Annotated in this window: 53 protein-coding genes, 2 tRNA genes and 1 other annotated feature (1 of these 56 running past the window's edge); of the genes, 39 read left to right on the top strand and 16 right to left on the bottom strand. The window is 57.9% G+C overall.

All coding sequences use genetic code 11. The features are described from left to right. Positions 1 to 8 carry the 3' end of a tRNA dihydrouridine synthase DusB gene (gene dusB, locus DWY76_RS09745; protein ID WP_120081227.1) on the top strand. Its footprint begins 1,012 nt before the window's first position, so the window shows 8 of its 1,020 coding nt (coding positions 1,013–1,020); its start codon lies beyond the left edge, outside the window; its stop codon occupies positions 6 to 8. A gap of 8 nt (positions 9 to 16) precedes the next feature. On the opposite strand, the gene yfbR is transcribed toward dusB, so the two are convergent. Then, positions 17 to 607, bottom strand: a complete 591-nt coding sequence (gene yfbR, locus DWY76_RS09740) for a 5'-deoxynucleotidase (RefSeq protein ID WP_005944511.1) — start codon at positions 605 to 607, stop codon at positions 17 to 19. 131 nt (positions 608 to 738) lie between these two features. Between yfbR and DWY76_RS09735 the strand changes: the two genes are divergently transcribed. From DWY76_RS09735 to DWY76_RS09720, 4 genes are all read left to right on the top strand, one after another. Beyond that, positions 739 to 3,126, top strand: a complete 2,388-nt coding sequence (locus DWY76_RS09735; RefSeq protein WP_120081225.1) for a YfhO family protein — start codon at positions 739 to 741, stop codon at positions 3,124 to 3,126. Positions 3,127 to 3,572: 446 nt separating this feature from the next. Next, on the top strand, positions 3,573 to 4,670 hold the full coding sequence (locus tag DWY76_RS09730; protein ID WP_120081223.1) for an ABC transporter substrate-binding protein: 1,098 nt from the start codon (positions 3,573 to 3,575) through the stop codon (positions 4,668 to 4,670). Positions 4,671 to 5,123: 453 nt separating this feature from the next. Beyond that, positions 5,124 to 6,068, top strand: coding sequence for an ABC transporter permease (locus tag DWY76_RS09725; RefSeq protein ID WP_120081221.1), 945 nt, complete (start codon positions 5,124 to 5,126; stop codon positions 6,066 to 6,068). Between the two features lie 7 nt (positions 6,069 to 6,075). After that, on the top strand, positions 6,076 to 6,888 hold the full coding sequence (locus DWY76_RS09720; RefSeq protein WP_165852618.1) for an ATP-binding cassette domain-containing protein: 813 nt from the start codon (positions 6,076 to 6,078) through the stop codon (positions 6,886 to 6,888). 149 nt (positions 6,889 to 7,037) lie between these two features. On the opposite strand, the gene DWY76_RS09715 is transcribed toward DWY76_RS09720, so the two are convergent. The 8 genes from DWY76_RS09715 to DWY76_RS09675 all read right to left on the bottom strand — a co-directional run bounded on the left by DWY76_RS09715 (position 7,038) and on the right by DWY76_RS09675 (position 12,751). Beyond that, positions 7,038 to 7,271, bottom strand: a complete 234-nt coding sequence (locus DWY76_RS09715; RefSeq protein WP_005944505.1) for a hypothetical protein — start codon at positions 7,269 to 7,271, stop codon at positions 7,038 to 7,040. 88 nt (positions 7,272 to 7,359) lie between these two features. Beyond that, positions 7,360 to 8,175, bottom strand: coding sequence for a TatD family hydrolase (locus DWY76_RS09710; RefSeq protein ID WP_120020929.1), 816 nt, complete (start codon positions 8,173 to 8,175; stop codon positions 7,360 to 7,362). Continuing rightward, entirely contained in the window at positions 8,172 to 9,134 is a 963-nt protein-coding gene (locus DWY76_RS09705; RefSeq protein ID WP_120081219.1) for a DMT family transporter, read from the bottom strand. The genes DWY76_RS09710 and DWY76_RS09705 overlap by 4 nt, the downstream gene beginning before the upstream one ends. Positions 9,135 to 9,140: 6 nt before the next feature. Continuing rightward, positions 9,141 to 11,138, bottom strand: coding sequence for a methionine--tRNA ligase (gene metG, locus DWY76_RS09700; protein ID WP_005944502.1), 1,998 nt, complete (start codon positions 11,136 to 11,138; stop codon positions 9,141 to 9,143). A gap of 69 nt (positions 11,139 to 11,207) precedes the next feature. After that, positions 11,208 to 11,449: a binding site (T-box leader), on the bottom strand. Between the two features lie 45 nt (positions 11,450 to 11,494). Then, positions 11,495 to 11,797: a Dabb family protein gene (locus tag DWY76_RS09690; RefSeq protein ID WP_097775196.1), complete on the bottom strand. Its 303-nt coding sequence runs from the start codon at positions 11,795 to 11,797 to the stop codon at positions 11,495 to 11,497. Positions 11,798 to 11,871: 74 nt separating this feature from the next. Beyond that, positions 11,872 to 12,093 (bottom strand): hypothetical protein, encoded by a 222-nt coding sequence (locus tag DWY76_RS09685; protein WP_120081217.1) that lies wholly within the window; start codon positions 12,091 to 12,093, stop codon positions 11,872 to 11,874. A gap of 9 nt (positions 12,094 to 12,102) precedes the next feature. Beyond that, a complete protein-coding gene (locus DWY76_RS09680; RefSeq protein WP_120081215.1) occupies positions 12,103 to 12,414 on the bottom strand; it encodes a hypothetical protein in 312 nt (103 codons plus the stop codon). Positions 12,415 to 12,433: 19 nt separating this feature from the next. Next, positions 12,434 to 12,751: a hypothetical protein gene (locus DWY76_RS09675; RefSeq protein ID WP_120081213.1), complete on the bottom strand. Its 318-nt coding sequence runs from the start codon at positions 12,749 to 12,751 to the stop codon at positions 12,434 to 12,436. Between the two features lie 1,162 nt (positions 12,752 to 13,913). On the opposite strand from DWY76_RS09675, the gene DWY76_RS09670 reads away from it, so the two are divergent. From DWY76_RS09670 to DWY76_RS09630, 9 genes are all read left to right on the top strand, one after another. Continuing rightward, complete coding sequence (locus DWY76_RS09670; protein WP_120081211.1) at positions 13,914 to 14,378, top strand: DUF2798 domain-containing protein; 465 nt, start codon at positions 13,914 to 13,916, stop codon at positions 14,376 to 14,378. A 504-nt stretch (positions 14,379 to 14,882) separates the two neighbouring features. Beyond that, complete coding sequence (locus tag DWY76_RS09665) at positions 14,883 to 15,566, top strand: F0F1 ATP synthase subunit A (protein ID WP_165852615.1); 684 nt, start codon at positions 14,883 to 14,885, stop codon at positions 15,564 to 15,566. Between the two features lie 39 nt (positions 15,567 to 15,605). Next, positions 15,606 to 15,833, top strand: coding sequence for an ATP synthase F0 subunit C (gene atpE / locus DWY76_RS09660; protein ID WP_005944490.1), 228 nt, complete (start codon positions 15,606 to 15,608; stop codon positions 15,831 to 15,833). A 15-nt stretch (positions 15,834 to 15,848) separates the two neighbouring features. Continuing rightward, the gene (locus tag DWY76_RS09655; protein WP_005944489.1) at positions 15,849 to 16,340 is read left to right on the top strand and encodes an ATP synthase F0 subunit B; all 492 of its coding nucleotides are present in this window, start codon (positions 15,849 to 15,851) and stop codon (positions 16,338 to 16,340) included. Further along, the gene (gene atpA / locus DWY76_RS09650; protein WP_005944488.1) at positions 16,330 to 18,084 is read left to right on the top strand and encodes a F0F1 ATP synthase subunit alpha; all 1,755 of its coding nucleotides are present in this window, start codon (positions 16,330 to 16,332) and stop codon (positions 18,082 to 18,084) included. The genes DWY76_RS09655 and atpA overlap by 11 nt, the downstream gene beginning before the upstream one ends. After that, positions 18,071 to 18,952, top strand: a complete 882-nt coding sequence (gene atpG, locus DWY76_RS09645) for an ATP synthase F1 subunit gamma (RefSeq protein WP_097781573.1) — start codon at positions 18,071 to 18,073, stop codon at positions 18,950 to 18,952. Before atpA ends, atpG begins: the two co-directional genes overlap by 14 nt. Before the next feature lie 33 nt (positions 18,953 to 18,985). Beyond that, positions 18,986 to 20,398, top strand: coding sequence for a F0F1 ATP synthase subunit beta (gene atpD, locus DWY76_RS09640; RefSeq protein ID WP_120081209.1), 1,413 nt, complete (start codon positions 18,986 to 18,988; stop codon positions 20,396 to 20,398). Further along, positions 20,398 to 20,805 (top strand): ATP synthase F1 subunit epsilon, encoded by a 408-nt coding sequence (gene atpC, locus DWY76_RS09635; RefSeq protein ID WP_005944484.1) that lies wholly within the window; start codon positions 20,398 to 20,400, stop codon positions 20,803 to 20,805. Before atpD ends, atpC begins: the two co-directional genes overlap by 1 nt. A 171-nt stretch (positions 20,806 to 20,976) precedes the next feature. Further along, positions 20,977 to 21,825 carry a sugar phosphate isomerase/epimerase family protein gene (locus DWY76_RS09630; RefSeq protein ID WP_120081207.1) on the top strand — a complete coding sequence of 283 codons (849 nt, stop codon included), beginning with the start codon at positions 20,977 to 20,979 and terminating at the stop codon, positions 21,823 to 21,825. A 161-nt stretch (positions 21,826 to 21,986) separates the two neighbouring features. On the opposite strand, the gene DWY76_RS09625 is transcribed toward DWY76_RS09630, so the two are convergent. Genes DWY76_RS09625 through DWY76_RS09615 form a run of 3 tightly spaced genes read right to left on the bottom strand, consistent with a single transcriptional unit; the run spans position 21,987 to position 23,852 of the window. Beyond that, the gene (locus tag DWY76_RS09625; RefSeq protein ID WP_120081205.1) at positions 21,987 to 22,787 is read right to left on the bottom strand and encodes an ABC-2 transporter permease; all 801 of its coding nucleotides are present in this window, start codon (positions 22,785 to 22,787) and stop codon (positions 21,987 to 21,989) included. Continuing rightward, the gene (locus tag DWY76_RS09620) at positions 22,781 to 23,482 is read right to left on the bottom strand and encodes an ABC transporter ATP-binding protein (protein ID WP_118526408.1); all 702 of its coding nucleotides are present in this window, start codon (positions 23,480 to 23,482) and stop codon (positions 22,781 to 22,783) included. The genes DWY76_RS09625 and DWY76_RS09620 overlap by 7 nt, the downstream gene beginning before the upstream one ends. Further along, entirely contained in the window at positions 23,475 to 23,852 is a 378-nt protein-coding gene (locus tag DWY76_RS09615; protein WP_120081203.1) for a GntR family transcriptional regulator, read from the bottom strand. Before DWY76_RS09615 ends, DWY76_RS09620 begins: the two co-directional genes overlap by 8 nt. 259 nt (positions 23,853 to 24,111) lie before the next feature. On the opposite strand from DWY76_RS09615, the gene fucO reads away from it, so the two are divergent. The 3 genes from fucO (at position 24,112) to DWY76_RS09600 (ending at position 28,006) form a co-directional block, all read left to right on the top strand. Then, on the top strand, positions 24,112 to 25,260 hold the full coding sequence (gene fucO, locus DWY76_RS09610) for a lactaldehyde reductase (RefSeq protein WP_120081201.1): 1,149 nt from the start codon (positions 24,112 to 24,114) through the stop codon (positions 25,258 to 25,260). A 236-nt stretch (positions 25,261 to 25,496) separates the two neighbouring features. Continuing rightward, the gene (locus DWY76_RS09605; protein ID WP_120081199.1) at positions 25,497 to 26,804 is read left to right on the top strand and encodes a putative ABC transporter permease; all 1,308 of its coding nucleotides are present in this window, start codon (positions 25,497 to 25,499) and stop codon (positions 26,802 to 26,804) included. Between the two features lie 239 nt (positions 26,805 to 27,043). Further along, positions 27,044 to 28,006 carry a calcium/sodium antiporter gene (locus tag DWY76_RS09600; protein WP_120081197.1) on the top strand — a complete coding sequence of 321 codons (963 nt, stop codon included), beginning with the start codon at positions 27,044 to 27,046 and terminating at the stop codon, positions 28,004 to 28,006. A gap of 54 nt (positions 28,007 to 28,060) precedes the next feature. Here DWY76_RS09600 and DWY76_RS09595 read toward each other — a convergent pair whose 3' ends face one another. Both DWY76_RS09595 and DWY76_RS09590 read right to left on the bottom strand, forming a co-directional pair. Beyond that, positions 28,061 to 29,143, bottom strand: coding sequence for an FAD:protein FMN transferase (locus DWY76_RS09595; protein ID WP_120081195.1), 1,083 nt, complete (start codon positions 29,141 to 29,143; stop codon positions 28,061 to 28,063). Beyond that, positions 29,140 to 29,562, bottom strand: coding sequence for a DUF3783 domain-containing protein (locus DWY76_RS09590; protein ID WP_120081193.1), 423 nt, complete (start codon positions 29,560 to 29,562; stop codon positions 29,140 to 29,142). The genes DWY76_RS09595 and DWY76_RS09590 overlap by 4 nt, the downstream gene beginning before the upstream one ends. 415 nt (positions 29,563 to 29,977) lie before the next feature. Here DWY76_RS09590 and DWY76_RS13865 point away from each other — a divergent pair, with 415 nt between their 5' ends. Then, positions 29,978 to 30,925 carry a hypothetical protein gene (locus tag DWY76_RS13865; protein ID WP_133300811.1) on the top strand — a complete coding sequence of 316 codons (948 nt, stop codon included), beginning with the start codon at positions 29,978 to 29,980 and terminating at the stop codon, positions 30,923 to 30,925. Between the two features lie 132 nt (positions 30,926 to 31,057). Next, positions 31,058 to 31,795: a hypothetical protein gene (locus DWY76_RS09580; RefSeq protein WP_120081189.1), complete on the top strand. Its 738-nt coding sequence runs from the start codon at positions 31,058 to 31,060 to the stop codon at positions 31,793 to 31,795. A 219-nt stretch (positions 31,796 to 32,014) separates the two neighbouring features. Here DWY76_RS09580 and aroF read toward each other — a convergent pair whose 3' ends face one another. Then, complete coding sequence (gene aroF / locus DWY76_RS09575) at positions 32,015 to 33,028, bottom strand: 3-deoxy-7-phosphoheptulonate synthase (RefSeq protein ID WP_097775212.1); 1,014 nt, start codon at positions 33,026 to 33,028, stop codon at positions 32,015 to 32,017. 397 nt (positions 33,029 to 33,425) lie between these two features. Between aroF and ybaK the strand changes: the two genes are divergently transcribed. The 7 genes from ybaK (at position 33,426) to DWY76_RS09535 (ending at position 40,122) form a co-directional block, all read left to right on the top strand. After that, complete coding sequence (gene ybaK, locus DWY76_RS09565) at positions 33,426 to 33,908, top strand: Cys-tRNA(Pro) deacylase (RefSeq protein WP_120081185.1); 483 nt, start codon at positions 33,426 to 33,428, stop codon at positions 33,906 to 33,908. A 446-nt stretch (positions 33,909 to 34,354) separates the two neighbouring features. Next, positions 34,355 to 34,855, top strand: a complete 501-nt coding sequence (gene purE, locus DWY76_RS09560) for a 5-(carboxyamino)imidazole ribonucleotide mutase (protein WP_120081183.1) — start codon at positions 34,355 to 34,357, stop codon at positions 34,853 to 34,855. Positions 34,856 to 34,865: 10 nt separating this feature from the next. After that, complete coding sequence (gene purF, locus DWY76_RS09555; protein ID WP_118526396.1) at positions 34,866 to 36,344, top strand: amidophosphoribosyltransferase; 1,479 nt, start codon at positions 34,866 to 34,868, stop codon at positions 36,342 to 36,344. Positions 36,345 to 36,348: 4 nt separating this feature from the next. Continuing rightward, entirely contained in the window at positions 36,349 to 37,395 is a 1,047-nt protein-coding gene (gene purM / locus DWY76_RS09550) for a phosphoribosylformylglycinamidine cyclo-ligase (RefSeq protein ID WP_120081181.1), read from the top strand. Then, positions 37,389 to 37,985 (top strand): phosphoribosylglycinamide formyltransferase, encoded by a 597-nt coding sequence (gene purN / locus DWY76_RS09545; protein WP_005944461.1) that lies wholly within the window; start codon positions 37,389 to 37,391, stop codon positions 37,983 to 37,985. Before purM ends, purN begins: the two co-directional genes overlap by 7 nt. A 119-nt stretch (positions 37,986 to 38,104) precedes the next feature. Continuing rightward, on the top strand, positions 38,105 to 38,911 hold the full coding sequence (locus DWY76_RS09540; protein ID WP_120081179.1) for an IMP cyclohydrolase: 807 nt from the start codon (positions 38,105 to 38,107) through the stop codon (positions 38,909 to 38,911). A 29-nt stretch (positions 38,912 to 38,940) separates the two neighbouring features. Next, entirely contained in the window at positions 38,941 to 40,122 is a 1,182-nt protein-coding gene (locus tag DWY76_RS09535) for a phosphoribosylaminoimidazolecarboxamide formyltransferase (protein WP_097775217.1), read from the top strand. On the opposite strand, the gene DWY76_RS14070 is transcribed toward DWY76_RS09535, so the two are convergent. After that, the gene (locus tag DWY76_RS14070) at positions 40,116 to 40,253 is read right to left on the bottom strand and encodes a hypothetical protein (protein WP_165852614.1); all 138 of its coding nucleotides are present in this window, start codon (positions 40,251 to 40,253) and stop codon (positions 40,116 to 40,118) included. The genes DWY76_RS09535 and DWY76_RS14070 overlap by 7 nt on opposite strands. 15 nt (positions 40,254 to 40,268) lie before the next feature. Between DWY76_RS14070 and purD the strand changes: the two genes are divergently transcribed. From purD to DWY76_RS09460, 13 genes are all read left to right on the top strand, one after another. Further along, entirely contained in the window at positions 40,269 to 41,573 is a 1,305-nt protein-coding gene (gene purD, locus DWY76_RS09530) for a phosphoribosylamine--glycine ligase (RefSeq protein WP_120081177.1), read from the top strand. A 183-nt stretch (positions 41,574 to 41,756) separates the two neighbouring features. Next, entirely contained in the window at positions 41,757 to 45,449 is a 3,693-nt protein-coding gene (locus DWY76_RS09520) for a phosphoribosylformylglycinamidine synthase (protein WP_120081175.1), read from the top strand. 167 nt (positions 45,450 to 45,616) lie between these two features. Next, positions 45,617 to 47,062 (top strand): adenylosuccinate lyase, encoded by a 1,446-nt coding sequence (purB, locus tag DWY76_RS09515; protein ID WP_097775220.1) that lies wholly within the window; start codon positions 45,617 to 45,619, stop codon positions 47,060 to 47,062. A 373-nt stretch (positions 47,063 to 47,435) separates the two neighbouring features. Further along, positions 47,436 to 48,137, top strand: coding sequence for a pseudouridine synthase (locus DWY76_RS09505; RefSeq protein ID WP_120081171.1), 702 nt, complete (start codon positions 47,436 to 47,438; stop codon positions 48,135 to 48,137). Positions 48,138 to 48,401: 264 nt separating this feature from the next. Next, complete coding sequence (locus DWY76_RS09500; RefSeq protein ID WP_005944450.1) at positions 48,402 to 49,487, top strand: helix-turn-helix domain-containing protein; 1,086 nt, start codon at positions 48,402 to 48,404, stop codon at positions 49,485 to 49,487. A gap of 108 nt (positions 49,488 to 49,595) precedes the next feature. Beyond that, positions 49,596 to 50,363, top strand: coding sequence for a cell division ATP-binding protein FtsE (ftsE, locus tag DWY76_RS09495; protein WP_120081169.1), 768 nt, complete (start codon positions 49,596 to 49,598; stop codon positions 50,361 to 50,363). After that, positions 50,360 to 51,268, top strand: coding sequence for a permease-like cell division protein FtsX (locus DWY76_RS09490; RefSeq protein WP_120020906.1), 909 nt, complete (start codon positions 50,360 to 50,362; stop codon positions 51,266 to 51,268). The genes ftsE and DWY76_RS09490 overlap by 4 nt, the downstream gene beginning before the upstream one ends. Positions 51,269 to 51,284: 16 nt before the next feature. Further along, entirely contained in the window at positions 51,285 to 52,601 is a 1,317-nt protein-coding gene (locus tag DWY76_RS09485; protein WP_120081167.1) for a M23 family metallopeptidase, read from the top strand. A 150-nt stretch (positions 52,602 to 52,751) separates the two neighbouring features. Continuing rightward, on the top strand, positions 52,752 to 54,113 hold the full coding sequence (locus DWY76_RS09480; protein ID WP_120081165.1) for a S41 family peptidase: 1,362 nt from the start codon (positions 52,752 to 52,754) through the stop codon (positions 54,111 to 54,113). 343 nt (positions 54,114 to 54,456) lie between these two features. After that, complete coding sequence (gene rsmA, locus DWY76_RS09475) at positions 54,457 to 55,311, top strand: 16S rRNA (adenine(1518)-N(6)/adenine(1519)-N(6))-dimethyltransferase RsmA (RefSeq protein ID WP_044954033.1); 855 nt, start codon at positions 54,457 to 54,459, stop codon at positions 55,309 to 55,311. Between the two features lie 326 nt (positions 55,312 to 55,637). Beyond that, positions 55,638 to 55,712 (top strand) — tRNA-Thr (locus DWY76_RS09470). Between the two features lie 154 nt (positions 55,713 to 55,866). Continuing rightward, positions 55,867 to 55,951 (top strand) — tRNA-Tyr (locus DWY76_RS09465). A gap of 152 nt (positions 55,952 to 56,103) precedes the next feature. Further along, a complete protein-coding gene (locus DWY76_RS09460) occupies positions 56,104 to 56,355 on the top strand; it encodes a DUF6061 family protein (protein WP_097776512.1) in 252 nt (83 codons plus the stop codon). Positions 56,356 to 56,609 lie beyond the last annotated feature (254 nt).

Raw genomic sequence — 56,609 nt, 5'->3', positions numbered from 1 at the left:
TTCCGTAAGGGGAATATTACTGCTGCCGGGTCAGCTCATCCAGATTCTGGGTGTAACAGGGCAGACAGTGCTCTATGAACCAGTCGGCTTCCGGGCAGTGCATGGCCTGCAGGGCCGCTTTCTGCTGGGCCAGCGCCGCGTCAAACTCGTGGTTGCCGCTGCGCTGCTCCTCCGTGCATTTGATGAGGGCGCTCAGCCGGTCGGCGGCCTTCAGCAGGCGCTTTTCCTCGGCGGTGAGCAGTTCCCCGGAGATGAACGGGGACAGCTCTTCGCTCAACTCGTCCGGCAGAAGGCCGGTCATGCAGCGCACGCTCTCGGTTTCCAACGCCTTGTAGGCATCCCGCAGGGTGGGGCTGCTGTACTTGACCGGTGTGGGCATGTCGCCGGTAATGATCTCCGGCGCGTCGTGGTACAGCGCCGCCACTGCTACCGTTTTGGGGCGGCAGGGCGTGCCGGTGTACCGCCGTGCGATCAGGCAAAGCATGTGGGCCAGCAGGGCGGTATCGCAGGTGTGCTCGCTGAGAGATTCGGCCCGGGTGGAGTGCATCAGGCTCCAGCGGGTAATGTATTTCATGCGCGCCAGCAGGGCACTGAACGGGTACAGCATGGCAGCTTCCTCCTTTTTTCTCCAACATACCTGTCTGGCAGAGCGTTGTCAAGCCCTTTTTTCTGTGCAGTGTTCGTGCTATACTAAAATAAACCAACTTTCTGCCGCTTTGGCAGAGAAAAGAGGAAACCATGGAGCGGTCTGGTACTGCCCGGCAGCCGCAGCTGCTGGGACAAAAAAAGGATAAATTCTGGCTGACGGTGGGCCTGTGTGCCCTCACGGCGGCCCTGTTCTTTCTGCCATTTTATATCATCGACGGCGGCTTTTTCCACTATGCAGGCGATTTCAACAGCCAGCAGATCAGCTTTTACCGCTATATGAACGGCTTTATCAAGGGCGCAGGCTACCCGGACAGTGCGTTCACCTCGGTGCACAATACCTTCTCATGGGCTACCGACCTTGGCAGCGGCGTGATGAACGCCTATTCGTTCTACCTGTACGGCTCGCCGTTCTTCTGGTTCTCGCTGCTCTTCCCGCAGGGGTGGCTGCCCTACCTCATGGTGCCGCTGCTGGTGCTCAAGTTTGCCGTGGCGGGCGGCGGTGCGTACCTGTATCTGCGCCGCTACGTCAAAAATATCGACTACGCCGTGCTGGGAGCCTGTCTGTATACCTTCTCCGGCTTTACGGTATACAATGTGTTCTTCAACCACTTTGTAGATGTGGTGGCGCTGTTCCCGTATCTGCTGTGGTCGCTGGACGAGGCCCTTTACAACGACCGCCGCAGCTGGTTTGCGTTCTGGGTGGCGGTGAACCTTGTCAACAACTACTTCTTCTTCATCGGTCAGGTGGTGTTTCTGGCCATCTACTTCATCTGCAAGCTCAGCACAAGAGACTTCCGTCTCACTGCAAAAAAGTTCGGGCTGCTGGCCTTTGAAAGCCTGCTGGGCGCTGCCATGGGCAGCATCCTGCTGGTGCCTGCGGTGCTCTCCATTTTGCAGAACCCGCGCACCATCGACCTTTCCTCCGGCTGGGGCTTTCTGACCTACAGCAAGGTGCAGCAGTACCTTGCAATTCTCGTCAGCTGGATCATGCCGCCGGATTCTCCCTACCTCACATCCATCTGGTCGGAGGGCGTGATCAAGTGGACCAGCATGTCGGCCTATCTGCCGCTGTGCAGTCTGGCCGGTGCCGTGGCCTACTGGAAAGCAAAGCGCGGCGACAGTAAAAAGCGCATCGTGGGCACCTGCGCCGTGTTCGCACTGGTGCCCATCCTGAACAGTGCGTTCTACGCCCTCAATTCCAGCTACTATGCGCGCTGGTACTATATGCCGGTGCTGGTGCTGGCCGCAATGACCGTGAATGCGCTGGAAGACCACAACACCGATCTGGATAGCCCGGCCCGCGGCATCAGCTGGCTGATGATCGCCACGGTGGCCTTTGCGGTGGTGCCGGTGCAGGACAGCGACACCGGCAGCTGGTCGTTCGGCGTGCTCAAGAACCCCGGTCAGTACTGTGCGGTGCTGGGCTTTGGCCTGCTGGGCCTGCTGCTGTACCGCTATCTCTGCCAGAAGTGGCGGGGCGACAGCCGCTTTGCCCAGCGCCTGACGGCGGCAGTGCTGGCGTTTGCCTTCCTGTTCAGCGTGGTGCACATCGGCATTGGCAAGTTCGGCCAGTGGTATACCGACAGCGACCTTGTGAAGCAGGACACCAACGCCCTGCTGTTGAAAAACGACCTGTCCGAAGGCGATTACCGCGTGGATACGTACAAGATCCACGACAACATCGGTATGTGGCTGGATAAGAGCTGCCTGCAGTATTTTGGCAGCACGGCGGCCCCCAGCATCCTCAGCTTCTACCCGGCGCTGGGGGTCAAGCGGGATGTGCGCAGTGAGCCGGAGCTTTCCAATTATGCACTGCGAGGCCTTTTGAGTGTGGAGTACCTTATCACCACGCCGGAAAAGCAGACCGACTTTGAAAACGAAGCCGACGACGGCTGGGAATATGCCTTTGCAAAGGACGGCTATACGGTCTACCGCAACACGAACTACGTGCCCATGGGCTTTGCCTATGATTATTACCTCACCCAGACCGAGTACGAAGAAACAGCCAAGGCCACCCGCGCAAACCTCCTGATGCGTGCACTGGTGCTTACCGACGAGGATGCTGCAGTCTACGGCAAGTACCTCACCCATCTGCCGGAAGGCAGACGGGAGGAGCTGTACTATGAGTCCTACGTGCAGGACTGCCGCGAGCGCCGTGCCACGGCTGCCAGTGTGTTCCAGATGAACAATTCGGGCTTCCACGCCGAGATCACGCTGGAAAAAGAGAACCTCGTGTTCTTCTCCGTGCCTTACGATGACGGCTTTACGGCCTATGTCAACGGGCAGGAAGCCGACATTGTGGAGGTGGACGAGGGATTGATGGCTGTGCTGTGCCCGGCAGGTGAAAACAGCATCGATTTTGTCTACCAGCCCGACGGCATCCGGCTGAGCCGTGCGCTGACTTTGGGCGGCATTGTGGTATGGCTGGCGTACACGGCGTACTTCGTCTGGCGCAAGCGCCGCACAAAGCGGGCCTGATGCACGGAAGAATGACTTTGTGCTGTAGAAAAAAGAAATTTTTGAAATTTCCCCTTGACTTTATGCCAATAAAGTGTATAATGCAATCAAACCGATGAGGCGGAAGAGAACCTGCACAGCGCATCTTCAGTGAGCCCGGACAGTGAAAACGGGCGAGAGCGGGGCAGAGCTTCGTGGGCCGCCGAGGGCCGGGCAAATGGGCAGCAAACCTTAGTAGCTTTGGACGGAAGTCTCCGTTACAGGACAGGGGAGTGTTGGCTCTCCGTGAGAGGCTCTGCAGTTTGCAAAGCAGGGCAAGCAAGGTGGCACCGCAGAATCGAACTTTACCGATCCTGTCCTTGTGGATAACACACAGGGACAGGGTCGTTTTTATTTGTAAGACCCGTCCCGCAAGGGGAGCGGGTCTTTTACTTTTGCCGCCCGCTCCGGGAAAGGAGTTTGCTATTATGAAAAACGTTACCATGATCTCCCGCCGCAGCTTCCTCAAGGCCGCTATGGCTGCTTCCGCCGTTTCTGCACTGGCATTCACCGGCTGCGGCGGCTCCGCTTCCAGCACCGTGGCTGCATCTTCCACTGCTTCTTCCGCTGCCGCTTCCGCAGCAGCCGAGGGTGGCCAGACCTTCAAGGTTGGCATCGTCAACTATGTGGATCATGCTTCCCTCAACCAGATCGTGGAATCTGTGGAGAGCCGTCTGGATGAGCTGGGGGCAGAGAAGGGCGTTACCTTCGACTACGCCGACTACTACGCAAATGCACAGGCTGACCAGTCCAACCTGAACCAGATCGGTGCCGACCTCGTAGGGGACGGCGTGGATGTGATCGTGGCTGTGGCTACCCCCACCGCCGCAACCATGCTGGCCGCTGTGGAGGATACCGATATCCCCGTTGTCTACTCTGCTGTCACCGACCCCGCTGCTGCAGGCTTTGACGGCGAGGAGAACATCACCGGCACCTCCGACGCACTGAACACCGAGGCCATCATGAAGCTGATCACCGCTGTCAACCCGGATATTGACACCATCGGCCTGCTGTACGACCTGAGTCAGGATGCCTCCACCCAGGCCATTGCAGACGCAAAGGCCTTCTGCGACACCAACGGCATCAAGTACATTGAGAAGAACGGCACCACCACCGCTGAGGTGCAGATGGCTGCCGAAGCCCTGATCGCCGCCGGTGTCAAGGCCGTGTTCACCCCCACCGACAACACCGTGATGACCGCAGAGCTGTCCATCTACGAGACCTTTACCGAGGCAGGCGTGCAGCACTACACCGGTGCTGACAGCTTTGCACTGAACGGGGCCTTTGTGGGCTACGGCGTGGATTACGTCCAGCTGGGCGAAGCCACTGCCGACATGGTGGCAGAGATCCTCTGCGACGGAAAGACTACCGCAGACCTGCCCTACCAGACCTTTGATAACGGCATCGTCACCATTAACACCGAGACCTGCGAAGCGCTGGGCCTTGACCTTGACACCGTGAAGGAAGCCTTCAAGCCCTACTGCACCGAGATCGTGGAAGTAACCACCGCAGAGAACTTCTCTTAAAAAAGTACCCTCTCAGTCAAAACCTGACGGTTTTGCCAGCTCCCCCGAAGGGGGGAGCTTTTGGCGGTTCTGAGGAAGTGTTTTGCTGCCCACAGTGCACCGCATCACAAGAAGCTAAATTAAATAAGTCCGGTATCTTCGTGGTTAGCAGGCTCGCCCTCTCAGTCAAATCCTACGGATTTGCCAGCTCCCCCAAAGTGGGAGCCTTTGGCAGTCCACGTAAAGTTCATCTTTCTGCCAAGGCCTCTCCCTTTGGGAGAGGTGTCACCGTAGGTGACGGAGAGGGCGAGCCTGCTTTCCGTCACGACCCTTCCCGTGAAAATGGAATACCGGAGCGTCCGCAGACGCTCCGGTATTCCGAAATAAAAACTGATTCCTTAAATTATGGCCAGAGCAAAAGCGGAGGCCATTTTAAATCGTCCACTCAAAAAGAAACATAAAAGGAGCACACACATGCTGGCGAGTATCTTTTCGCTCAACGTCCTACAGACGGCGCTGGAACTGGGCTGTATCTATGCCCTGGTGGCGCTGGCACTGTTCCTGAGCTATTCCATCCTGAACATCGCAGATCTTTCCACTGACGGCTGCTTCACGCTGGGCTGCGCCGTGGCCTGTCAGGTAGCACTGACCGGCCACCCCATTCTGGCCCTGTTCGCAGCCATGGCGGCAGGCGTGTGCTCCGGCTTTGTTACGGCTTTTCTGCAGACCCGCCTTGGCGTGGAGAGCATCATGGCAGGCATCATCGTCAACACCGGCCTTTACACCATCAATCTGGCCGTGATGGGCTTTTCCTCCACCATGTCGCTGGTCAAGACCGACACTGTTTTCTCGCTGGCAAAGGGCTCACTGAGCTTCCTTGGCGGCTGGTATAAGCTGGCCATCGCGCTGGCCATGATCCTGCTTGCCGGTGCGGCGATGCTGGGCTTTCTGGGCACCCGGCTGGGCCTGTCCATCCGCGCCACCGGTGACAACGCTGCTATGGTGCGTGCTTCCAGCATCAACCCGGCTTTCACCATTACGGTGGGCCTGTGCATTTCCGGCGCATTGTGCGCCCTCTCCGGCGGACTGCTGGCGCAGTATCAGAAGAGCTGCGATATCAATGTGGGCACCGGCATGGTGACCATCGCACTGGCTTCCCTCATCATCGGCGAGACTCTGCTTGGTAAGCGCACCATGCTGCGCCGGATCATCGGCGTGGTGTTCGGCAGCTGCCTGTACCGTTTTATCGTGGCTGTGGCCCTGCGCTTCAATGTGCCTGCCGCCGCCATGAAGCTGGTGTCCGCCATCATCGTGGCCATCGCCATTTCGATGCCGGCCATCAAGGAAAAAATCGCCTTTGAGCAGCGCAAGCATGGGGCCTGCCGCCGCCGCGGGACCACCGGCAAGGAGGGAAAGTAAGATGGAAATGCTTCAGCTGAACGATCTGCACAAGACTTTCAACCCCGGCACGGTCAATGAAAAAGTGGCCCTGAACGGTGTCAGCCTGCACATGGAAGCCGGGGACTTTGCCACCATCGTGGGCTCCAACGGCGCGGGCAAATCCACCCTGTTCAACGCCATCACCGGCGGCTTCATCGCGGATGAGGGCAGCATCCTGCTGGGCGGACAGGATATCACCTTTGCGCCGGAGCATCAGCGCAGCAAGGTCATCGGCCACCTGTTTCAGGACCCGCTCAAAGGCACGGCACCCAACATGACCATTGAGGAAAACCTTGCACTGGCCTATCTGCGTGCCGGCACCGCGCCCCACGCCATCTTTTCCCGCATCTCCCGCAAGGACAAGGAAGTGTTCCGCGAAAAGCTGGCGCTGCTGGATATGGGCCTTGAGGACCGCATGAAGCAGCCGGTGGGACTGCTTTCCGGTGGCCAGCGGCAGGCGCTGACCCTGCTCATGGCAACGCTGGTCACCCCAAAGCTGTTGCTGCTGGACGAGCACACCGCCGCACTGGACCCCGCCACCGCCGAAAAGGTACTGGAGCTGACCAAGAGCATCGTGGCTGAAAAGAAGATCACCTGCCTGATGGTCACCCACAATATGCATCAGGCACTGGAGCTGGGCAACCGCACCCTGATGATGGATTCCGGCCGCATCGTCTTTGACGTGAAGGGCGAGGAACGCAGCCGGATGACCGTGGACGACCTGCTTGAAAAGTTCCGCGAGAACGCAGGCAAGAACCTGGACAACGACCGCATCCTGCTGAGTAAAGTGGAAAAGTGACCCGGACAGGAAAGCACAGCCCCGACAGACCATGCAGTCTGCCGGGGCTGTATTTTTGCGGGGAAGTGCACCGTAGGGAAAAGCGGTTCCCCCTGAAACAGCAAATCCCCCCTGCGCAGATGCACAGAGGGGATTTTAAATATCGGAAATTACTGAACGTATTCGACCGTGTACTCGAAGCCGTACTCTTCCTGCAGCTTCTTCACCTCGGCCTCGCAGTCCTCGATGAAGGTGGGGGCGTAGACGGAAGCGCCATTGTGGGCCTTCTTGTAGTCCTCAACGATCTGCTGCAGCTTTGCCCAGCCCTCGTTGGCCTTGTTCTGGTCGATGCTGTCGGGGAAGTTGATGATGAACTCGCGGTGCTTAGGAATACGTGCTTTCATGGTAGGTTCTCCTTATAACAGTTTGGATTTTGATTGTTGATTTATACAGAAGCACAGAGAAAAACCTGTGCAACTTGCGAAAAACGGATCACAGCCCGTATACCCGGCGGGCATTTTCGGCTGTGGTGCGGAACACCTCTTCCACAGAGATGCCCCGCAGCTGGGCGATATACTCGCCCACATAGCGGATGAGGGAGCTGTCACAGCGGGTGCCGCGCACCGGCTCCGGTGCCATGTAGGGGCAGTCGGTCTCCAGCACGATGCTTTCCAGCGGCAGGGCGCTGATGGCTTTTGCCGCCCGCTTGGCACCCTTGAAGGTGCACGCCCCGCCAAAACCGATGAACAGTCCCTGTTTTGCCAGCCACACCGCGTCGTCGGCACTGCCGGAATAGCAGTGGACGATGCCCTTGGGCTGGTATTTTTTGAGCAGGGCGTAAACGTCGGCGTGGGCGTTGCGGTCGTGCACGATGATGGGTTTGTCCAGCTCCAGCGCCAGCCGGATGTGTGCCTCAAACATGGCCAGCTGGGCATCCTTGGGCACAGGCCAGTGGTAGTCCAGCCCGCACTCCCCCACTGCCACCACCTTGGGGTCCTCGTAATACAGGGCCAGAGCGCGCATCTCTGCGGCCCAGTCTCCGCCGTACACCGAGACCGTAGGAGCCGGGCCTTCCTCGCCGCAGTCGGCGGCGGGCAGCAGGCTTTCCGGGTGGATGCCAACAGCTGCCACCACCCACGGGTAGCGGTGCGCCAGCTCCAGCACTTTGGGTGCATCCCCGGAGTGGGTGGCCTGTTCACACACGCCCACCACGCCCTTGCCGGGCAGGCTGTCCAGCAGGAAATCGCGGTCTGCGTCAAAAGCGCGGGCACTGTAGTGCGCGTGGGTGTCAAAAATGGGGCCGGTCATTTGCCCTCCTTTTTGGCGGGGGCCTTGTTCACCAGCCAGATGCCCACACACACGAACACCAGCGCCGCCAGATACTGCCAGCGGAACAGGGGTTCGCCGTTGAGCACGACGCTCAGCAGCACGTTGACCACCGGGTTCACGAAGCCAAAGATGGCAATGCGGCTGACCGGGTTGTTCTTCATCAGCAGGGCCCACAGCACATAGCCTGCCCCGCAGATGAAGGCCAGATACAGCATGACCACCACCGCCAGTGCGCTCTGCACATGGAGACTGCCGCCCAGCACAGTGCCCAGCACGAACAGTGCCAGACCGCCCACGAACAGGTTGATGAAGCAGACGGCAAAGCTGTCTGCTTTTTTGGTCACGGATTTGTTCCACGGGCCGGACAGGGTAAAGATGATGGTAGCGGCCATCATGCAGAACACGCCCCAGCCGCTTCCGCTGCCGTGGTTGCCCAGCGTGCCGATGAGCACGCCCGCAAAGCCGATGACACAGCCCAGCGTTTTGGCAGCGGTCATGCGGTCGGCGTTGCCGTAGATGAAATGGGCAAAAATCACGCCCAGAAAGCTCTGGGTGCTGTTCAGGATACCGCCAAAGGCACCCGTGAGCATGGCAACAGCGATGTAATAGAATGCGTACTGGGTCGTGGTCTGCCACAGGCCCAGAGCACAGCACTCCGCTGCCACTTTGCCGCGGGGAAACTTGGGCAGGCGGCTCTGCAACAGAACACTGCCCAGAAGCACCAGAAAGCTGCCCAGCATGAACCGCACACCGGCAAAGCAGAAGATGGAGGCGGTGCTGCCGGAATCAATGGAGAACAGCCGGTAGCCCAGCTTGATGAAGGGGAAGGCCGAGCCCCACAGCACATTGCAGAAGATGGCCAGCAGCACGGCAAACACCGGCGTGCCGAAAATTTTATCCAGCCATTCCGCGTGGGAAAGCGTTTTGTTTTCCTGCATGGCGGCTCAGTGGATGCGGCTGCCTACGGGGGTGTCGTCGCCGTAGAAAGCGATGGAGCAGCCGCCGTCGGCGGTATCAGCAGCAAAGATCATGCCCTCGCTGACGTACTTGCCCTTCATCATCGGGCGGGGAGCCAGATTGCACACAATGCCGATCTTCTTACCGATCAGGTCTTCCGGCTTGAACCACTTTGCAATGCCGGAAAGGATGCAGCGCTCCCGCTCGCCGTCGAACACGGTCAGGTGCAGCAGCTTCTTGCTCTCCTTCAGGTTCTCGCAGGCGCGCACCTCGGCCACGCGCAGCTCCACCTTGCAGAAGGTGTCAAAGTCGATCTCTTCCTCGTGGGTAAAGTCCACGGTGCTCTCCTCGGCGGGGGCGGCAGCCTTCTTCTCTGCTTCGGCCTTGGCCTTGTTGGCAGCTTCGGCAGCGGCCTTGCGTTTCTCGTCCTCTTCCTTCAGGTGGGCAATTTCCTTTGCCACATCGATGCGGGGGAACAGTGCCTCGCCCTTGTGCACGGTGTAGGTCTCCTGTGCGCCGTAGGTGGTCTTGGTCAGGTCCAGAGCAGATGCGTCCAGACCCAGCTGTTCCATCATCTTGGGTGCGGTGGTGGGCAGGTATGCGTTCAGCAGGATGCCGCACACGCGCAGTGCCTCGCACAGGTGGTACAGCACGCTCTCCAGACGGGCCTTGTTGGCCTCGTCCTTGGCCAGCGCCCAGGGTGCGGTCTCGTCGATGTACTTGTTGGCGCGCTGGATGACCGCAAAGATCTCCATCAGGGCCTGCGGGATGGTCAGGCTGTCCATGTCGGCCGTGACCTTGGCGGTCAGCTCGTTGACCATGGTCTCCAGCTCGGTGTCAATGGCCTCGGTACCGGCCACATTGTGCACGGTGCCGCCGAAGTACTTCTCGCACATGGCGACCGTGCGGCTGAGCAGGTTGCCCAAATCGTTCGCCAGATCGCTGTTGATGCGGGTGATCAGGGCTTCGTTGGTGAACATGCCATCGTTGCCGAAGGGAATCTCACGCAGCAGGAAGTAGCGGATGGCATCCACGCCGTAGCGGTCGCACAGGATCACAGGGTCCACCACGTTGCCCACGGACTTGGACATCTTGCCGCCGTTCATCAGCAGCCAGCCGTGGCCGAACACCCGTTTGGGCAGGGGCAGATCCAGAGCCATCAGCATGGCGGGCCACAGAATGGTGTGGAAACGCAGGATCTCCTTGCCCACCATGTGAAGGTCGGCAGGCCAGAACTTGTCGTAGTCGTGATATTTTTCGTTACCGTAGCCCAGCGCGGAGATATAGTTGCTCAGGGCGTCCACCCACACATACATGGTGTGCTTGGGGTCGAAGGGCACGGGGATGCCCCACTTCACGGAGGTGCGGGACACGCAGGTGTCCTGCAGGCCCTGCTTGATGAAGGCGATCATCTCGTTCTTGCGGCTCTCAGGCTGGATGAACTGGGGGTTCTCCTCGTAGAGCTTCAGCAGGCGGTCGGCATACTTGCTGGTCTTGAAGAAGTAGGCTTCCTCGTGTGCGTCGTACACTTCGCGGCCGCAATCGGGGCACTTGCCGTCCACCAGCTGGCTGTCGGTCCAGAAGCTCTCGCAGGGCTTGCAGTAGTGGCCGATGTACTCGCCCTTGTAGATGTCGCCCTGCTCATACAGCTTGGTGAAAATTTTCTGGCAGGACTCCATGTGGTAGTCGTCGGTGGTGCGGATGAAGCGGTCGTAGCTGACGTCCAGCAGCTTCCACAGATCCTTGACGGTGGCTACGATCTTGTCCACATACTCCTTGGGGGTCACACCGGCATCGGCAGCCTTGTCCTGAATTTTCTGGCCGTGCTCGTCGGTGCCGGTCAGGAACATGACGTCATAGCCCTGCATCCGCTTGAAGCGTGCCAGTGCGTCGCAGGCGACAGTGGTATAGCTGTGGCCGATGTGCAGCTTGTCGCTGGGGTAGTAGATGGGAGTGGTGATGTAGAATGTCTTGTGCTCACTCATAGGTTGATACTCTTCCTTTCCTGATTTGGCGGGGGACGAAAAAAGCCCTCATCCTGCCGGACTGAGCCGGACAAGGACGAGAGCCTGAAACTTTCGTGGTACCACCTTGCTTCGCCGCACCCTTGCGGGCGCAGCCTTTTGCCGGGCCAAAAAGCACGGCGCAGCGCGGTAACGGGCGCACCCGTCGCAGGCTCAATTTTCACCTGCGCAGCTCCGAGACCATCTTCGGCATCGCGCGGCCTGCCCGGTTCCATCCTTCGGGCTTTCTGTCAGGCGCAGACGGTGCGTACTCTTCTCTTCACAGCCAATTTACACTGTTATGTCTATAATACGCAAAAACGGTGGGTTTGTCAACATTAAATCTCGTAATCCAGACAGAACCGTGCCTTGGTGTAGGGCCGCACCTTGCCGTCGGCCACAGCCACATGGGCGGGATGGACGGAGTAGCCCTTGAGGGCCTCGGCGCTTTCAAAGGTGGTGTCCAGCATCAGGTCGGCGGTGGAAGAGGGGAGACCGTTGATGTTGACATGCACTTCCACAAGGCCGGGGATCTTGCCGGCCAGACTTTCCAGCCCCTCTTTGATGCCTGCCTTGACGGCGGCTTTTTCGGCATCGGACAGCTCGTCCTTCAGCTGCCACAGGATCACATGCTTGACCATAATAAAATACCTCCTGCGTTTTTTCTCATTGTAGCAGGATGAGAAAACGAACGCAAGAGGAAAGCTGCAAAGTATTATTGGGGTGCGAACAGCAGAACCACCAGAAGCACGGCACAGAGCACCGAAACTACGATGCCCTCCAGCCGGGTCAATTTGATGTACTCTTCCGTGGGCTCAGGTACCTGCGTGTACCGCCTGCGGGAGCGCAGGGCAATGGCATCTTCCGGATGCAGCGCCATAAAAATGCCGAACCCGATGCCGAAAAGTGCGGTTAAGATCGCACAGATGACTTCCATAGCAACCTCTCACTTTTTGTTTTTGTCGTCCCTGCTCAGAGTATAGCACAGATACGAGATCAGCAGGGCAGCGCACAACACGAGCGCTGCCACCATCAAAATGGAGTGCAGCGGCTCGACCCTGGGAAGAAAGGTGTTGACCAGATAGAGTGCACCGCAAAGGATCGAAGCAATGCCGTAAAATTTGCGGAAGTGCTTCTTTTCGTCCTCACTGCTCCATCCGGTGCCGGTGCCATTGTACAGATCCCGGATGCCGCGGTACAAAAACAGCACACCCAGCGCGGCGTTCAGCCAATCCCAGTCCGAAAGATTCAAATTCATGGTGGCCCCTTTCCGGCTGTCAATCCGCACTATGGTTCCAGCTTTCGTAAGCGACAAGATAAAGAAGGTCTCCCACGATGGCGATGCCGAAGATGATACGGTAGAGCAGCGATGTAACAGGTGTGAAGGCTAAGATCAGAAAGGCGATGCTGTTGAGCATGTAAAACACGCCGTTCTTTTTCTGCCAGAAGGCGCGGTACTCCGGGTCGCGGTGATACTGGTTGAACGGCAGATCGAGGAACGGGTCTTTGCCTTGAAGGTCCCGAATGCCGGAGATGAACCAGATAACGGTCAGCACAAGGTTGAACAGAGTGGAAAACGAAACGAACGACTCCATGAAATGCACCTCCCATCTTTTTCCACAGTATACCACAGAAAAGTGCAAAAACAAAGGACGGTATTCAACCGCGCAGCGTAAAATTTGCACAAATCGAGCGTTGACTGTTGGTGAAAACAGCACAAAATAAAACCAGCCGGACGAGGCGGTTGCAAGCCCTCGTCCGGCTGGATACTTACTTCTTCGGAGTCATAAGCCTCTTCTCCTTGGGGTTCCTCATTTTCGGAGTAAACGTTTCATAGGGTGACTCTCCTTAGAAACTACTGGAAACTGAGAATCTATTTCAAGGGGACTGATTACTTAGTACATTGGATTGACCCTTCTCTTAACTGATGGAGTGCGGCACCGAGATTCGGAAGATGAATTTCATATTACCACATTCTTTCGAGTTAGATTCGCCAGGGGCAAACTACTTAGTACATTGGTAGAACTCCTTTTTTGCTATTCAAATAATGTTCTCCGTACAAAAGATACCTTCATAGGAATCATCTCCGGCGGATCTATTTGAATCGCTGGGGGTTAAGTTTATCGACAGGTTGTCGTGTAATCGCATTTTTGATGCTCAAGACTGGCTCATTTTTGTTGTGTTTTTATACGGGGGAAACATCCCGTCTGTGGTGAGCCTCTATTTTGCTTCTCAGCGAATCCCGACAGCCTGTCCCTGCTGTGCGGGTTCCATATCGACCATCGGTCTCGCTCCTTTCTGCTTCAAGTCAGCGGGATTAGCTCTCTCTTGAGCTTCTGCTGTACTTCTCTGGTTTCTGGCTTTATTATACATATTCCTGATTGATTTGTCTATTCGCAGAGTGCACAAGGATAGAAATATAAAATTGTGCAGTTCTTGAAAAACAGCAGATAGAACGTGCAAAATGCCGCTTTCTGTGCGGTGTGCCCGGGCAATCGGGCCCTTTGGGGAGGAACTCTGTGCCCTGCAGGGAGGGCTGCCGGGAGAGTCACAGCAAAGCTGCCCAGAAGTTCCGGGCCGTTTGTGGAGGATTTTGCGCAAAACGGGAGAAAGTGTCCACAGGGTATTATGCGTCAGATCGATTTGTGCTAAAATAGCACCAATGAATGGTAGTCGCCGCCGCCCCGCGAGATGAAAGTTTCGCGGGGCGGCTTTTTTGCGGCAAAAATTTAGACACAAAAGAAACGGAGAATCAAAATGCCTAAAACTTTACCGGAACGTATCTTCTTTACCATTGTCATGGCTGCAATTATGGTCTATGGCATGATCGTTTACAATGTGGCGCTGAACACAGGCGGTGTCACCAATGCCACCTTTGTTATGGCACTGCACGAGATGCCGATCATGGTTCCCATTGCCTGCGTGCTGGAATTTTTCGTGGTGGAGAAACTGGCCACCGGATTGGCGTTTATGTTCATGCGGCCCACAGATCGTCCGCAGTTCATCACCTATGCCATCTCGCTGATGATCGTGTGCATCATGTGCCCGGTGATGAGCCTGATCGCAACGGTGCTGTTTAAAGAACCCGGCTTTGGCACTTGGGTGCATACATGGGGCTACAATATGCCCATGGCCCTGTGCTGGCAGATGCTGTACTGCGGGCCGCTTGCCCGTGCCATCTTCCGGCTGGTGTTCCGCCGCGGCGCAAAACAGGCGGACTGACAGATTTTAGATATGCAGTTATAATAAATATGTATAGGAGCGGGTGTAATACCGGACGAGACGCCTATACGAATTTTATATATCGGGCATATAAAGTATGTAAAATGGGGCATTTTTGATGGAAATATTCCCCGGAATGCCCTGAAAAAGCCATTGAAACCTAAGAATTGGCTAAGAAATTTGTGGAAAAAGTACATGTGAAGAACGTTTTATTGGACAAGATGCACAACTTTTTTTGTATATCAATGCAGTAGAACCACCTAAAATGTAGAATGTGCACAAAGCCACTTGCCAATTTTCGTCAATCGTACTATCATACACAACGAAAAAAGACGAAGTGACCCGTGCAGGAGGGAGGGTGTGACCGGACAGAGCCGAACACCTTCCTTACTTTTTTCACAAAGCTGCGCCTTTTCTTCGAGCGATAAGAAGGACGCTGCGCCGCCGGGGCGGTGCGGCGGTCTTACCCCCGGAACCCTATTCTTCAGGAAGGAGGAAAAACAATTGAATAATCTGACCAAAGCATTGATGGAAGAGCTGACCGTTGAATACGTCAAGGTCGGCCCGCTGCAGATCCCGGAATCCGTGGTCATCAGCTGGGTGATCCTGGCCATCGTCACCATCGGCTCGATCCTGCTTACCAGAAACCTGAAGGTGGACCATATCAGCAAGCGTCAGGCCGTGCTGGAAATGGCCTACCTCGCAGGCACTAATTTCTTTGAAGGTCTGCTGGGCGAAAAGGGCAGGCGCTATGTGCCTTACCTGATGACCGTGGCCATCTACATCGCCTTCAGCAACCTGATCGGCGTGTTCGGTGTCAAGCCCCCCACGAAGGATCTGGACGTGACCGCAGCGCTGGCGCTGATGAGCATTGTGCTGATCGAGGGTGCCGGCATCCGTGCACGCGGCGGCGTTGGCTTCTTCAAGAGTCTGGCTGCCCCCACGCCGGTCATGACCCCTATGAACATCCTCGAGATCGCCATCCGCCCCACCAGCCTGTGCATGCGACTGTTCGGCAACGTGCTGGGTGCATTCGTCATCATGGAGCTGATCAAGCTCGTGGTGCCTGTGTTCGTCCCGGCGGTGTTCAGCCTGTATTTTGACCTGTTCGACGGTCTGATCCAGACCTATGTGTTCGTGTTCCTGACTTCGCTGTTCATGAAAGAAACCATGGGCGGAGAAGACTGATCCATTGATATTTACTGAATTTAAAAGAAGGTTATTACTATGAATGGTTTGATTGCTCTGGGCGCTGGCATTGCAGCGCTGACCGGCATTGGCGGCGGTATCGGCATCGGCATCGCAACGGGTAAGGCAACGGAGGCAATCTCCCGTCAGCCCGAGGCATCCGGCAAGATCCAGACCAACCTGCTGCTGGGCGCTGCTCTGGCAGAAGGTACTGCAATTTTCGGCTTCGTCGTTGCACTGCTGATCATCCTGTTCCTGGGTCAGTAACGGAGGCGCAGACGAATGCTGAAGTTGGATATTAACCTGCTGTGGACCGTCGTGAACGTCCTCGTCATGTATGCGGTGCTGCGCAAGTTCCTGTTCAAGCCTGTTCAGGACGTGATCGCAAAGCGCCAGCAGATGGTGGACGCAAACCTGGCCGATGCGGAGACCTCCAAGAAGGAAGCCGCAGAGACCATGAACGCCGCGCAGGAAAAACTGCGCAATGTGGACAATGAGGCCGCTGCCCGCCGCGAAGCCTACGAAAAGCAGGCTGAGGTCGAAAAGCAGCAGCTGCTGGCAGATGCCCGCAAGCAGGCGGACGCCATCGTGGCCGCCGGCAAGGCGAGCGCCGAGGCCGAACGCCAGAGCAAGCTGCGGGAAGCCGATGCCCAGACCACGGCACTGGCCCGTGCGATGTGCGAGAAGCTGCTGGCCCGCAATCTGACCGCCCAGGACGATGCACGTCTGCTGGACGATCTGCTGGAGAAAGCAGGTGCAGGCAATGGCAACTGAATTCAGTCGTGAATTTTTTGCGGACAACCGCATCGTCAAGGCCGAGCTGCGCAGCGCCCGCAAGCCCCGGGAAGAGGAGCTGAACCGGATCCGCGCCGAGGTACGCAAGCTGTATGATGCCACCGAGGTCATCCTGAACGTGACGGTGGACGAGAGCCTGCTGTCCGGCTATGTCCTGCAGGTGGGCGACCGCGTGTTCGATAACTCCGGCCGTCATCAGCTGGACAAGATGATGGAGGGCAAGCCCTCGCTGGCTACCCTCAAGACCCGCATTGAGGACTACAAGCCCGCCGAGACCTCTGCCGAGGGCGGTGTGGTCATCTCCTCTGCCGACGGCATCGTGCACGTCGAAGGCATGAACCGCGCCGTGTACGGCGAGATCGTCACCTTCGACAACGGTGCCAAGGGCATGGTGGAGAGCGTGGACCCCGAACAGCTGGGCATCATGCTGTTCGACGGAGCTGAGACCGTCGGCGTGGGCACCATGGTGACCCGCAGCGGCAAGCGTGCCGGCATCCCGGTGGGCGATGCCTTCCTGGGCCGTGTCATCAGCCCGCTGGGCGAGCCCATCGATGGCAAGGGCCCCATTGAAGCTGTGGGCTACAACCCCATCGAAAAGCAGGCCCCCGGCATTCTGGAGCGTCAGAGCGTGGATACCCCGCTCCACACCGGCATCCTCGCCATCGATTCCATGTTCCCCATCGGCCGCGGTCAGCGTGAGCTGATCATCGGCGACCGCCAGACCGGCAAGACCTCCATCGCCACGGACGCCATCCTGAACCAGAAGAACACCGGTGTGCTGTGCATTTATGTGGCCATCGGCCAGAAGGCTTCTTCCATTGCCCGCGTGGCAGGCGATCTGCAGAAGCACGGTGCCATGAGCTACACCACCATCGTGGCGGCTACTGCTTCGGATTCCGCTCCCCTGCAGTACATCGCACCCTATGCCGGTACCGCACTGGCCGAGTACTTCATGAGTCAGGGCAAGAGCGTGCTGATCGTTTACGACGATCTGTCCAAGCATGCAGTGGCCTACCGTGCCATTTCTCTGCTGCTGCGCCGCTCTCCGGGCCGTGAGGCTTACCCCGGCGATGTGTTCTATCTGCACTCCCGTCTGCTGGAGCGCTCCTGCCGGATGCGCGACGATCTGGGCGGCGGTTCCATCACCGCACTGCCTATCGTAGAGACGCAGGCAGGCGACGTTTCGGCCTACATCCCCACCAATGTCATTTCCATCACCGATGGTCAGATCTTCCTCGAGAGCGCTCTGTTCAATGCAGGCAACCGCCCGGCCGTCAATGTGGGTCTGTCGGTGTCCCGTGTGGGCGGCGCTGCCCAGACCAAGGCCATGAAGAAGGCCAACGCCAACCTGCGTATCGAGCTGGCACAGTACAAGGATATGGAGTCCTTTGCACAGTTCAGCTCGGATCTGGACGCAGAGACCCGCCGCCAGCTGGACCACGGCAAGGCTCTGATGGAAATGCTCAAGCAGCCGCTGTATCAGCCCAAGTCCGACGCCGAGCAGGTGGTCACGCTGGTGCTGGCTTCCCACGGTGTGCTGGACGAACTGCCCACTGCCGAGCTGCGCGCCAAAACTTCCGCATTTGTGCGTCAGTTCCGCGCGGATGTGTCCGGTACGATGGATAAGATCACCGCCACCGGCAAGCTGGAACCTGAAATGGTCGATGCCATCCTGAACGCCTGGAAAGCTTATGCGGGAGGCGACAGCCATGCCGTCCAGTAAGCTGCTGAAGGAGCGCATCGAGAGCATTCAGGACACCATGAAGATCACGAACGCCATGTACCTGATCTCCTCGTCCAAGCTGCGCAAGGCACGTAAGAACTACCAGAATGTATCGCCCTACTTCAACCGTATGCGCGATACCATTTCCCGCGTGGTGCCCCACCTGCCGGAAGAGCCGGTGCATCCGTTCTTCCACGAGCGTAATATCGCAAACCCCAAGCGGGCCTACATCGTGCTGACGGCAGATAAGGGCATGGCAGGCGCTTACAACCAGAACATCATCAAGTTCCTCAAGGAAAATGCGGATGAGAACGACCGGTTCTATGTGATCGGCCAGACCGGCTACCGCGCCCTGTACCACAAGGATCCGCGGCTGGTGGAGGATTTCCACTACGGTGCCACGGAGCCTACGCTGCAGCGTGCCCGCGATATCACGATGGACGCCATCGATGATTTCAAGACCGGCAAGCTGGATGAGATCTATCTCATCTATACCCGCATCGAGAATGCACTGACCAGCGAGCCCACCATGGTGCGTCTGCTGCCGCTGGACCGCGCCCATCTGCAGCCTGCCCCCAAGGGTCTGGGCGATCCGAAGGGCGATGTGGAGATGTTCCCGTCTGCATGGACGGTGTTTGAACAGATCGCGCCCATTTATATGCACGGCATGATCTTTGGTGCCATGACCGAGAGCTTCTGCGCAGAGCAGAGCGCCCGCATGACCGCCATGGATTCCGCCACCAAGAACGCCAACGATATGATCCGGGAGCTGCAGCTGGAGTACAACCGCACCCGTCAGGGCTCCATTACACAGGAGATCACCGAGATCATCGGCGGTGCGGCTGCCGTGCAGAACCGGGCGGAATAAAACGTATTTACAAATTAGTATAGAGGCAATCGTATGATACAGGGAACTATTATTCGCGTAGCCGGCCCTGTGGTGGACGTGCAGTTCACCGCAGGCAAGCTGCCTGCCCTGCAGGAAGCGCTTACCGTGACCGCCGAGGGCACCGAGCGCACGATGGAAGTGACACAGCATGTCAACGAGACCACTGTGCGCTGCATCATGCTTTCCGCCAGCGAGGGTCTGGGCAAGGGCATGACCGTGACCGCTACCGGCCACGGCCTGACCGCACCGGTGGGCGAAGCCACGCTGGGCCGCATGTTCGACCCGCTGGGCAGACCCATCGACGGAAAGGGCTCTGTGGATGATGTGCCGCATTGGCCCATCCACCGCAAGGCCCCCAGCTTTGCAGAGCAGAAGCCCGCGACCGAGATCCTGGAGACCGGCATCAAGGTCATCGACCTGCTGGCCCCCTATGCAAAGGGCGGCAAAATCGGTCTGTTCGGCGGTGCAGGCGTCGGCAAGACCGTGCTGATCCAGGAACTGATCCACAACGTGGCCACCGAGCACGGCGGCTACTCCATCTTCACCGGCGTGGGCGAGCGCTCCCGCGAGGGCTGCGACCTTTGGGGCGAGATGAACGAGTCCGGTGTTCTGAATAAGACCGCACTGGTCTTTGGTCAGATGAACGAGCCCCCAGGAGCACGTATGCGTGTTGCCGAGACCGGCCTGACCATGGCAGAGTACTTCCGTGAGGAGACCCACAAGGACGTGCTGCTGTTCATCGATAACATCTTCCGTTTCGTGCAGGCAGGCTCCGAGGTGTCCGCCCTGATGGGCCGTATGCCCTCTGCTGTGGGCTACCAGCCCACTCTGGCCAACGAGCTGGGCGCTCTGCAGGAGCGCATCACCTCCACCAAGGAAGGCTCCATCACCTCGGTGCAGGCCGTCTACGTCCCCGCCGATGACCTGACCGACCCGGCCCCCGCCACCACCTTTGCACATCTGGATGCCACTACCGTGCTGTCCCGTAAGATCGTGGAGCAGGGCATTTACCCGGCCGTGGACCCGCTGGCATCCACCTCCCGCATTCTGGAAGCGGATATCGTGGGCGAGGAGCACTATCGCGTGGCCCGCAAGGTGCAGTCCATTCTGCAGCGCTATCAGGAACTGCAGGACATCATCGCCATTCTGGGCATGGACGAGCTGGACGAGAACGACAAGCTCACCGTCGCCCGCGCCCGCAAGCTGCAGAAGTTCCTCTCCCAGCCCTTTGCTGTGGCCGAGAACTTTACCGGCCTGAAGGGCAAGTATGTGCCCCTGCAGGATACCGTGCGCAGCTTTGCCGCCATTGTGGACGGCGAAGCCGACGACCTGCCGGAGTGGGCGTTCTTCAACGTTGGTACGCTGGAAGATGCCCGCCAGAAGGCGGCGGAAAAGCTGGCTGAGGAAAAGGGCGGTGCCGTCTGATGAACAAGTTCATGCTGAACATCACTGCGTCCAGCGGTGAGTACTATCAGGGCGATTGCGAAGACCTTGTGCTGCCCATCAGTGATGGCGTGTACGGCATACAGGCCGGACACAGCCCGGTACTGGTGGCCATCCACATGGGCATCCTGCACTTTGAGGTGAACGGTGAAAGCCGGGACATCCTGGTAGGCGACGGCATTGCCGAGGTGACGCCTGCCTATGTGATGGTGCTGGTGGACAGCGCCGAGCGTCCGGAGGATATCGACAAGAACCGTGCCGAGGCTGCCCGCATCCGTGCCGAGGAGCGTTTGCAGCATCAGCAGAGCATGCATGAATATTATCAGAGCAAGATCGCGCTCGACCGTGCGATGCAGCGCCTGCAGGCCGCTGCAAAGTACCGGCGCTGAGAATGAGCCGCATCTGCCAGGACCAGATCTGAAAAAAGAGCATCATTTGTATCCGGTGAGGGTGCAAAGTGATGCTCTTTTTTGTTTCAGGCTGTTCCATGGAACGCAGCTTTCGTGTATAATAAAGTCAATGCAACCCCGCGTGTTGTGCGGGAAAGGAGGAGGTTTTCCATGATCCAATTCGGCCTGCGTCTGCATGACGCGGAAAAGCTGCCCGTTGAACAGGTGCTGCCGCTGGTGCGCCAGAAAGGCTTTACCTGCGCCCATGTGGCTCTGAGCAAATCCTTCAAGGAGCTGCCCTGCACCCCCAGCGCCCTGACCCCCGGCTATGCGCTGTATCTGCGGCATCTGTTTGAGAAAAACGGCATCGACATTGCCGTGCTGGGCAACTACCTGAACCTTGCCCACCCGGATGCGGATGCCCTGCACGCCATTCAGGAAAAATACTATGCCCATATCCGCTTTGCAAGCCTGCTGGGCTGCGGCATGGTGGGCACCGAGACCGGTGCGCCCAACGCGGAGTACAAATTCTGTCCGGAGTGCCGCAGCGATGCCGCACTTTCCACCTTTATCAAGAACTTCAAGCCGGTGGTGCGCTGCGCCGAGCAGTACGGCGTGACCATTGCCATTGAGCCGGTGGTCAAGCACATCGTGTACGATGCCAGACGCGCCCGCATCGTGCTGGACGAGATCGGCAGCCCGAACCTGCAGATCCTGTTCGACCCCGTCAACCTGCTGAACATGGAAAATGTGGACCGCCGCGAAGAAGTGTTCGCCGAGGCCATCGAGCTTCTGGGCAAGGACATCGCCATGATCCACTTTAAGGATTTCCTGCGCAAGGATGCGGGCGGCCAGCTGGCTGCTACGGGTGCAGGACAGGGCGGTATGGAGGACTACCGCACCATCCTGCGCTTTGCAAAGCAGGAAAAGCCCTATATCTTTGCAACGCTGGAGAACACCACCCCGGAAAACGCGGTGGAATGCCTGAACTACCTGAAAAAGCAGTACGACGAGTGCTGAACACTTTATAACAAGAAAAACATCTGCAAGCTTTGCCCGGAATGGGGCAGCTTGCAGATGTTTTTTGTATCAGATGAAGTTTATGGTTCGGCCTTTTACAAATTGCAATTAAGAAGTAGTTTCGCTGAAAATGCCCAGAGCGAAAGCGGAGGACATTAAGATCATTCCAGATCCAGCTTATGCTCCATCAGCCAGCGGGTCAGCAGAAAGTACCCTGCGGCAAAGGCAATGCTGACCGCCAGCCCGAACAGGGTGGTGAACGCACTGGGCGCAGCGATGGAAACATCTACACCGCCAAGGGTGGGATCGGAAACAGCCTGCAGCATGTCGGCACTGCTGACACCGGAGCTCAGCCAGTTCTGCAGGAAGGACAGCAGGAAAAATGCCAGAATACCGGCCGGGACCATGTGCTTTTTGAACTGGTGGCCGATCATGCATGCGGCATAGATGCACAGGATGCTGGACACCAGTGCCACCAGCCCGTTCAGCGTTTCAAAGATCAGCCAGAGCCACCCGGAGCTGCCGGTCATGCGGAAGATCTCTACCACTTTCTGCCACAGCTCCGGCAGCTGCTGCAGGGCCGCGCTGTTCAGAGACAGAGCCAGCAGCATCACCGCAAAGGAGAAAATACCCACGATGCTGCTGCAAAGCATCCAAACTACGCTGGAGATCAGCTTGGAAAGGATGAGCTGGCTTTCCGTCACCGGCAGGGTGTGCATCAGGTAGCCTTCGCGGCCCAGCAGATTGCGGGTGAAGCGGGTGACAATGGTCATCACGGACACCACTGCCACCGCAACGGCTACGACCATGTAGGCGAACAGCAGCAGAGATGCAAAGTTGTCCTTGGAAGAGTTGCGCAGGGAAAAGCCGCTCAGCACTGCCAGCGCAACAAGGGCCAGATACAGCCCGCCATAGGTGCGGCCGGTGGCCTTGAATTCATATTTTAACAGCTGTTTCAGCATTTGAATACCTCCCGGAAATATGCATCCACGCTCATGCCCTCGGTCTCGCGCAGCTCTTCGGCATTGCGGTGGGCGAAAACCCGGCCATCCTTCAAAAAGACGGCTTCGTCCAGAATGGGCTCGATATCGCCGATGAGGTGGGTGGAAAGAATGACGGTCGCATCCCGGCTGTAGTTGTTCAGGATGGTGCTCAGGATGTAGTCCCGGGCGGCAGGGTCCACGCCGCCAATGGGCTCATCCAGCAGGTAGAGCTTTGCGGCACGGCTCATGGCCAGGATCAGCTGCACCTTTTCCTTGCTGCCCTTGGAGAGGGTCTTGAGCCGCGCCTTCGGTTCCAGTTCCAGCCGGGCCAGCATTTCGTTTGCCTTAGCGGGGTCAAAATCGGCATAAAATTCGTGGAACATTTCCACCAGCTGCTCCACACGCATCCAGTCCGGCAGCCAGTCGGCGTCCGGCAGATAGGACACGATGGCTTTGGTGTCCGGCCCGGGGGTCATGCCGGCGATCCGGATGCTGCCTGCACTGGGCTGCAGCAGACCGTTCGCCAGCTTGATGAGGGTGGTCTTGCCGCTGCCGTTGGGGCCAAGCAGCCCCACGATGCGGCCAAAGCCGATGTGCAGGTCTACATTTTCCAGTGCGGTCTTATCCTTCTGATAGCACTTGGTCAGTGCTTCACAGCTCAAAAGTTCACTCATTGCGGTCCTCCTTTGCGTCCCAGTGTTCCAAAAGCGCGGCTGTCTGTGCGGGACTGTAGCCGATGCCGCGCATCTTTTCCAGAAAATCCGACGCCAGCGTCCGGGCGGTGTCGGCGCGAAGCTGTTCGATCAATGCAGTATCCTCCGTAACATAGCGGCCTGCGGTGCGTTCGGTGCGCACCAGCCCTTCCGTCTCCAGCTGGGCAAGGGCCCGCTGCATCGTGTTCGGGTTCACCCCGGCGGCTGCGGCCAGATCACGCACCGAATCCAGATGCCCGCCCGGCGGGTAGGTGCCGGCCAGGATCCGGGCCTTCAGCCGTTCCACAAGCTGGGCATAGATCGGGCGGCTGGCATCAAACTGTTCGCCCATGGTATCATCTCCTTGTCTCATTGTACTAAGCGCTTGATACAATAATACACGATTTGCTCTGTTTGTCAAGGGAAAAAAGAAAAAACACCATAAAACTGTGGGAAATTGGAAAAATGCCCATAAAACACTGCACATTGATAAAAAATTACAATAAATTCAAACAATTTCACATTGCAAAGCTTTTGACACTGTGCTATGCTGAAAAACAGAGAGCCCCGCCCGGAAAGCGGCGGAAAAGAGATTTGGAGAAAAAATAACTATGGCTGACCGCATCGTTCTGAATACCATCTCCTACCATGGCCACGGTGCCATTGAAAACATCGTTCCTGAACTGACCGCCCGCGGCTACAAGAAGGCATTCGTCTGCTCCGACCCCGACCTGATCAAGTTCGGCGTCACCAAGAAGGTCACCGATCTGCTGGATGCTGCAAACTTTGCCTACGCTGTTTACAGCGAGATCAAGCCCAACCCCACCATCGCCAACGTGCAGGACGGTGTGACCGCTTTCAAGGCTGCTGAAGCTGACTGCATCGTGACCATCGGCGGCGGCTCCTCCATGGATACCGCAAAGGCCATCGGCATCATCATCAATAACCCCGAGTTTGCGGATGTCCGCTCTCTGGAAGGTGTTGCTCCCACCAAGAAGCACGCGGTGTTCACCATCGCTGTTCCCACCACCGCCGGCACTGCTGCCGAGGTCACCATCAACTACGTCATCACCGATGTGGAGAAAAAGCGCAAGTTCGTCTGCGTGGATACCAACGATATCCCCGAGATCGCCGTGGTCGATCCCGATATGATGTCCTCCATGCCCAAGGGCCTGACCGCTGCCACCGGCATGGATGCTCTGACCCACGCCATCGAGGGCTACATTACCAAGGGTCACTGCGTCATCTCCGATATGTTCCATCTGGAAGCCATCAAGCTCATCAGCCAGAGCCTGCGCGGCGCAGTGCAGAACACCCCGGAAGGCCGCGAGGGCATGGCTCTGGGCCAGTACATCGCCGGCATGGGCTTCTCCAATGTGGGTCTGGGCATCGTCCACTCCATGGCACATGGTCTGTCCGCTCTGTACGACACCCCGCACGGTGTGGCCTGCGCCATCCTGCTGCCGGTGGGTTTGGAGTACAACAAGAGCGTTGCCGGTGAGCGCTACCGCGCCGTGGGCAAGGCCATGGGCGTTGTGGGCATCGATGAGATGAACGATGTGGAAGCCGCTGACGCCACCATCGCCGCCGTCAAGCAGCTGAGCGCAGACGTGGGCATCCCCACAAATCTGCACGGCATCCTGAAGGAAGAGGATATCCAGTTCCTCGCCGAGTCCGCATTTGCGGATGCCTGCCGTCCCGGCAATCCCCGCGACACCAGCGTGGAAGAGATCGTGGAGCTGTATAAGAGCCAGCTGTGATTCCACTCTGTAAATTCAAGCTGTAATTTTGAGCCCTGCTGTCCTTCGGGATGGCAGGGCCTTTTTCTAAGATGTATCTGAAAACAAAGCAACAGGCTGGATCTTCGTCTTTTCAGAGATGCCCGGAGAGCCTGCCGCGTCGCAGAGTGACAAAATTTCTGCACGGCTCTTGTACACAGCGCCCAAAACAGGTACAATCAATGCAGTAAGAAAAAACTGGAAGCGAAAGGAACCTTATGACGCTGAACTTCTATACTCTGGGTGTTATTTATCTAGTATATTCCTTTTTGGGCTGGGTGGCTGAGACGGTAGTCGCGACCATCCGGGGCGGAAGGTTTGCCAACCGCGGTGCGGCGGCAGGCCCGTTCTGCTTTATCTACGGTACCACCGGCGTGCTGCTGGCCGTGAGTTTCGGCGACCTGCGCACCGAGCCGGTCTACCTGTTCTTTGCCTGTATGATGGCGGCAACGGTGATGGAATGGATCACCGCCAAGCTGCTGGAACGCCTGCACCGCCGCAAGTGGTGGGACTATTCCGGCAAAAAATTCAATCTGAACGGCTATGTGTGCCTGCAGTATTCGCTGCTGTGGGGTGCACTGGGCACGGCAAGTGTGCTGTGGGGCAATAATGTGTTGCTGCAGCTGTGCGCGCATATTCCTGTCTGGCTGCTGCGCCCGGCAGTATGGGTCTCGCTGACGGTGGCGGTACTGGACCAGATCGGTTCGGCGGTGCTGGTGCAGCAGTATGCGGCCCGGCACCCGATGCTGGAGCAGCTCAACCAGAGACTGGGGGAGCGGTCGGATACGCTGCGCCGCAGGATCGCGCTTTACATTGAAAAACGCATCCAGTATGCTTACCCGGCTGCGGCCCGGCAGGAGCAGACTGCGCTCCGGAAGGGGGAAAAGAACTTCCTCAGCGTGTCCGACCTGCTGTGGCTGTTCGTGATCGGCGCGTTTCTGGGCGACATGGTGGAGACGGTGTTCTGCCGCGTGACCGCCGGGGTCTGGATGAGCCGCTCCAGTCTGGTCTGGGGGCCGTTCAGCGTGGTGTGGGGTCTGGCGCTGGTGCTGGCAACGGTGCTGCTGCGTCAGGAAAAGGACCGGAGCGACCGCTATCTGTTCGCCTTCGGCACCGTCATGGGCGGTGTGTACGAATACGTATGCAGCGCCGTCACCGAGCTGCTGTTCGGCACCGTGTTCTGGGACTACAGCAAGTTCAAGTTCAATCTGGGCGGGCGCATCAACCTGCTGTACTGCTTTTTCTGGGGCATTGCGGCGGTGATATGGATGCGCTACGGCTATCCGCTGGTGCTCAGAGGCATGAAGAAGGTGCGCAGCCGCGTCCGCCCATGGATGACCGTCCTGCTGGCCGTATTCATGGCGGTGAACATGCTCACCAGTGCGCTAGCGCTGGCCCGGTACGATGCCCGCACCAGCGGTGAAGGCCCCAAGAACAGCATCGATATGCTGCTGGATGCGCATTTTGACGATGCCCGCATGGAGCGTATTTATCCCAACGCGAAGAAAGTGACCAAGGCCGGATGAAATTTCAACGCTCCTCTTGCACTTTGGTGCAAAAACCGGTATAATATTTTCCGGATAAAAGGGAGTAAAGGGCGCTCGTTTTGCAAAAACGGTGCGCTGTGGCGCAGCGACATCCCGGCAGAAATGCCCGCTGTGTCACCGGAAGCTTGAGACTTTTATTACACTTTCCCGTTTCTGGGCAGGATGTAATAAAGGCCTCTTTTTTATTGCTGCTCTGCCAAAAATAAAAGGAGAAAACTATGCTCATTCCTGTTTTGCTGTTCATCGTGGGCCTGCTGTGCCTCATCAAGGGCGGTGACTGGTTCGTGGATGGTGCCACGGGCATTGCCCGCCGCTTCCATGTGCCGGAGCTGCTCATCGGTGCCACCGTGGTGTCCATCGGCACCACCCTGCCGGAGGTGATGGTCTCCACCACCTCGGCCTTTACCGGCCACGGCGAGATCGCCTACGGCAACGCCATCGGTTCGATCATCTGCAATGCATCGCTCATTGCGGCCCTCACCATTGCGGTAAAGCCGGGCAAGGTAGACCCCAAGAGCCTGCGCACGCCGGTGCTGTTCTTCTTTGTGGCAGCGGCCTTCTATGCCGGCGTGGCCTACACCACCGGCTACTTCTCCCGCCCGGTGGGCCTGATCCTTCTGGCCATGTTCGCAGCGTATATCATCTGCAACGTGATGGCCATGAAGAACGCCCCCGCCCCGGAAGAAGAGGAAGAACCGGAAGAAAATGCATCCTTTGCCAAGGAGCTGGGTCTGCTGGCCGTGGGCGCGGTGCTCATTGCCGTGGGTGCCAACCTGCTGGTGGACAACGGCACCCTGATCGCACAGGCACTGGGCGTGCCGGAGTCGGTGATCGCGCTCACCTTCGTGGCACTGGGCACCTCGCTGCCGGAGCTGGTCACGGCCATCACCTCGCTGGCAAAGGGCCACGGTGCACTTTCGCTGGGCAATGTCATTGGTGCAAACGTGTTCAATCTGGTGCTGGTGAGCGGTGTTTCCGCCGCGGTGGCACCCTTTACCATCCCGCAGAACTCCCTGCTCTTTGGCCACAATGCATCGCTGGTGCTGGAGTTCCCGGTCATGTTCGCCGTGATGCTGCTGCTCACCCTGCCCGCCCTCTTCAAGGGCAGGCTGAGCCGCCCGCAGGGCATTGCGCTGCTGTGCATCTACGCGGCATTCTGTGTGGTGCAGTTCACCATCTGATAAAACAGCAAAAGGCCGACGCAGCACTGCGTCGGCCTTTTGCCGTTTTAAGGGTTACTTTTTCAAATGGGAATCCCAGCCGGAAGAGGTGATGACCTGCTGATCCGGTGTGCACCACATGGCTTCCACGCCGTCCAGACTTTCCACGATCTTCATCCCGTCCTCCAGCGGCTGGCAGAACAGGCCGGTGGTCAGGCAGTCGGCAAGGCCGGAGTCGCTGCACAGCACGGTCACGCCGTTAAAGTAGGCGGCGGGGAACAGGGTGTCCGGGTCGATCAGGTGGTGGTAGCGCTTGCCGTCCACCACGTAGTAGCGCTGGTAGTCGCCGCTGGTCACAAGGGCCATATCGCTCATGTTGATGGCACCGTCCAGCATGGAATCCGAGGTGTATATATCCGAAGAGCTCCACGGGTTTTCCACGCCGCCGGTCCACTGGCTGCCGTCCGGTTTTACACCAATGGCGCGCAGATTGCCGCCCACGCTCACCAGAGCGCTGGTCAGGCCGCGGGCCTCGGCAGCCTGACACACCATTTCCACGGCGTAGCCCTTGCCCACGCTGCCCACATCCAGCAGCATTTCCGGGTCGGCCAGATAAACGGTCTTGGCATCCGCGTCGATGATCACGTTGTTGATATCACAGTGCTGGGCGGCTGCTTCCAGCTCTTCCATGGTGGGCAGCTTGTTGTCGGCATCCGTCTCGGCGGCTTCGGCAGCTTCGCGGTAATTGTGCCAGATATTCAGCACGCTGCCCATGGCAATGTTCAGCTTGCCGTTGGTGGTCTGGTACATCTGGTCGGCCAGCTCCAGCATGGAGAGGATGCGGTCGTCCACCTCCACCGGAACGCTGCCGGCATTGTCGTTGATGGTCTTGACGTTGGTCACGCCGGGGTAATCGTTGTAGATATCATACAGCTGGTTATAGGTAATAAGGTCTGCGTGCAGGGCATCCATCTGGGTGTTGAATTCTTCCTCGCTCTCGCAGTAGGCGATCACCTGCGTTACGGTATCGAACACATCATAAAAAACGGTGGAATAGCGGGTAAGCTCTTTCTTTTTGGAGGCACAGCCTGCCAGCAGGCTCAGGCAGAGCACCCCGGCCAGCAGGGCGCTGACGAAACGTTTTGCGCGGGTCTTCATACGGTGTGGTTCTCCTTTGCGGCGGTAAAGGCGGCGTGCTCCTCCTGCAGGTGGGCCAGCAGATCGCCGAACACCCAGCTGCGGTTGGAGGGAGTCACAACGGCCTTGAGCGGAATGGTGACCTGTGCCTGCTTCATCAGATCCAGCAGGGTGTCCACGTCCTTCTCCTTGAAGTTGGCCAGAACCACTGCCGGCGGGTAGGCACCCGGCTCCAGCACCAGCGTGCGGGCGGCCTTGGTCTCCACCTCGCCCAGCAGCTGTGCCACGGTCTTGCCCGCATCGGCAGGGGAGACGAGCAGCACCTTCATGCCAAAAGCAGGAGCCATGCCTTCCAGCTTGCCGCGGTCGGCGGGGGAAAGGTTCCAGCCCAGAACCAGCGGGACATCGGCGTTCTGATTGCGTGCGATATGTGCTTTCATAAAAAACCTCATTTCAGGGTGGATTGCAAATACACTATAGTATAACACAAATACGCAAAAAATGGAATGCCGGGGGGGGGGACCGGTACTACCGGGAAAAGTTTCAGAGAATTTCGAGCAAAGGCAACAAAAATTAGAAGAAATTACAAGGCAAATTTCAGTGCAGGTGAAGATTGTATGCAGAAAATAGAGGTGCTATACTAAAAATACGAGACATAAGTCTCAGAAATTTAACAGAAAGCAGAGGTTTTGAGGATGAAAAAACAGAAGATGCGGTTCATCAGTGCAGTGCTTGCGGCATGCATGATGACATCTGTCCTTCCGGTCAATGCACTTGCTCTGGGGGGGGGGTACGCCTGAAAATGGCGTAACTGCGCAGGAAGATACCGCAGCCAAAACGATCCCGACTACAGGCATGACCATCACCGAAGGCGGCAATTACGAGATCCCGGAGGGGACTTATACTCGTCCAATCGAAATCAATGTAACCGATACGACACAGCCGGTGAATATTGCCATTAAAGGTAAGGTTACAGCTACAGACAAATGTGACCCTTTCTTTAATATCAAAAAAGCGGGAATTGTAAACATCGAAAATGAAGGTAACTATGAAGTTGACTGTACAACGCGCCCGAGTCACTTCATGTTCATAAGTTATTCTGGGGCACAGGTAACGGTAACGAACGGTAAATACAAGGGCTCCGGTGGAACACACCTGATGATGAACTTCAGCGGTTCTTTGACTCTGAATAATATTACAGCACAAACTGAAAGCAGCTATGCAATAACGAGTGCCGGTACAGTCATCATTAACGGAGGTACTTATATGCGCAGTGGTCCAATTAGTTCCAGTACAGAAAATGGAGCAATCGGAAACGGCGGCGGTACGATGGAACTGCACGATGTTACGGTGAACTCGTGTCAAGTTGCAGTCACAAATTCTAACGGTGAGTTAACGATTGATGGCGGCAACTATACATCAGATAATGGATTTAATTGTATCCGCAATGAATCTGCTGGTCTTAAAATTGATCGTGGTGCTTTTGATGGAAGGAGTGCCAGCTGCATCAACAACAAATGGGGTCGTGTGGAGATCAACGGCGGCACCATTACCTCGGCCGCAGACTACACCATCGAAAACCGCGGCGGCCTGCACATGAACAACGGTACGGTCGCCAGCACGAATCCAGATGCCGCGGTCATTGACTGCGCCGGCAATTACGGCGATACGCGGATCAACGGCGGCACCATCAAGGGCGGCAAAGACGGCATCCGTCTGAAGGATCTTGGAAGCTCCGTAGTGACCCTGAAGCAGGCGACCTTTGAGGACAACGCCAACAATGTCCATCTGGGCGATGGCTAGAAGATCGACATCGAAAGGAACTTTACCGGTACGGCAACGATCCTGACCGACGATCCAAGCGTCGGCCGTCAGATCACGCTGAAAAACGAAAACGAGGATCTCAGCTATCAGAACAAGCTGAAACTCATCAGCATGAATTCCGGCTACATCATCGGCTATAAGCGCGGCGATGATGGCAAGGAATACCGCTATCTGGCAGATGCCAACGGCAACATCGTCAACGCTGTAAATGCGAAGGCAACCGCTAACCTCGGTGCCGGGGAGCAGGAGCTGGATACTGCCACCGTTGTGCCGGAAAACACCCTCGTGACCGTGACGGCAAACCTCCCGGAGGGCGCAGAGGGCGCAGAGTTCCTCGGCTGGAGCGCCGTGCGTGACGATGGCAAAGAGCTGGATCTGGGCGATGATCAGACTGCACAGTTTAAGATGCCCGGCTGCAACGTGACCGTCGAAGCGCTGTATCAGGGCGGCAGTGTTGACCCTGTCAATCCCGGCGGCGGCAGCAGCAGCGATGTGGTGGCCGGCATTGCGGCTGTTGCGCTGACCGGTGCAGCCGTGTGGAGCATTTACGAAACCGGAACCGGCATCTATCGCGTGCTGAATATGCCCGGCGTCCCCATGCCCTCCAACCGCGCCGGTCTGGCGACCCTGATCTGGGAAAAGGCCGGCTGCCCGGAACCGCAGACGGTGAAGAGCTTCAGCGACATCGATGACGCCGACCTTCATCTGCGGCAGGCTGCCAGCTGGATGGAAGAGCAGGGTCTGATGGACGATGTGAAGGAAAACGAGTTCCGCCCCTATCGCTATGTGACCAAGCTCCAAACCTGCCTTGTCTGGGATAAGGCCAAGGAAAAGAGCCTGATCTCCTGAAAAGTAGATCATTCTTGTAATAACCCCGGGGTGACCGCAAGCGCCCCGGGGTTGTTTTTTCACAGGAAAAGGGGCAGAACCGGAAGATGCCGTTTATATCCACGAACCCTCCCGTGAAAAAGCAAACAAGCCAGACCCGCAGGTCTGGCTTGTTTGCAATATCAAAAATATTCTTTCCGCTGAATATATCCAGAGCGAAGCGGAGGATCTTTCAAATCATCAGTTCAGCTTTTTGCCAAAGAACTCCACCTCTTTGCCAATGAACTGCATCAGCTCATCGAACTGGTCGGGGGTCAGGCTCTGGGCACCATCGCACTTTGCCTTGGCGGGATTGTTGTGCACCTCGATCATCAGGCCGTCGGCACCGGCAGCAACAGCGGCCTTTGCCAGATCCGGCACCATCCATGCGTGGCCGCAGGCGTGGCTGGGGTCCACAATAACGGGCAGGTGGGTCATCTTGTGCAGCATCACCACACCGGCAAGGTCGAGGGTGTTGCGCATGCTGGTCTCAAAGGTGCGGATGCCGCGCTCGCAGAGGATGACGTTCTCGTTGCCCTCAGCCATGATGTACTCGGCGCTCATCACGAACTCTTCCAGCGTATTGGCAAGGCCGCGCTTGAGCAGCACCGGCTTCTTCTGACGGCCGACGGCCTTGAGCAGCTCAAAGTTCTGCATGTTGCGGGCACCCACCTGAATGAGGTCTACATTCTCGAACAGGGGCAGGTGCTCGGTGTTCATGATCTCGGTCACGATGGGAGCACCGGTGGCGCGGCGTGCCAGCTTGAGCAGGTCGAGGCCCTCGCTGCGCATACCCTGAAAGGAGTAGGGCGAGGTGCGGGGCTTGAATGCGCCGCCGCGCAGCAGGGAAGCACCTGCAGCCTTCACGCGCTGTGCGCAGTAGGTGATCTGCTCCTCGCTCTCAATGCTGCAGGGGCCTGCAATGACCGCAAAGTTTCCGCCGCCGATCTTTACGCCGTCCACATCGATCACGCTGTCGTCCGGGTGAAACTTGCGGTTGGCCTTCTTATAAGGCTCGGTCACGCGGCGGCAGGTCTCCACCACCGGGTTTGCCAGCACCCAGCTCTCGGCCACGGCCTTGGTGTCGCCGATCAGGCCCAGAATGTGGCTCTCACTGCCCTTGGAATCGTTGATCTGCAGGCCCATATCCTGCAGTTCGTGGCAGAACTCGCGTACCTGTACCTCAGGTGCGTTCTGTTTGAGTACGATGATCATAGTGCTTTGTCTCCTTTGCCTTATCGTGTGAAACGGCGAGGGAGACCGGCTCCTTTGCCGCAGCTTGCAGTGTCAAACTTCAGGGTTCTGAAGTGTGTGACGCTATGATATCACTTCAGGAAACTGAAGTCAAGAGAATTTTGAATTTTTTTGAAGAAAGTGGTAGAATGGGGGCAGGAAAAGGAAAAGCAGGCTCGCCCTCTCAGCTTCGCTTGCGCTCAGCAGCTCCCCCAAAGGGGGAACCCTTGGCAAAAACGGAAACTTTGCGTGGATTGCCAAAGCCTCTCACTTTGGGAGAGGTGGCATTGCGTTAGCAATGACGGAGAGGGCGAGGACGCTGACCCAATGCCATCATACTTAAGAATAGAACCAGCTAAATATAAAGGGGAATACTACAATGGGAAAAGAAGCAAAAACCAATGCCATGCGCATTCTGGAGCGCGAGAAGGTGCCCTACACCGCCCACGAGTACGCTCATGAAGAGGGCGTTGCCGTGGCAGGTGTGGATGTGGCAGGCAGCATGGGCGAAGACCCTGCCTGCGTGTATAAGACGCTGGTGACGCAGGGCAATAGCAAAAACTATTTTGTGTTCGTCATTCCGGTGGCAGCAGAGCTGGATCTGAAAGCCGCTGCCCGCAGTGTGGGCGAAAAAAGCGTTGCCATGATCCATGTGGCCGATATCAACAAGGTCACCGGCTATGTGCGCGGTGGCTGCAGCCCGGTAGGCATGAAAAAGCAGTATAAGACTGTGTTCGATGAGAGCGTGCTGACGCAGGAGAAGGTCTATGTCTCCGGCGGGCGCATCGGCATGCAGGTGTGCTGTGCCCCGGCGGACCTCATCCGCGCTGCACGGGCAATTACAGCAAAAATTATTTTTTAAAAAAGTCCGTCTATTGTACAAAAAGTTAACGCATCCTATTTACATAAAATATACTTAAACTATAAGTCATACTTAAAAAGAAAAACAATGTCGAAACTGCACAAAACTTTTGAAAGTTTTTTGACGGCATGAAAACACAAGGTAGAATTTGTGGGAACACTCTTTTCAAAGATGTTTTTTTGCCGTAAACTGTATGTAGTACAGGGACGGCGGCCCGCAGAAAGGGCTTTTCCGCCGCCTGAAAACGCAAGCACAAGGAACTGCGAAGGAGAACTTCAATGATGAAGATGCTGCCGGGTCTCATGGGTCGAAACAACATTCGGGCATGTCAGGGGCATCGTGCAACTTTGTGCAAAGCGTCGGGAGAGCATACGCAGAATTAAAGGCCGTGGTACGGGTGTACCGCAGCCTTTTTTGTTTGTCGGTTGAGAAAGAGAGGTTTGGATATGGTTCGTAAAGTGGCTGTGATCATGGGTTCTGACAGCGATTGGCCGGTGGTAAAGGGCGCATGTGCCCAGCTGAAAGCGCTGGACATCCCTTTTGAGGCGCACATCCTTTCGGCACACCGCACCCCTGCCGGGGCAGCGGAGTTTGCCAAAAGCGCCCGTGCCAACGGCTTCGGCGTGATCCTGTGCGCAGCAGGCATGGCAGCACATCTGGCGGGTGCCTTTGCTGCCAACACCACCCTGCCGGTGATCGGCATTCCCATGAAGGGCGGTGCCATGGACGGCATGGATGCCCTGCTTGCCACGGTGCAGATGCCCAGCGGCATCCCGGTGGCAACGGTGGCTCTGAACGGTGCCAAGAACGCCGCATGGCTGGCTGCGGAAATTCTGGCTTTGAGCGACGACGCTCTGACCGAAAAGCTGGCAGCAGAGCGCACCGCCATGGCCGCACAGATCGCTGCCAAAGAGGAAAAGCTGCAGGCTGAGATCGCCCAGCTGTAAAGGAGAACCAATGTCTGATTTTGCATATCCGCTGCACGAAGAATGCGGCGTTTTCGGCATTTACGACCGTGCCGGTACCGAGGATGTGGCCGCTGCGGCCTACTCGGCTCTGTATGCCCTGCAGCACCGTGGTCAGGAGAGCTGCGGCATCGCCGTGAACGATGATGGCGTGATCAACGGCCACCGCGACCTCGGCCTTGTGAACGAGGTGTTCACCCCGGCGGTGCTGGCAAGTCTGGCAAACCCCAATGCGCACATGGCTACCGGTCACGTGCGCTACGCCACGGCAGGCAGCCGTGTGCGGGCCAATGCACAACCCATGATCGTCCGGCACGGCCGCGGCACCATGGCACTGTGCCACAACGGCAACCTGACCAACGCCATCGAGCTGCGCCGCCAGCTGGAAAATGAAGGTGCCATCTTCCACGGCTCCTCCGATACCGAGGTGATCTGCTACCTGATCACCCGCAACCGCCTGCGCATGGGCAGCATCGAGACCGCCATCAGCAAGACGATGGATGTGCTGGAAGGTGCCTACAGTCTGGTGATCATGTCCGCTACCAAGCTGATCGCCGTGCGCGACCCCCGCGGCTATCGGCCCCTGTGCATCGGCACCCTGCCCGGCGGCGGCTACGTATTTGCCAGCGAGAGCTGTGCACTGGATGCCGCCGGTGCCACTCTGCTGCGGGATGTGGAGCCCGGCGAGATCGTGGTGGCAGACGCAAAAACCGGTGAGCTGCGCAGCATCAAGGACCATTGCGGACGCCCGGACACCCAGATGTGCGTGTTCGAGTTCATCTATTTCTCCCGCCCGGACAGCATCATCGAGGGCAGCTCGGTGCACGAGGCCCGCAAGCAGGCCGGCCGGTTCCTTGCACAGGAACACCCCGTGGAAGCGGACGTGGTCATCGGCGTGCCGGATTCCGGTCTGGATGCAGCTCTCGGCTACTCGCAGGAGAGCGGCATCCCCTATGGCATCGGCTTTATTAAGAATAAGTACATCGGCCGCACCTTCATTCAGGGCAGCCAGAAGCAGCGCGAGAACAGCGTGCGCATCAAGCTGAACGTCGTTTCCAGCACGGTCAAGGGCAAGCGCGTGGTGCTGGTGGATGATTCCATCGTGCGCGGCACCACATCTGCCCGCATCATCAAGCTGCTGCGGGATGCCGGTGCCACCGAGGTGCACTTTATGGTGTCGGCACCGCCGTTCAAGTACCCCTGCTACTTCGGCACTGACATCCCGGATCAGAAGCTGCTGGTGGCCACCGGCCGCACGGTCGAGCAGATCAATGAAGTGATCGGGGCTGATACGCTGGGCTACCTTTCCACTGAGCATGTTGTCCAGCTTGCAAAGAACACAAAATGCGGATTCTGCACCGCCTGCTTTACCGGCGAATATGCCGTGAAGCCGGACGAGGTGCTTTCCACCGATATTCACGAACGCCACCTGAACGACCGTCCCAAGGACGAGAAAAAGTTAGGAGAGTAAGACCATGGAAAAAAGCTATTCTGAAAGCTATGCAGCCGCCGGTGTGGATATCACCGCCGGTTATCGCTCTGTTGAACTGATGAAGCAGTATGTGGCCCGCACCATGAACGAGCACTGCATTGGCGGTCTGGGCGGCTTTGGTGGCCTGTTTGAGCTGGACTGCACCGGCTACAAGCACCCGGTGCTGATCTCCGGCACCGACGGCGTGGGCACCAAGCTGAAAATTGCCATGATCATGGACAAGCACGATACCATCGGCATCGACTGCGTGGCTATGTGCGTGAACGATGTCATCTGCGCCGGTGCAAAGCCGCTGGTGTTCCTGGATTACATCGCCTGCGGCCGCAACATTCCCGAGAAGATCGCCGAGATCGTCAAGGGTGTGGCTGAGGGCTGCGTGCAGGCCGACTGCTCTCTGGTGGGCGGCGAGACTGCCGAGCACCCGGGCATGATGCCGGAGGAGGAGTACGATCTGGCCGGTTTCACCGTGGGCGTTGTGGATAAGGAAAAGATCCTGAGCAATGAGACCATGGCAGCCGGTGATGTGATCCTTGCCCTGCCTTCCACCGGTGTGCACTCCAACGGTTTCTCGCTGGTGCGCAAGATCTTTGACATTGACGCAAACCCCGATGTGCTGCACACTGCCCCTGCAGAGCTGGGCGGCAAGACGCTGGGCGAGGCCCTGCTGGCTCCCACCAAGATCTACGTCAAGCCTGTGCTCAAGGTGCTGGAAGAGGTGGATGTGAAGGGCATTTCCCACATCACCGGCGGCGGCTTCTACGAGAACATTCCCCGCAGCCTGAAAAAGGGCTGCTGCGCACGCATCAACAAGGCAGATGTCCGCACCCCGGCTCTGTTCCAGCTGATGCAGAAGACCGGCAATATCTCCGAGCACGATATGTTCAACACCTTCAACATGGGCGTTGGCATGGTGCTCACCGTTCCCGCAGAGCAGGCCGACAAGGCGCTGGAGATCCTGCACGCAAACGGTGAGCCGGAAGCTTACCGTCTGGGCGTCATTGCAGAAGGTGAGGGCGTGGAGCTGTGCTGAACATTGCAGTTTTAGTCTCCGGCGGCGGCACCAACCTGCAGGCTCTGCTGGACAGCGAAGCCCGAGGCGAGAACCCCAACGGCAGGATCACCCTTGTGGTGGCCTCCAAGCCCGGTGTCTATGCGCTGGAACGGGCCGCAAAGGCCGGTGTGGAAGGCTGCGTGGTGCGCCGCAAGGATTACGCCAGTAGTGAGGATTTTGACGCAGCTCTGCTGAAAACGTTGAAAGACCACAACATCGATCTGGTGGTGCTGGCAGGCTTTCTGTCCGTGCTGGGGCCCAGTGTCATTGAAGCGTATCCCCGCCGCATCCTGAATGTGCACCCGGCACTCATCCCGTCTTTCTGCGGGCCCGGCATGTACGGTCTGCGTCCGCATGAGGCGGCTCTGGCCCGGGGCTGCAAGGTGACCGGTGCCACCGTCCACTTCGTGAACGAAGAGTGCGACGGCGGGCCCATCCTGCTGCAGAAGGCCGTGGACATCCTGCCCGGCGACACCCCCGAGGTGCTGCAGAAGCGTGTGATGGAGCAGGCCGAGTGGAAGCTGCTGCCCAAGGCCGTGGCTATGGTGTGCAGCGGAGAGATCGAGTGAAAACTCCTTCCGTCACGCCTGACGGCGTGCCACCTCCCTCAAGGAGGGAGGCAAGGCTCCCTCTCCGAGGGGGCTGTCGCCGCAGGCGACTGGGGGAGTTCCGTATAGGAGAATTTGACATGGAAAAGATCAACCTGAACGAGTATCTGGCATCCAACGAGTATCCCGGCCGCGGCATTGCTGTGGCAATGGCTCCGGATGGCCGCCAGATGTTCATTGGCTACTTTATCATGGGCCGCAGCGAGAACAGCCGCAACCGTGTGTTTGACCCCGTGCCCGAGCGCGGCGGCATCTGCACCATCGCAGCGGACCCCGCAAAGCTGGAGGACCCCAGCCTCATTATTTACAATCCGGTGCTGACGCTGGGCAAGACCCATATCGTGACCAACGGCGACCAGACCGATACCATTTATGACCTGATGAGTCAGGGCAAGAGCTTTGCCGATGCCCTGCGCACCCGCACCTTTGAGCCGGACGGCCCCAACTACACCCCCCGCATCTCCGCTGTGGTGTACGCCGACGGCAGATATCAGATGAGCATTCTCAAGTCTGCGGACGGCAATGGCGACAGCGTGCAGCGCTATTTCTTTGATTACCCGCAGCCCGTTGCAGGCGAGGGCCATTTCATCAGCACCTACAAGCACAACGGAAATCCCATCCCCAGCTTTGAGGGTGAGCCGCTGCGCTTTGCCTGCCCCCGCACCATCGGCGATTTTGCACAGGGTCTGTGGAGCAGCCTGAACCCGGACAACAAGGTGAGCCTGTTTGCCCGGGTCATTGATCTGGACTCCGGCGAGACCGGCGACATGATCTTTAACAAGTACGATGCCGTGTGCAGCGATCTGGACGACCCCGAGGAGCCGGAGCTGCTGCCTGAGGAGCTGGAACTGCTCAAAAAGCTTGACGCAGAGGAAAAACAGGACTAAAACAATAGAGAAATAAGGAGGATGCACCAATGAACGAACTGGCACTGAAGTACGGCTGCAACCCCAACCAGAAGCCCAGCCGCATTTATATGGAAGATGGCTCTGACCTGCCGGTCACTGTGCTGAACGGCAAGCCCGGCTACATCAATTTTCTGGACGCGCTCAACTCCATCCAGCTGGTCAAGGAGCTGAAAGCTGCCTGTGGTCTGCCCGCAGCAGCTTCCTTCAAGCACGTTTCCCCGGCGGGCGCGGCTCTGGGCCTGCCCCTGACCGATGTGGAACGCAAGATGTACCACATTGCCCCGGATATGGAGCTGTCGCCGCTGGCAAATGCCTACGCCCGTGCACGCGGTGCGGACCGCATGTCCTCCTTTGGCGACTGGATCGCCCTTTCGGACATCTGCGATGTGCCCACCGCAAAGCTGATCCAGCACGAGGTGTCCGACGGCATCATCGCCCCGGGCTACGAGCCGGAGGCACTGGCTATCCTGTCCGGCAAGAAAAAGGGTAACTACAATGTGGTCGCCATCGACCCGGCCTACAAGCCCGCTCCCATCGAGCACAAGCAGGTGTACGGCATCACCTTTGAGCAGGGCCGCAACGAGCTGGTCATCAACGCCGACACCATGCTGAACAACTGGGTCACTGAGAACAAGGACGTGACCGAGGAGCAGAAGCGTGATCTGGTCATTGCACTCATCACCCTGAAGTATACTCAGTCCAACAGCGTGTGCTACACCTACCACGGCCAGACCATCGGCGTGGGCGCAGGCCAGCAGAGCCGCATCCACTGCACCCGTCTGGCAGGCCAGAAGGCCGACAACTGGCAGCTGCGCCACATGGATAAGGTGCTCAACCTGCCCTTCCGCGACGATGTGGCAAAGCCCAACCGCGACAACGCCATTGATGTTTACATCGGCGATACGCCCGAGGATGTGATTGGCGACGATGTGTGGGCCGAGACCTTTACCGAGCAGCCCGCCCCGCTGACCGCTGAGGAAAAGAAGGAATATCTGAGCAAAGTGACCGGCGTGTGCCTTGGCTCGGATGCTTTCTTCCCCTTCGGCGACAACATCGAGCGTGCCCGCCGCTCCGGCGTGACCGCCATCGTGCAGCCCGGCGGCTCCATCCGCGACCAGCAGGTCATTGACACCTGCAACAAGTACGGCATCGCAATGGCCTTCTGCGGCCTGCGGCTGTTCCATCACTGATAGTACGGCACAGCGGAAGCTTCCTCCTCGGACACGAATCGGGCCATTCCATCGCCCGCCCTGCGGCCTGCGGCGGCAGGGTCCAACCCCAGCGGACGGTCCTCGGAGAAACTTCCGCCGTGCCGATGCATAGAGAAGGTGCAATTATGAAGAAAAAAATTCTGGTTGTCGGCGGCGGTGGCCGCGAGCACGCCATCATCAAGGCACTGAAAAAGAGCCCTGACTGCGGCGAGATCTGGTGCGCACCCGGCAACGGCGGCATCAGCTATGACGCAAAGTGCAAAAACATCAAGTCTACCGATGTGGACACCATGGTGGGCTTTGCCGTAGAAGAAAAGTTCGATTACGTTGTGGTGGCGCAGGACGACCCGCTGGCTCTGGGCATGGTGGATGCGCTGGCAGCAGTGGGCATCCCGGCCTTTGGCCCGGATAAGGCCGCTGCCCGCATCGAGGCCTCCAAGGTGTTCTCCAAGGACCTGATGAAGAAATACGGCATCCCCACCGCAAAGTACGAGACCTTTGACGACCCCGCCAAGGTCATGGAGTACATCAAGGCCGAGGGCAAGTACCCGGTGGTCATCAAGGCCGACGGTCTGGCACTGGGCAAGGGCGTGCTGATCTGCGAAAACGAGCAGCAGGCTGCGGACGGCGTGAAGGAGATCATGCTGGATAAGAAATTCGGCGCATCCGGCAACCATGTGGTGGTGGAGGAATTCCTCACCGGCCCCGAGGTCAGTGTGCTGAGCTTTACGGACGGCAAGGTGGTCAAGCCCATGGTGTCCAGCATGGACCACAAGCGTGCCAACGACCACGACACCGGCCTGAACACCGGCGGCATGGGCACCATTGCTCCCAACCCCTACTACACCCCGGAAGTGGCCGCTGAGTGCATGGAGAAAATTTTCCTGCCCACCATCAAGGCCATGAACGCCGAGGGCTGCCCCTTCAAGGGCTGCCTCTACTTCGGCCTGATGCTCACCCCGGACGGCCCGAAGGTCATCGAGTACAACTGCCGCTTTGGTGACCCGGAGACGCAGGTGGTGCTGCCCCTGCTGGAAGGCGACCTGCTGCACATCATGCAGGCCTGCACCAACGGCACGCTGGAAAACGAGGAGGTCAAGTTCTCGGACGGTGCTGCCGCCTGCGTCATTCTGGCTTCCGGCGGCTACCCGGTGGCTTACGAGAAGGGCAAGCCCATCACAGGCCTTGTGGACGGCCAGCTGCCCGGCGAGGAGAATGTGACGGTCTACCACTCCGGCACCGCCATCACCGAGGACGGCGCCCTTGTCACGGCCGGCGGCCGTGTGCTGGGTGTCACCGCCACCGGCCCGCGGCTGACCAATGCGCTGAGCCATGCCTATGAGGCGGCAGAGAAGATCAGCTTTGAAAAGCTGCACAAGCGCAGCGATATCGGTCTGCGAGCCCTGAAGGCACTGGCAGAGAAGGAATAAATGACTCGCCCTCTCAGGCCGCTTCGCGTCCAGCTCTCCCAAAGGGAGAGCCCTTGGCAAAACCATGAACTTTGCGTGGACTGCCAAGGCCTCCCACTTTGGGGGAGGTGGCAGCGCGTGAGCGCTGACGGAGAGGGCGAGGACGCTAGATAAATTTTAGAATCATAAGGGGGAACCTACCCAATGGTCTATCGTATTTATGTGGAAAAAAAGCCCGGCTTTGATGTGGAAGCCACCGGCCTGAAAAATGAGCTGACCAGCCTGCTGGGCATCCAGTCGCTTACCGGTCTGCGTCTGCTGAACCGCTACGATGTGGAAGGCATCGACGAAGAACTGTTCAACCAGTGTGCAAACACCGTGTTCAGTGAGCCGCCGGTGGATAACACCTATGCCGAGCTGCCCGCCAGCGACGGCGTGTCCTTTGCAGTGGAGTATCTGCCCGGCCAGTTCGACCAGCGCGCCGACTCCGCTGCTGAGTGCATCCAGCTCATCAGTCAGGGCGAGCGCCCGCTGGTGCGCTCTGCCCGCGTCTATCTGCTGGAAGGCACCCTGACCGACGAGCAGGTGGCCGAGATCAAGAAATACGTCATCAACCCGGTGGAGGCCCGCGAGGCTTCGCTGGACACCAAGCAGACCCTGAAAATGGAGTACCCCGTGCCCGCCCCGGTCAAGGTGCTGGAGGGCTTCAACCAGCTGGACGAAGAGCAGCTGAAAAAGTTCATTGCGGACAACGGCCTTGCCATGGATCTTGGCGATATCGAGTTCTGCCAGAAGTATTTCCGCTCGGAGCACCGCGACCCCACCATCACCGAGATCAAGATGATCGACACCTACTGGTCCGATCACTGCCGCCACACCACCTTCGGCACCATTCTGGACGATGTGCAGATCGACGATGCCATCGTGCAGAAGGCCTTTGACCGCTACATGGCCATACGCGCCGATCTGGGCCGCGAGAACAAGCCCCGCTGCATGATGGACCTTGCCACCATCGGTGCCAAGGAGCTGAAGAAGCAGGGCATCCTGAAAAATCTGGACGAGTCCGACGAGATCAACGCCTGCACCGTCAAGATCAAGTGCGATGTGAACGGTAAGGATGAGGACTGGCTGTTCCTGTTCAAGAACGAGACCCACAACCATCCCACCGAGATCGAGCCCTTCGGCGGTGCAGCTACCTGCATCGGCGGTGCTATCCGTGACCCGCTGTCCGGCCGCAGCTACGTCTATCAGGCCATGCGCGTTACCGGCGCAGGCGACCCGCTCAAGCCGGTCAGTGAGACTCTGCCCGGCAAGCTGCCCCAGCGCAAGCTGGTGACCACTGCTGCCGCAGGCTATTCCTCCTACGGCAACCAGATCGGTCTTGCTACCGGTCAGGTGGACGAGATCTACCACCCCGGCTATGTGGCAAAGCGCATGGAGATCGGCGCCGTTGTAGGCGCTACCCCCGCTTCCCACGTCCGCCGCGAGTGCCCCGCCCCCGGCGATGTCATCGTTCTGCTGGGCGGCCGCACCGGCCGTGATGGTGTGGGCGGTGCTACCGGCTCCTCCAAGGCCCACAAGCTGGACAGCCTTGAGCACTGCGGTGCCGAGGTGCAGAAGGGCAACGCTCCCATCGAGCGCAAGCTGCAGCGCCTGTTCCGCCGCGAGGATGCCTGCAGGATGATCAAGCGCTGCAACGACTTTGGTGCAGGCGGTGTGTCCGTTGCCATCGGTGAGCTGGCCGACGGCCTGTACATCGACCTGAACAAGGTCACCAAGAAGTACGAGGGTTTGGACGGCACCGAGCTGGCCATCAGCGAGAGCCAGGAGCGCATGGCTGTGGCGCTGGCCCCCGAGGACGTGGACAAGTTCATTGCTCTCGCCAACGAAGAGAACCTTGAGGCCACTCCGGTGGCAAAGGTGACGGCTGAGCCCCGCCTGAACATGGTGTGGAACGGCATGTCCATCGTGAACATCAGCCGCGAGTTCCTGAACTCCAACGGTGCCGAGAAGCACCAGAAGGTCCATGTGGAAAAGGCCACGGTCTGGCAGCCCCAGTGGGAAGGCCTGACCTTCAGCCAGAAGATGAAGAACATGGTGGGCGATCTGAACATCTGCAGCAAGAAGGGCCTGTCTGAGCGGTTCGACTCCACCATTGGTGCCGCCACCGTGCTCATGCCCTTTGGCGGTGCTTATCAGCTGACCCCGCAGAACGCCATGGTGGCAAAGCTGCCGGTGGACGGCGAGACCAGCACCTGCTCCGGCATGGCATGGGGCTTCAACCCCTTCCTGATGAGCGCAGACCAGTACAAGGGCGCTCAGATGGCTGTCATCGAGAGCGTTACCAAGCTGGTGGCCTCCGGCTTCCGCTATGAGGATGCTTACCTCACCTTCCAGGAATATTTCGAGCGTCTGGGCACCGCCCCGGAGCGCTGGGGCAAGCCGCTGGCCGCTCTGCTGGGTGCATTGGATGCTCAGATGGGTCTGGGCATTGCATCCATCGGCGGCAAGGACAGTATGTCCGGCTCCTTTGAAAAGCTGGATGTGCCTCCCACGCTGGTCTCCTTTGCCACTGCCATCGGCAAGGCAAACAAGGTGGTGTCCACCGAATTCAAGAAGCCGGAGAGCACGGTGGTGCTCATCCGGCCCATCATCGACCCCGAGACCGGCTGCCCCAACTTCTTCTCCCTGAAGGCCAACTACAAGATCGTGGAGGACATGGTCGAAGAGGGCATGGTGGCATCCGCCTGCTCTGTGGGCTACGGCGGCATTGCCGAGGCTCTGTTCAAGATGGGCCTTGGCAACCACATTGGCTTCAAGATGCGTGCGGATAAGACCACCCATGAGATGTTCCAGCCCATGTACGGCTCCATCGTTCTGGAAATGGTGTCGGATTCTCCCGCCGGTGAGATCCTGGGCGAGACCACCAAGGAATACGTCTTTGAAGCCTGCGGCGAAAAGCTGGATATGGCCCAGCTGCAGGAGATCTGGGAAGGCAAGCTGGAGCCGGTGTACCCCTACCGCAAGGCAGGCCCCACCGTGGAAAAGATCAACGGCAAGTTGACCGCACCCGCCGCACCCAAGATCGGTGTGGCAAAGCCCAAGGTCATCATTCCGGTGTTCCCGGGCACCAACTGCGAGTACGACACCGCCAAGGCCTTTGCCCGCGCCGGTGCCGACCCGGAGATCCTGGTCATCCGCAACCTGACCCCCGCCGACGTGGCCGAGAGCTGCAAGGCGCTGGTCAAGGCCATCGATAACAGCCAGATCGTCATGCTGCCCGGCGGCTTCTCCGGCGGCGACGAGCCGGACGGCAGTGCAAAGTTCATTGCATCCTTCTTCCGCAACCCGGAAGTCACCGAGGCGGTGCGCCGTCTGCTGCAGCAGCGCGACGGCCTGATGCTGGGCATCTGCAACGGCTTCCAGGCTCTCATCAAGCTGGGGCTGGTCCCCTACGGCGATATCCGCCCCATCACCGCTTACGATCCCACCCTGACCTTCAACACCATCGGCCGCCACCAGAGCATGCTGGTGCGCACCCGCATTGCATCCACCGGCAGCCCGTGGCTGTCCAAGTGCGAGGTGGGCGAACAGTTCACCGTTGCCATCAGCCACGGCGAGGGCCGCTTCGTGGCTCCGCAGGAGGTGCTGGATACCCTCATGAAGAATGGCCAGATCGCCACCCAGTATGTGGACATCGAGGGCAACCCCACCATGGACCAGCGCTATAACCCCAACGGCTCTGTGCTGGCGATCGAAGGCATCACCAGCCCGGATGGTCGTGTGTTCGGCAAGATGGGCCACTCGGAGCGCAGCGGCGAGTACCTGTACAAGAACGTTACCGGTGACAAATATCAGCCGATCTTTGAGGGCGGCGTGGACTATTTCAAGATTTGATGGTAGAATAGAGAAAAACCCTCTCCGTCACGCCTGCGGCGTGCCACCTCCCCCGAAAAAGGGGGAGGCTTTCTGGTGCTGACCGGCAGAGCGCAAAAAGCTCCCCCCTCGGGGGAGCTGGCGAGCGAAGCGAGACTGAGAGGGTTATTTTCAGGAGGAAACAATCAATGTCTCAGCATGATCGTTATATCAGCCCCTTTTCCACCCGCTATTCCTCGGACGAGATGCAGTATATCTTCTCGGACGATAACAAATTCCGCACATGGCGCCGCCTGTGGGTGGCGCTGGCCCGGGCCGAAATGGAGCAGGGCCTGACCAACATCACCCCCGATATGGTGGCTGAGCTGGAAGCCCATGTGGACGATATCAACTATGAAGTGGCCATCGAGCGCGAAAAGCTGGTGCGCCACGACGTGATGAGCCATGTGTACGCCTACGGCCAGCAGTGCCCCAAGGCTGCCGGCATCATCCATCTGGGTGCCACCAGCTGCTATGTGGGCGACAACACCGACATCATCGTGATGCGTCAGGGTTTGGAACTGGTGCGCAAAAAGCTGATCGGTGTGTTGGCAAAGCTGGGCCGCTTCGCCGAGGAATACAAGGACATGCCCTGCATGGCCTACACTCACTGCCAGCCCGCTCAGCCCACCACCGTGGGCAAGCGCGCCACCCTGTGGGCCAACGAGCTGGTGATGGACCTGCAGGAGATCGACCACCGTCTTGCTGTTCTGCAGCTGCGCGGTGTCAAGGGTACCACCGGCACGCAGGCTTCCTTTATGGAGCTGTTCAAGGGCGATGCCGATAAGATCCGCGCCGTGGATGCTTCCATCGCCAAGGAGATGGGCTTTGCGCCCGAAGCGGTCATCCCCGTGTCCGGCCAGACCTACAGCCGCAAGGTGGATGCTTTCATCCTGAACGCCCTTGCCGGCATTGGCCAGAGCTGCATGAAGTTTGCCACCGACCTGCGTCTGCTGGCTAACTTTAAGGAGATGGAAGAGCCGTTTGAAAAGAACCAGATCGGTTCTTCCGCCATGCCTTACAAGCGCAACCCCATGCGCTGCGAGCGTATCTGCGCACTGAGCCGCTACCTGATGGTGGATGTGCTGAACCCCAGCTTCACCACCGGCACCCAGTGGTTTGAGCGCACACTGGACGACAGCGCCAACAAGCGTGTCGCCATGGCTGAGGGCTTCCTTGCCACCGACGCTATCCTGAACATCATGCTCAACGTCACCGACGGCATCGTGGTGTATCCCAAGGTGGTGCGCAGCCGTCTGATGGCAGAGCTGCCCTTCATGGCCAGCGAGAACATCATGATGCAGGCTGTGGAAAAGGGCGGCAACCGTCAGGAGCTGCACGAGCGTCTGCGTCAGCACGCCATCGCCGCCGGCAAGCAGGTCAAGGAAGAGGGCCTGCCCAACGATATGGTGGACCGTATTGCTGCCGACCCTGCCTTTGGCCTGACCCGCGAGGAGATCGTGGCGGGCCTTGTGCCGGAGAACTTTGTGGGCCGTGCACCGCAGCAGGTGGAGGAGTTCATCGCCAATGTGCTCAAGCCCATCTTCGATGCCAACCCCGATGCCGTGGAGCAGCACGCATCTTTGAGTGTTTGATTTTAAATGCTCTCCGCTTACGCTCTGAGCATAAACGGCGGAAGTTACAGTTTGTTTTGCAAGAAGGAGAAGCCTGCGGGCTTCTCCTTCTTGCTTTTTCACGAAAAGGGCCGGAAAGAAAAACTCCTTCAGCTGCACTTCGTGCGTCAGCCGTTCCCCTTTTTGTCACCTTTCGGTGACATCTTCCCCCGACCGGGGGAAGTCTTTCTCAAAGAGGGAGCCTCTGACGAAGAGGAAGAGTTTACCGTACGGCCAAAGCCTCCCTAATAAAGGAAGGTGGCATTGCGCAGCGATGACGGAAGGAGTTCTCTTGCGCAAATCATTTTATCATGTTACACTAAAACTCCAAACCTATGTAAAAGGAGAACCGCGTATGCGATTGGATAAATACTTAGCCGAGACGGCCCAGTGCACCCGCAGCGAAGCAAAGGCGCTGCTTTCCAAAGGGCGGGTGCAGGTGAACGGTGCTGTCTGCAAAAAAGGGGACACCCAGCTCAAAGAAAGTGACACTGTGGCTGTGGATGGCAGGGCGCTCAGCTATCAGCAGTTCGTGTACATCATGCTCAACAAGCCCGAGGGCGTGGTGAGCGCTTCCACCGACAAGCGCGACACCACCGTGGTCGATCTGGTGGGGGACGCCTACCCGCGGCGGCAGCTGTTCCCGGCGGGAAGGCTGGACAAGACCAGCACCGGCTTTGTGCTGCTGACCGATGACGGCACCTTTGCCCACGACATCCTTGCTCCAAAGCGCCACGTCTCCAAGACCTACACCGTGGTGTTGGACACGCCGCTGACCGAGCAGATGCGCACCGGCTTTGCGGCGGGCGTGACCCTTGCCGACGGCACAGCGCTTTCGCCTGCGGAGGTGACAGCCCTTTCGGCCGACGGCTGCACTGTGCGGGTGGTGCTCAAGCAGGGCGTCTACCACCAGATCAAGCGGATGTTCGGCGTGTACGGCGCAGGTGTGAACGGCCTGCACCGGGATGCCATCGGCGGCCTTGCACTCGACCCGGCCCTTGCACCGGGCCAGTGGCGGGAGCTTTCTGCCGAAGAAGTGTCAAAAATTTCCAGCTGACAGGGTCGGCTTTTCACCCGAATTTCAAAAAAGCAACACATTTTTCCGGTAGAATAGGGGGCAGAACCACGCAAAAAGGCACTTTTTTGGTTCAGAATGGCCCCTGAAGATAATATTCACAAGAAAAAACTATCTTTTTTGTTGAAATATGTTGCAAAAGTAAATTCTTTTGTGTAAAATATAAAATGTAATGCAGCTAAATTGTTAAAAATCACGACCGGCTGCCGCTGCGGTTTGCACAAACGAGGAAAAGGGGTATCCATTATGGCCAATAGAGTATTTCAAAGCGTGATCTACCAGATGAAAGACGCGATCAACCGGGTGGTCGGCGTGGTGGATGAGACCGGCGCTGTTATTTCCTGCTCGGAACTGAACCTGATCGGCGAGGTGCGCGAGGGTTTCATGGCGGAGCGTCTGACCGCAGGCGACCGCTTTGTGCGCGATGGCTACACCTATCAGCAGTTCTCCAGCGCCAAGCATAACGATTATGCAGTATTCGTGGAAGGCGTGGACGAGACGGCTGGTCAGTTTGCTGCCATGCTGTCCATCAGCCTGCAGAGCATCAAGCAGTACCACGACGAAAAGTTTGATAAGTCCAACTTTATCAAGAATGTGGTGCTGGATAACATCCTGCCCGGCGATATCTATGCCAAGGCCCGTGAGCTGCACTTTGCCACCGATGTTTCCCGCGTGGTGTTCATCGTGCGTGTTACCAGCGGCGGCGATATCTCCGCCTACGATGTGGTCAGCAGCCTGTTCCCCGACAAGCAGAAGGACTTTGTGTTCAATATCAGCGAGACGGATACCGTGCTGGTCAAGGAGATCCGCAAGGGCATCGACCGCACCGATATGGAAAAGCTGGCTGCCAGCATCGTGGATACCCTGTCCGGCGAGCATTACATCAAGGCTGTGGTGGGCATCGGCACCCCCATCTCCAACGTGAAGGATCTGGCTACCTCCTTTAAGGAAGCACAGATCGCCATGGAAGTGAGCAAGGTGTTCGACACCGAAAAGCAGATCATCCGCTACGATAATCTGGGCATTGCACGCCTGATCTATCAGCTGCCCACCACCGTGTGCGAGATGTTCCTGCGCGAGGTGTTCAAGCAGGGCAGCATCGAAAGCCTGGATCAGGAGACCCTGTTCACCATCCAGCGCTTCTTCGAGAATAACCTGAATGTGTCTGAAACCAGCCGCGGCCTGTTTGTGCACCGCAACACGCTGGTGTATCGTCTGGAAAAGATCAAAAAGCTGACTGGCCTGGATCTGCGTGAGTTCGACGATGCTATCGTCTTTAAGGTAGCACTGATGGTCAAGAAGTACCTGTCCAACAATCCGGCCAAATACTAATAAGCTGCAGGCTCTGCCTGCAGTGCAGAACCGGCCGCTCGAAACCGATGCTGGCCGGTTCTTTTTGCTGTGAAAACAGATTTTAATGTCAGGAGCTAATATTACCCTATGATCGATTTAGAACACGTTTCCAAGGAATATAAACGGGGCGGACCGCTGGCACTGGACGATATCAACCTCCATGTGGACGACGGCGAGTTCGTGTTCCTGCTGGGCCATTCCGGCGCAGGCAAATCCACCCTGCTCAAGCTGCTGCTGCGCGAAGAGCTGCCCAGTGAGGGCAAGGTGACTGTTCTGGGCAAGGATGTTGCCAGCCTGCACCGCCATCAGGTGCCGTATCTGCGCCGTCAGATGGGCATAATCTTTCAGGATTTCCGGCTGATCCCCACCATGACTGTGTACGAGAACATCGCCTTTGCCATGCATGTGACCAACGTCAAGAGCCGGGAGATCAGCGACCGTGTGGAGTACATGCTGGAGCTGGTGCATCTGGAGGATAAGGCCAAGGCCTATCCGGACACCCTTTCCGGCGGTGAACAGCAGCGCGTGGCTGTGGCCCGCGCCCTTGCCCACGGCCCCAAGCTGGTCATTGCGGACGAGCCCACCGGCAACATCGACCCGGAATTGAGCCTGGAAATGATGGAGCTGCTGGAGCGGGTGAGCGAAACGGGCATCACCGTGGTGGTTGTTACCCATGAGCACGAGCTGGTGCGCCAGTTCCACCAGCGCGTCGTCACCCTGAAAAAGGGCCGCATCATTTCGGATGTGCCTGCCGACAAGGAAGCCATCCGCGCACGCGCAGAGCGCAAAGAACGCCTGTTCGAGACCGAGCTGGAACCCGCTGACACCGCAGAAAAGGAGGCGGCCACCGTATGATGAGACCTTCTACCTTCTTTTTTCTGATCCGGCGCGGCATCCGCAATCTGGGCAAGCACTGGGCCATGACCTTTGTGTGCATCCTGTCCCTCAGTGTCTGTATGACCCTGAACACCTTTGCAAGCCTTGCCGAGGTGAACGTGGACAGCATGGTGAACTATCTGGGCAGCCAGAACGAGACCGTGGTCTATCTGGACCCGGAGTGTGATGATGCCACTGCGCAGGCCGTGGGCGAAAAGCTGGCGGCAATGCCCGGCGTGACCAATGTGCAGTTCGTCTCCAAGCAGGACGTGCTGAACACCTACCGCAATTACATGGAAGATTACTCCTCCCTGTGGGATGAGTTTGAAAATGACAACCCCTTCAAGGCCAACTACCGCGTTTCCATCGCGGATCTGAGCCAGATGGAGAGCATGAGCAAGCAGATGCAGGCCATTCAGGGAGTGTACAGCGTTACCGCCCCGGTGGAAATGACCAACGTCTTTGTGCAGGTGCAGCGCTCTGTTACCAAAGTGGGCCGCGGCATCGTGCTGGTGCTGATGGTCGTCAGCATCATCACGGTGGGTAGCACCATCCGCCTGAGCGTGTTTGCGCGCCGCCGCGAAATTGAGATCATGAAGTACGTGGGTGCCACCAACGGTCTGGTCACTCTGCCCTTCGTTGTGGAAGGTCTGGCCATGGGCCTGATCTCCGGCGTGCTCACTGCAGCGATCAGTCTGGGCGGCTACTCCTACATGGTGCAGGCCTCCGACGGTCTGGGCGGCGTGTGGGAAATGATCATGGGTCAGGCACTGGTGCCGGTGAGCGCCGTCTGGTCCACTATCATCCCGTACAGCCTCATCGGCGGTGCCGTTGTGGGTGGTCTGGGCAGTATGTTCTCCATCCGCAAGCACCTGAACGTGTGATCGAAAGGAGCCGCACATGAAAAAAGCACTTCATGCAAAGCCCTTCCGGCTGCAGATGCCCGGCCATACGCCGCGCCATGCACGGCCGGAGCCTGCCCGCAGCAAGCTGCTGCGCGGCGTGAGTCTGTGTCTGGCAGCGGTATGCCTTGCGGCAAGCGTCAGCTTCCAGCCGGCCACGGCAGCCACCAGCATGGCCAGCCTGCAGAACAAGCTGAACAGCCTTTCCAAATCCATCGACCAGCACAAGAAGGAGCTTTCGGACGCAAAGAAAAAGGAAGCTGCTGCAAAAGCGCTGGAAAGTGAGCTGAAGGAGCGCGTGGGGGTCATTCAGGATCAGATCAGCGTGCTGAGCACCCAGATCGCTGCTGTGCAGAACAACATTGGCCAGACCGAGCAGAAAATCACCGCCAAGGAAGGCGAGATCACCCAGAAGCAGGCCGAGATCGACAGCCAGTGGGGCGATTTTAAAAAGCACATGGCTGCCATGCAGGAGCTGCGCGACGGCGGCAGCGTGGCCATGCTGAGCGCAGTGAACGACCTGTATGAGCTGCTCACCTTCAACGAGGTCATGCAGGATATCTCCATCAAAGATACCGAGATCATGGACAATATGAAGGCCGCCAAGAGCGCTCTGGAAGCAGATAAGGTGGAGCTGGAAGCCCAGCGCAAGGAGCTGACGAGCCAGAAGGCGGAGCTGGATACCCAGAACTACCAGATGAAGGCAAAGCAGAGCGAGCTGAACAGCAGCATTTCTGCGGCGCAGCTTTCTGCACAGGATGCCCAGAAGGCCCAGCAGACGGCACAGGCCGCTATTGAATCGGACGAGCTGAACTATGAGGCCGTCAAGAAAGAGATCCAGAAGCTGATCGCGGCCGCTGCATCCAGCAAGCCGCAGTTGAGCTTTACCGGCTTTGCCTGCCCGCTGAAGAGCTATACCCGCGTTTCCAGCGAGTACGGCTGGCGTAAGAATCCGGTGTCCGGTGTCAACAGGCTGCATGCCGGCATTGATCTGGCGGCCCCGGGCGGTACGCCTATCTATGCAGCCGCCAGTGGCTATGTGCAGGTGGCAGGCTGGTCCAGCGGCGGCTATGGCAACTACGTCATCATCTATCACGGCAGCATGTCGGACGGCAACGCCTACAGCACCCTGTACGGCCACATGAGGTCGGTCGCCACCAGCGCAGGCAAGTATGTCAAGCAGGGCGAGTTGATCGGCTACGTTGGCTCTACCGGCAACTCTACCGGCAACCACCTGCATCTGGAGGTCTGGAAGGGCGGCAAAAAGGCCAATGCGGTCAATCCGCGCGGTTATATCCCGTTCCCGCACAACTGAGTGTGTTTATAAGGAGTCTGGTATTCTATGAACGAACAAAAACACAAGCGCTGGCTGCGTATCGGCTGCCTTGTTCTGGCAGGCGTGTTTGCACTCTCGCTGCTGAGCAGTGTGATCATGATGCTGCTGTATTAACAGGGAGGGGCAAGCATGAACCGTAAAATCTCTGTGGGCATGGCTGTCACCATTGTGATCCTTGCCATGACCGTGACCTTTTCCATTACCATGCTCATTGCCATGCGTCTGTTTGACAGCACGGTGAGCAGCGTGAAGGAAAAGGAGAGCATGTACAACAAAGTGGCCGAGGTGGACCGCTATGTGCGCAGCAACGACTACTACACCATTGATGAAACGGTGCTGTACGACCGCCTGACCGCAGGCTACCTGCTGGGCACCGGCGACAAGTACGCCCGTTACTACACCGCCAACGCCTACACCGAGCTGATGAACCAGCAGAGCGGCAAGGTGATGGGCATTGGCGTGGAACTTGGCATGGACCAGACCGGCTATGCCAGAGTGACCAGGGTGTATGAGGACTCGCCTGCGCAGGAAGCCGGTATCGTGGTGGGCGATTACATCACTGCTATTGACGGCACCGATGTGAAGAGCCTTTCCGGGGTGGATGCCGTGCAGTCCCGCCTGCAGGGCGAAGCCGGCACCATCGTCAATGTTACATGGCTCGACAGCAAGGCTGCTTCCCGGACGACGGACCTGACCCACTCCGGCTACACCAGCACCACCGTGGACTACCAGATGCTGGACAGCGTGGGTTACATCAAGATCCGCCAGTTCGACGGCAGCACGCCCAGCGAGCTGGACTATGCCATCCGGTCTCTCACTACCAGCGGTGCCCAGAGCCTTGTGTTCGACCTGCGCGATAACGGCGGCGGCGTGTTGGATGATGCCATCAGCTGCATCGACCTGATCGCCCCGGAAGGCACTGTGGCCTATGCCGAGGATAAGAACGGAAACCGCACCATCATTGGCAGCAGCGACGATGAGAGCAAGGTGGAGCTGCCCATCGTCTGTCTGGTCAACGGCAACACCGCCAGCGCAGCAGAGCTGTTTGCTGCCAGCCTGCGCACCATGAACGGCGCACGTCTGGTGGGCACCACCACCATGGGCAAGGGAACCATCCAGAGCAGCCCGCAGCGCCTTTCGGATGGCAGCGCCGTGAGCATCACGGTGGCAAAGCTCATCTGCGGCGACGGCTCCTGCTTTGATGGCACCGGCCTGAGTGTGGATGTGGAGCGTGCCCTCAGTGCCGAAGAGACCACGAATTTCTACGATTATACCCCCGAGGATGACCCGCAGATCCAGCGTGCGGTCAGCGCAGCACAGCAGCTGAGCGGTACCACGACTCTGGGCGGTGTCAACGAAGCAGCTTCTTCGGCTGCTGCTTCCGAAGAAGCCGACAGCGCTGCCACTGAGCCGGAGAACGCTTCTTCTGAGGAAACGGCTTCCTCCACCGAAGCAGAAGCCGGCGGCGAAGCAGCATCCAGCGCAGAATAAAGGGTAAAACCGGCAGAAATGCTGCAGGGGCTTCTTCTTGTAAAAAGGAACCCGGTTTATTGCGGTGCTGTTTGCCGTACGCATGTTCCTTTCTTGAAACGGCTTTTGATCGCGCCCGTAGGGCGCGGTGATGCCGCCTGCCGTATCGACTCCTCACGTGAAAAGGCGTTTTGGAGCGCCCCGTAGCGCTCCCGTTTACCGTACCGACCCCTTCTCGTGAAAATGCAACCCAGCTAGACCCGCAGGTCTGGCTGGGTTGCCATATTATAATAATATTTCCGCTGAATATGCCCAAAGCGACGCGGAGGGCATTTAAATCGTACTATGAAAAAGGATGGAATCTATGCCCGAACTGACCGACCTCTCGGTGATCCGCGCCCTGTGTGAAAAATACGATTTTGCACTCTCCAAGGGTTTTGGACAGAACTTTATCATCAACCCGGGTCTGCCGCCCAAGATCGTGGATGCCAGCGGCGTGGATAAGCGCTATGGTGTCATTGAGATCGGCCCCGGCATCGGTGTGCTGACTCGGGAACTGGCAAAGCGCGCCGCCAAGGTGGTGTCCATTGAAGTGGACGAACGCCTGCCGCCGCTGCTGGCCGAAACGATGGCCGGAGTGGACAATTTTAAACTGGTATTACAGGATGTACTGAAAGTTGACCTGAAGGCTCTTATTGCGGAAGAGTTCCCCGGTATGCCGGTGGCTGTGTGCGCCAACCTGCCCTACTACATCACCAGTCCCATTGTCATGAAGCTGCTGGGCGACCGCCTGCCCATTGAAAGCCTGACCGTCATGGTACAGAAGGAAGCTGCCGACCGTCTGGCTGCTGCGCCCGGCACCCGTGCATCCAGCGCCATCAGCTGTGCGGTGAGCTACTATGCCACCTCCAAAATGATGTTCACCGCTGCGCCCGGCAGTTTTTACCCGGCCCCCAAGGTGACCAGCGCCGTGGTGCGCATGGAGATCCGTCCGCAGCCCGCTGTGCAGGTGGAGGACGAAGAAGGCTATTTTGCGCTGGTGCGTGCCGCCTTCGGACAGCGCCGCAAAACGGCTGCAAACGCCATTGCCAGCGGCCTGGGAATGCCCAAGGACGCGGTGACAGCCGCCATTGAAGCCGCCGGTTTTGATGCCCGCATCCGCCCGGAAGCCCTCACACTGGAGGATTTTGCAAAGATCCAGCAGGCCCTTGCCCGCTGAAGCAGCCCGCTGCTCAAAAAAGAATACAACAGACTTTGAACCCCACAGGAGCCGTCCGCGGTTCCTGTGGGGTTTTTATGATAATAGAATCGAATGGTTCGATTTTATTATCGATGTATTGCGTTGAAAATTCCTGGTATCAAAACGTGATACAACAGAAAAGAATGCTAAAAGCAGACGAAAGCATGAACTGATGGCAATGGCACCTCATTTGTTAAACGGTATAGTATACTGTTTGAGGAATGGGTTGTTTTTTTTTGCGCGCCAAGAAGATATTGACAAGCCGCGCGTTTTTTGGTATTCTATCAAAAGACCGCTTGGTCCATGCTGGTGTGGCGCAATGGCAGCGCAACTGATTTGTAATCAGTGGGTTGCAGGTTCAACTCCTGTCACCAGCTCCAAAAAGCCGCTCAGGAACGTTGATTTCTGGGCGGCTTTTGCTTTTGTGTTTTTGCTTTCGGCACAAAAATCCAAAAATTCCGCAAAAGATGTTGACAAACTACCATCCGGGTGGTAATATATACAGGCAATCCATGGATTGCAAAAACTGAATATGGGCGTGTTCCCGAGTGGCCAATGGGGACAGACTGTAAATCTGCTGCTTTCAGCTTCGGTGGTTCGAATCCACCCGCGCCCACCAAACAAGAAAAATCCGAACCTATTTCCGATTGGAGAAGGGTTCGGATTTTTCGTTTTCTTCGGGTTTGAGAATGAAGGCTCCCGTGGACGGCGTAAAACTCCGATACCTTGTCATAGACCGTAAGCCAATAACAAGATTTGGAGGATGCGATTATGAAGTACGATGCAAGAGCCTGCCATTTCAACATGGACACTGGATGTGTGGAGCTGCGGCTCCGGGATGGGAGAAAAATCTCCATCGACTGTACCGGGGTCGAGGATGCGCTGGATGTGACCATGGCCCAGCAGACTGAACTGGACTACCTCATCTACAACGACCCACTGGGCTATGCGGATTTGATTCTGAACGGTGACCCGGAGGAGTATTTGAAAAACGTAGCTGGAAGCCATGGGTTAGAAGATTAAGGGCAAAAAAATAAGAGGTGCGCCCAACTGGACACACCTCGGCGAGATACATCTATGTAAGGCAGGGAGTTCCCTTTACCGGGAGCGTCCTGCTGTTTTTATGCGGCAACAGGCAATGCTTGTAGAGCTTCCTGCTCTTTCAGCCATTCCTCATATTCACGCTGGCCTTCCTCGCTGTTGAAAAACTCAACCATGGAGGGATAAAAGCAACGTGCAAGGGTCTTGATTGCTTCATCCGGGTAGCCGGATTTGTT

This window comes from Faecalibacterium sp. AF27-11BH, assembly GCF_003603005.1.
Lineage (GTDB): Bacteria > Bacillota > Clostridia > Oscillospirales > Ruminococcaceae > Faecalibacterium > Faecalibacterium taiwanense.
This window is presented reverse-complemented; position numbering and strand designations above follow the sequence as displayed.

Excerpts from the sequence above, each read along its gene's own strand:
- DWY76_RS09690 (WP_097775196.1), bottom strand. The coding sequence starts at position 11,797 with ATGGTCAAGCATGTGATCCTGTGGCAGCTGAAGGACGAGCTGTCCGAT.
- atpC (WP_005944484.1), top strand. The coding sequence starts at position 20,398 with ATGAACAAGTTCATGCTGAACATCACTGCGTCCAGCGGTGAGTACTAT.
- DWY76_RS09725 (WP_120081221.1), top strand. The coding sequence starts at position 5,124 with ATGCTGGCGAGTATCTTTTCGCTCAACGTCCTACAGACGGCGCTGGAA.
- aroF (WP_097775212.1), bottom strand. The coding sequence starts at position 33,028 with ATGATCATCGTACTCAAACAGAACGCACCTGAGGTACAGGTACGCGAG.
- DWY76_RS09485 (WP_120081167.1), top strand. The coding sequence starts at position 51,285 with ATGAAAAAAGCACTTCATGCAAAGCCCTTCCGGCTGCAGATGCCCGGC.
- atpE (WP_005944490.1), top strand. The coding sequence starts at position 15,606 with ATGAATGGTTTGATTGCTCTGGGCGCTGGCATTGCAGCGCTGACCGGC.
- DWY76_RS09630 (WP_120081207.1), top strand. The coding sequence starts at position 20,977 with ATGATCCAATTCGGCCTGCGTCTGCATGACGCGGAAAAGCTGCCCGTT.
- DWY76_RS09505 (WP_120081171.1), top strand. The coding sequence starts at position 47,436 with ATGCGATTGGATAAATACTTAGCCGAGACGGCCCAGTGCACCCGCAGC.
- DWY76_RS09685 (WP_120081217.1), bottom strand. The coding sequence starts at position 12,093 with ATGGAAGTCATCTGTGCGATCTTAACCGCACTTTTCGGCATCGGGTTC.
- ftsE (WP_120081169.1), top strand. The coding sequence starts at position 49,596 with ATGATCGATTTAGAACACGTTTCCAAGGAATATAAACGGGGCGGACCG.
- DWY76_RS09655 (WP_005944489.1), top strand. The coding sequence starts at position 15,849 with ATGCTGAAGTTGGATATTAACCTGCTGTGGACCGTCGTGAACGTCCTC.
- metG (WP_005944502.1), bottom strand. The coding sequence starts at position 11,138 with ATGAGTGAGCACAAGACATTCTACATCACCACTCCCATCTACTACCCC.
- atpD (WP_120081209.1), top strand. The coding sequence starts at position 18,986 with ATGATACAGGGAACTATTATTCGCGTAGCCGGCCCTGTGGTGGACGTG.
- DWY76_RS09735 (WP_120081225.1), top strand. The coding sequence starts at position 739 with ATGGAGCGGTCTGGTACTGCCCGGCAGCCGCAGCTGCTGGGACAAAAA.
- DWY76_RS09615 (WP_120081203.1), bottom strand. The coding sequence starts at position 23,852 with ATGGGCGAACAGTTTGATGCCAGCCGCCCGATCTATGCCCAGCTTGTG.
- DWY76_RS09460 (WP_097776512.1), top strand. The coding sequence starts at position 56,104 with ATGAAGTACGATGCAAGAGCCTGCCATTTCAACATGGACACTGGATGT.
- purB (WP_097775220.1), top strand. The coding sequence starts at position 45,617 with ATGTCTCAGCATGATCGTTATATCAGCCCCTTTTCCACCCGCTATTCC.
- purE (WP_120081183.1), top strand. The coding sequence starts at position 34,355 with ATGGTTCGTAAAGTGGCTGTGATCATGGGTTCTGACAGCGATTGGCCG.
- DWY76_RS09730 (WP_120081223.1), top strand. The coding sequence starts at position 3,573 with ATGAAAAACGTTACCATGATCTCCCGCCGCAGCTTCCTCAAGGCCGCT.
- DWY76_RS09595 (WP_120081195.1), bottom strand. The coding sequence starts at position 29,143 with ATGAAGACCCGCGCAAAACGTTTCGTCAGCGCCCTGCTGGCCGGGGTG.
- DWY76_RS09675 (WP_120081213.1), bottom strand. The coding sequence starts at position 12,751 with ATGGAGTCGTTCGTTTCGTTTTCCACTCTGTTCAACCTTGTGCTGACC.
- DWY76_RS09540 (WP_120081179.1), top strand. The coding sequence starts at position 38,105 with ATGGAAAAGATCAACCTGAACGAGTATCTGGCATCCAACGAGTATCCC.
- DWY76_RS13865 (WP_133300811.1), top strand. The coding sequence starts at position 29,978 with ATGACCATCACCGAAGGCGGCAATTACGAGATCCCGGAGGGGACTTAT.
- DWY76_RS09605 (WP_120081199.1), top strand. The coding sequence starts at position 25,497 with ATGACGCTGAACTTCTATACTCTGGGTGTTATTTATCTAGTATATTCC.
- DWY76_RS09520 (WP_120081175.1), top strand. The coding sequence starts at position 41,757 with ATGGTCTATCGTATTTATGTGGAAAAAAAGCCCGGCTTTGATGTGGAA.
- purM (WP_120081181.1), top strand. The coding sequence starts at position 36,349 with ATGGAAAAAAGCTATTCTGAAAGCTATGCAGCCGCCGGTGTGGATATC.
- rsmA (WP_044954033.1), top strand. The coding sequence starts at position 54,457 with ATGCCCGAACTGACCGACCTCTCGGTGATCCGCGCCCTGTGTGAAAAA.
- DWY76_RS09715 (WP_005944505.1), bottom strand. The coding sequence starts at position 7,271 with ATGAAAGCACGTATTCCTAAGCACCGCGAGTTCATCATCAACTTCCCC.
- DWY76_RS09535 (WP_097775217.1), top strand. The coding sequence starts at position 38,941 with ATGAACGAACTGGCACTGAAGTACGGCTGCAACCCCAACCAGAAGCCC.
- DWY76_RS09710 (WP_120020929.1), bottom strand. The coding sequence starts at position 8,175 with ATGACCGGCCCCATTTTTGACACCCACGCGCACTACAGTGCCCGCGCT.
- DWY76_RS09620 (WP_118526408.1), bottom strand. The coding sequence starts at position 23,482 with ATGAGTGAACTTTTGAGCTGTGAAGCACTGACCAAGTGCTATCAGAAG.
- DWY76_RS09680 (WP_120081215.1), bottom strand. The coding sequence starts at position 12,414 with ATGAATTTGAATCTTTCGGACTGGGATTGGCTGAACGCCGCGCTGGGT.
- DWY76_RS09590 (WP_120081193.1), bottom strand. The coding sequence starts at position 29,562 with ATGAAAGCACATATCGCACGCAATCAGAACGCCGATGTCCCGCTGGTT.
- ybaK (WP_120081185.1), top strand. The coding sequence starts at position 33,426 with ATGGGAAAAGAAGCAAAAACCAATGCCATGCGCATTCTGGAGCGCGAG.
- DWY76_RS14070 (WP_165852614.1), bottom strand. The coding sequence starts at position 40,253 with ATGCATCGGCACGGCGGAAGTTTCTCCGAGGACCGTCCGCTGGGGTTG.
- atpG (WP_097781573.1), top strand. The coding sequence starts at position 18,071 with ATGCCGTCCAGTAAGCTGCTGAAGGAGCGCATCGAGAGCATTCAGGAC.
- DWY76_RS09705 (WP_120081219.1), bottom strand. The coding sequence starts at position 9,134 with ATGCAGGAAAACAAAACGCTTTCCCACGCGGAATGGCTGGATAAAATT.
- DWY76_RS09670 (WP_120081211.1), top strand. The coding sequence starts at position 13,914 with ATGCCTAAAACTTTACCGGAACGTATCTTCTTTACCATTGTCATGGCT.
- DWY76_RS09600 (WP_120081197.1), top strand. The coding sequence starts at position 27,044 with ATGCTCATTCCTGTTTTGCTGTTCATCGTGGGCCTGCTGTGCCTCATC.
- purF (WP_118526396.1), top strand. The coding sequence starts at position 34,866 with ATGTCTGATTTTGCATATCCGCTGCACGAAGAATGCGGCGTTTTCGGC.
- atpA (WP_005944488.1), top strand. The coding sequence starts at position 16,330 with ATGGCAACTGAATTCAGTCGTGAATTTTTTGCGGACAACCGCATCGTC.
- yfbR (WP_005944511.1), bottom strand. The coding sequence starts at position 607 with ATGCTGTACCCGTTCAGTGCCCTGCTGGCGCGCATGAAATACATTACC.
- DWY76_RS09625 (WP_120081205.1), bottom strand. The coding sequence starts at position 22,787 with ATGCTGAAACAGCTGTTAAAATATGAATTCAAGGCCACCGGCCGCACC.
- DWY76_RS09720 (WP_165852618.1), top strand. The coding sequence starts at position 6,076 with ATGCTTCAGCTGAACGATCTGCACAAGACTTTCAACCCCGGCACGGTC.
- purD (WP_120081177.1), top strand. The coding sequence starts at position 40,269 with ATGAAGAAAAAAATTCTGGTTGTCGGCGGCGGTGGCCGCGAGCACGCC.
- DWY76_RS09500 (WP_005944450.1), top strand. The coding sequence starts at position 48,402 with ATGGCCAATAGAGTATTTCAAAGCGTGATCTACCAGATGAAAGACGCG.
- DWY76_RS09580 (WP_120081189.1), top strand. The coding sequence starts at position 31,058 with ATGAATTCCGGCTACATCATCGGCTATAAGCGCGGCGATGATGGCAAG.
- fucO (WP_120081201.1), top strand. The coding sequence starts at position 24,112 with ATGGCTGACCGCATCGTTCTGAATACCATCTCCTACCATGGCCACGGT.
- DWY76_RS09490 (WP_120020906.1), top strand. The coding sequence starts at position 50,360 with ATGATGAGACCTTCTACCTTCTTTTTTCTGATCCGGCGCGGCATCCGC.
- DWY76_RS09480 (WP_120081165.1), top strand. The coding sequence starts at position 52,752 with ATGAACCGTAAAATCTCTGTGGGCATGGCTGTCACCATTGTGATCCTT.